The sequence below is a fragment of the Paucibacter sp. KCTC 42545 genome (assembly GCF_001477625.1).
Classification (GTDB): domain Bacteria; phylum Pseudomonadota; class Gammaproteobacteria; order Burkholderiales; family Burkholderiaceae_C; genus Paucibacter_A.
Genome location: NZ_CP013692.1, coordinates 1825930 through 1883276, shown reverse-complemented (window position 1 = coordinate 1883276; position 57347 = coordinate 1825930). Strand labels below are relative to the sequence as shown.

Annotated in this window: 49 protein-coding genes and 3 pseudogenes (2 of these 52 only partly in view); 28 read left to right on the top strand and 24 right to left on the bottom strand. The window is 62.1% G+C overall.

Annotated features, from left to right (window positions below; all coding sequences use genetic code 11):
• Positions 1-1617, top strand: the 3' portion of a protein-coding gene (locus AT984_RS08345) for an ATP-binding response regulator (RefSeq protein WP_058719700.1). The gene continues 189 nt to the left of window position 1, outside the view; the window shows 1617 of its 1806 coding nt (coding positions 190-1806); the start codon falls outside the window, past its left edge; the stop codon is at positions 1615-1617.
• Here AT984_RS08345 and AT984_RS08340 read toward each other — a convergent pair.
• Positions 1595-2230, bottom strand: coding sequence for a response regulator transcription factor (locus AT984_RS08340; RefSeq protein WP_058719699.1), 636 nt, complete (start codon positions 2228-2230; stop codon positions 1595-1597). The two genes, AT984_RS08345 and AT984_RS08340, sit on opposite strands and share 23 nt — an antisense overlap.
• A 283-nt stretch (positions 2231-2513) precedes the next feature.
• On the opposite strand from AT984_RS08340, the gene AT984_RS08335 reads away from it, so the two are divergent.
• The 4 genes from AT984_RS08335 to AT984_RS08320 all read left to right on the top strand — a co-directional run bounded on the left by AT984_RS08335 (position 2514) and on the right by AT984_RS08320 (position 9474).
• Complete coding sequence (locus AT984_RS08335; RefSeq protein ID WP_197418282.1) at positions 2514-5594, top strand: PEP-CTERM sorting domain-containing protein; 3081 nt, start codon at positions 2514-2516, stop codon at positions 5592-5594.
• Positions 5595-5675: 81 nt separating this feature from the next.
• Positions 5676-6500, top strand: a complete 825-nt coding sequence (locus AT984_RS08330) for a DsbA family protein (RefSeq protein ID WP_082679883.1) — start codon at positions 5676-5678, stop codon at positions 6498-6500.
• A 34-nt stretch (positions 6501-6534) separates the two neighbouring features.
• The gene (locus AT984_RS08325) at positions 6535-8442 is read left to right on the top strand and encodes an RICIN domain-containing protein (protein WP_058719696.1); all 1908 of its coding nucleotides are present in this window, start codon (positions 6535-6537) and stop codon (positions 8440-8442) included.
• Between the two features lie 591 nt (positions 8443-9033).
• Complete coding sequence (locus AT984_RS08320; protein WP_058719695.1) at positions 9034-9474, top strand: hypothetical protein; 441 nt, start codon at positions 9034-9036, stop codon at positions 9472-9474.
• A 213-nt stretch (positions 9475-9687) separates the two neighbouring features.
• Here the strand turns inward: AT984_RS08320 and AT984_RS23950 are convergent.
• The 3 genes and pseudogenes from AT984_RS23950 to AT984_RS08310 all read right to left on the bottom strand — a co-directional run.
• Positions 9688-9816 (bottom strand): annotated as a pseudogene (locus tag AT984_RS23950) (helix-turn-helix domain-containing protein); the annotation flags it as partial.
• A 128-nt stretch (positions 9817-9944) separates the two neighbouring features.
• A complete protein-coding gene (locus tag AT984_RS08315) occupies positions 9945-10991 on the bottom strand; it encodes an FAD:protein FMN transferase (RefSeq protein WP_231741593.1) in 1047 nt (348 codons plus the stop codon).
• 10 nt (positions 10992-11001) lie between these two features.
• Complete coding sequence (locus AT984_RS08310; RefSeq protein WP_058722178.1) at positions 11002-11421, bottom strand: c-type cytochrome; 420 nt, start codon at positions 11419-11421, stop codon at positions 11002-11004.
• A gap of 589 nt (positions 11422-12010) precedes the next feature.
• On the opposite strand from AT984_RS08310, the pseudogene AT984_RS08305 reads away from it, so the two are divergent.
• Positions 12011-12523 (top strand): annotated as a pseudogene (locus AT984_RS08305) (TAT-dependent nitrous-oxide reductase); the annotation flags it as partial.
• Here the strand turns inward: AT984_RS08305 and AT984_RS08300 are convergent.
• Positions 12520-13470, bottom strand: a complete 951-nt coding sequence (locus AT984_RS08300; protein ID WP_058719692.1) for an IS481 family transposase — start codon at positions 13468-13470, stop codon at positions 12520-12522. The pseudogene AT984_RS08305 and the gene AT984_RS08300 sit on opposite strands and share 4 nt — an antisense overlap.
• A 96-nt stretch (positions 13471-13566) precedes the next feature.
• Between AT984_RS08300 and nosZ the strand changes: the two are divergent.
• The 13 genes and pseudogenes from nosZ to AT984_RS08235 form a co-directional block, all read left to right on the top strand.
• Positions 13567-14991 (top strand): annotated as a pseudogene (nosZ, locus tag AT984_RS08295) (TAT-dependent nitrous-oxide reductase); the annotation flags it as partial.
• A gap of 268 nt (positions 14992-15259) precedes the next feature.
• Positions 15260-17893 (top strand): NosR/NirI family protein, encoded by a 2634-nt coding sequence (locus AT984_RS08290; protein WP_058719691.1) that lies wholly within the window; start codon positions 15260-15262, stop codon positions 17891-17893.
• Positions 17890-19176, top strand: a complete 1287-nt coding sequence (locus AT984_RS08285) for a nitrous oxide reductase family maturation protein NosD (protein ID WP_058719690.1) — start codon at positions 17890-17892, stop codon at positions 19174-19176. Before AT984_RS08290 ends, AT984_RS08285 begins: the two co-directional genes overlap by 4 nt.
• Positions 19151-20167: an ABC transporter ATP-binding protein gene (locus AT984_RS08280; protein WP_082679881.1), complete on the top strand. Its 1017-nt coding sequence runs from the start codon at positions 19151-19153 to the stop codon at positions 20165-20167. The genes AT984_RS08285 and AT984_RS08280 overlap by 26 nt, the downstream gene beginning before the upstream one ends.
• 2 nt (positions 20168-20169) lie before the next feature.
• Positions 20170-20982: an ABC transporter permease gene (locus tag AT984_RS08275; protein WP_058719689.1), complete on the top strand. Its 813-nt coding sequence runs from the start codon at positions 20170-20172 to the stop codon at positions 20980-20982.
• Positions 20979-21524, top strand: coding sequence for a nitrous oxide reductase accessory protein NosL (locus tag AT984_RS08270; RefSeq protein WP_058719688.1), 546 nt, complete (start codon positions 20979-20981; stop codon positions 21522-21524). The genes AT984_RS08275 and AT984_RS08270 overlap by 4 nt, the downstream gene beginning before the upstream one ends.
• 12 nt (positions 21525-21536) lie before the next feature.
• Complete coding sequence (locus AT984_RS08265; protein WP_082679880.1) at positions 21537-22175, top strand: nitrous oxide reductase accessory protein NosL; 639 nt, start codon at positions 21537-21539, stop codon at positions 22173-22175.
• Between the two features lie 166 nt (positions 22176-22341).
• On the top strand, positions 22342-22767 hold the full coding sequence (locus AT984_RS08260) for a c-type cytochrome (protein WP_058719687.1): 426 nt from the start codon (positions 22342-22344) through the stop codon (positions 22765-22767).
• A gap of 12 nt (positions 22768-22779) precedes the next feature.
• A complete protein-coding gene (locus AT984_RS08255) occupies positions 22780-24204 on the top strand; it encodes a cbb3-type cytochrome c oxidase subunit I (RefSeq protein WP_058719686.1) in 1425 nt (474 codons plus the stop codon).
• Entirely contained in the window at positions 24204-25022 is an 819-nt protein-coding gene (locus AT984_RS08250; RefSeq protein WP_058719685.1) for a CbbQ/NirQ/NorQ/GpvN family protein, read from the top strand. The genes AT984_RS08255 and AT984_RS08250 overlap by 1 nt, the downstream gene beginning before the upstream one ends.
• Positions 25015-26091 carry a 4Fe-4S binding protein gene (locus tag AT984_RS08245; protein WP_082679879.1) on the top strand — a complete coding sequence of 359 codons (1077 nt, stop codon included), beginning with the start codon at positions 25015-25017 and terminating at the stop codon, positions 26089-26091. Before AT984_RS08250 ends, AT984_RS08245 begins: the two co-directional genes overlap by 8 nt.
• 2 nt (positions 26092-26093) lie before the next feature.
• Entirely contained in the window at positions 26094-27974 is a 1881-nt protein-coding gene (locus tag AT984_RS08240) for a nitric oxide reductase activation protein NorD (protein WP_058719684.1), read from the top strand.
• Between the two features lie 149 nt (positions 27975-28123).
• Positions 28124-28822, top strand: a complete 699-nt coding sequence (locus AT984_RS08235) for a Crp/Fnr family transcriptional regulator (protein WP_058719683.1) — start codon at positions 28124-28126, stop codon at positions 28820-28822.
• Between the two features lie 40 nt (positions 28823-28862).
• Here the strand turns inward: AT984_RS08235 and AT984_RS23230 are convergent, their stop codons facing one another.
• Complete coding sequence (locus AT984_RS23230) at positions 28863-29099, bottom strand: hypothetical protein (protein WP_197418351.1); 237 nt, start codon at positions 29097-29099, stop codon at positions 28863-28865.
• Between the two features lie 12 nt (positions 29100-29111).
• Here AT984_RS23230 and AT984_RS08230 point away from each other — a divergent pair, with 12 nt between their 5' ends.
• Positions 29112-29705 (top strand): Crp/Fnr family transcriptional regulator, encoded by a 594-nt coding sequence (locus AT984_RS08230; protein WP_231741591.1) that lies wholly within the window; start codon positions 29112-29114, stop codon positions 29703-29705.
• Here the strand turns inward: AT984_RS08230 and cobA are convergent.
• Positions 29690-30595 carry a uroporphyrinogen-III C-methyltransferase gene (gene cobA / locus AT984_RS08225; RefSeq protein WP_082679878.1) on the bottom strand — a complete coding sequence of 302 codons (906 nt, stop codon included), beginning with the start codon at positions 30593-30595 and terminating at the stop codon, positions 29690-29692. The two genes, AT984_RS08230 and cobA, sit on opposite strands and share 16 nt — an antisense overlap.
• Positions 30596-30717: 122 nt before the next feature.
• Between cobA and AT984_RS08220 the strand changes: the two genes are divergently transcribed.
• The 7 genes from AT984_RS08220 to AT984_RS08190 all read left to right on the top strand — a co-directional run bounded on the left by AT984_RS08220 (position 30718) and on the right by AT984_RS08190 (position 37533).
• On the top strand, positions 30718-31116 hold the full coding sequence (locus tag AT984_RS08220; protein WP_082679877.1) for a c-type cytochrome: 399 nt from the start codon (positions 30718-30720) through the stop codon (positions 31114-31116).
• A 68-nt stretch (positions 31117-31184) separates the two neighbouring features.
• Entirely contained in the window at positions 31185-32378 is a 1194-nt protein-coding gene (locus tag AT984_RS08215) for a cytochrome D1 domain-containing protein (protein ID WP_156422209.1), read from the top strand.
• Between the two features lie 5 nt (positions 32379-32383).
• Positions 32384-33430 (top strand): siroheme decarboxylase subunit beta, encoded by a 1047-nt coding sequence (gene ahbB, locus AT984_RS08210; protein WP_058722173.1) that lies wholly within the window; start codon positions 32384-32386, stop codon positions 33428-33430.
• Positions 33423-34001, top strand: a complete 579-nt coding sequence (locus AT984_RS08205; protein ID WP_082679876.1) for an Lrp/AsnC family transcriptional regulator — start codon at positions 33423-33425, stop codon at positions 33999-34001. The genes ahbB (AT984_RS08210) and AT984_RS08205 overlap by 8 nt, the downstream gene beginning before the upstream one ends.
• A complete protein-coding gene (gene ahbB, locus AT984_RS08200) occupies positions 33994-34521 on the top strand; it encodes a siroheme decarboxylase subunit beta (protein WP_197418281.1) in 528 nt (175 codons plus the stop codon). The genes AT984_RS08205 and ahbB (AT984_RS08200) overlap by 8 nt, the downstream gene beginning before the upstream one ends.
• Positions 34522-34546: 25 nt before the next feature.
• Entirely contained in the window at positions 34547-35926 is a 1380-nt protein-coding gene (gene nirJ, locus AT984_RS08195) for a heme d1 biosynthesis radical SAM protein NirJ (protein WP_082679875.1), read from the top strand.
• Positions 35927-35928: 2 nt separating this feature from the next.
• Entirely contained in the window at positions 35929-37533 is a 1605-nt protein-coding gene (locus tag AT984_RS08190) for a nitrite reductase (protein WP_058722171.1), read from the top strand.
• A gap of 131 nt (positions 37534-37664) precedes the next feature.
• Here AT984_RS08190 and AT984_RS08185 read toward each other — a convergent pair whose 3' ends face one another.
• The 4 genes from AT984_RS08185 to AT984_RS08175 all read right to left on the bottom strand — a co-directional run bounded on the left by AT984_RS08185 (position 37665) and on the right by AT984_RS08175 (position 40922).
• Positions 37665-38282: a GNAT family N-acetyltransferase gene (locus AT984_RS08185; RefSeq protein ID WP_082679874.1), complete on the bottom strand. Its 618-nt coding sequence runs from the start codon at positions 38280-38282 to the stop codon at positions 37665-37667.
• Between the two features lie 55 nt (positions 38283-38337).
• A complete protein-coding gene (locus AT984_RS23945; RefSeq protein ID WP_442952184.1) occupies positions 38338-38649 on the bottom strand; it encodes a DUF4160 domain-containing protein in 312 nt (103 codons plus the stop codon).
• Positions 38650-38943: 294 nt separating this feature from the next.
• On the bottom strand, positions 38944-39258 hold the full coding sequence (locus tag AT984_RS08180; RefSeq protein ID WP_058719681.1) for a c-type cytochrome: 315 nt from the start codon (positions 39256-39258) through the stop codon (positions 38944-38946).
• Between the two features lie 86 nt (positions 39259-39344).
• Complete coding sequence (locus AT984_RS08175; RefSeq protein WP_370454922.1) at positions 39345-40922, bottom strand: cytochrome D1 domain-containing protein; 1578 nt, start codon at positions 40920-40922, stop codon at positions 39345-39347.
• A 692-nt stretch (positions 40923-41614) separates the two neighbouring features.
• Between AT984_RS08175 and AT984_RS08170 the strand changes: the two genes are divergently transcribed.
• Entirely contained in the window at positions 41615-42373 is a 759-nt protein-coding gene (locus AT984_RS08170; protein WP_058719679.1) for a Crp/Fnr family transcriptional regulator, read from the top strand.
• On the opposite strand, the gene AT984_RS08165 is transcribed toward AT984_RS08170, so the two are convergent.
• The 13 genes from AT984_RS08165 to AT984_RS22440 form a co-directional block, all read right to left on the bottom strand.
• Positions 42331-43452: a hypothetical protein gene (locus AT984_RS08165; protein WP_058719678.1), complete on the bottom strand. Its 1122-nt coding sequence runs from the start codon at positions 43450-43452 to the stop codon at positions 42331-42333. The two genes, AT984_RS08170 and AT984_RS08165, sit on opposite strands and share 43 nt — an antisense overlap.
• Positions 43449-43781: a metal-sulfur cluster assembly factor gene (locus AT984_RS08160; protein WP_058719677.1), complete on the bottom strand. Its 333-nt coding sequence runs from the start codon at positions 43779-43781 to the stop codon at positions 43449-43451. Before AT984_RS08160 ends, AT984_RS08165 begins: the two co-directional genes overlap by 4 nt.
• Positions 43778-44971, bottom strand: a complete 1194-nt coding sequence (locus tag AT984_RS08155) for an NnrS family protein (RefSeq protein WP_058719676.1) — start codon at positions 44969-44971, stop codon at positions 43778-43780. The genes AT984_RS08160 and AT984_RS08155 overlap by 4 nt, the downstream gene beginning before the upstream one ends.
• 14 nt (positions 44972-44985) lie before the next feature.
• Positions 44986-46410 carry a cytochrome c oxidase accessory protein CcoG gene (gene ccoG / locus AT984_RS08150; RefSeq protein WP_058719675.1) on the bottom strand — a complete coding sequence of 475 codons (1425 nt, stop codon included), beginning with the start codon at positions 46408-46410 and terminating at the stop codon, positions 44986-44988.
• On the bottom strand, positions 46397-46894 hold the full coding sequence (locus tag AT984_RS08145) for an RrF2 family transcriptional regulator (protein WP_058719674.1): 498 nt from the start codon (positions 46892-46894) through the stop codon (positions 46397-46399). Before AT984_RS08145 ends, ccoG begins: the two co-directional genes overlap by 14 nt.
• Before the next feature lie 103 nt (positions 46895-46997).
• Positions 46998-48218: an NnrS family protein gene (locus AT984_RS08140; RefSeq protein ID WP_058719673.1), complete on the bottom strand. Its 1221-nt coding sequence runs from the start codon at positions 48216-48218 to the stop codon at positions 46998-47000.
• Positions 48219-48242: 24 nt separating this feature from the next.
• Positions 48243-48560 (bottom strand): DUF2249 domain-containing protein, encoded by a 318-nt coding sequence (locus AT984_RS08135; protein ID WP_231741589.1) that lies wholly within the window; start codon positions 48558-48560, stop codon positions 48243-48245.
• 89 nt (positions 48561-48649) lie between these two features.
• Complete coding sequence (locus AT984_RS08130) at positions 48650-49057, bottom strand: bacteriohemerythrin (RefSeq protein ID WP_058719671.1); 408 nt, start codon at positions 49055-49057, stop codon at positions 48650-48652.
• A gap of 39 nt (positions 49058-49096) precedes the next feature.
• Positions 49097-50440, bottom strand: coding sequence for a methyl-accepting chemotaxis protein (locus tag AT984_RS08125; protein WP_058719670.1), 1344 nt, complete (start codon positions 50438-50440; stop codon positions 49097-49099).
• Between the two features lie 60 nt (positions 50441-50500).
• Positions 50501-53458 carry a Tn3 family transposase gene (locus AT984_RS08120; RefSeq protein WP_058719669.1) on the bottom strand — a complete coding sequence of 986 codons (2958 nt, stop codon included), beginning with the start codon at positions 53456-53458 and terminating at the stop codon, positions 50501-50503.
• Positions 53459-53520: 62 nt separating this feature from the next.
• Complete coding sequence (locus AT984_RS08115; protein ID WP_058719668.1) at positions 53521-55644, bottom strand: peptidase domain-containing ABC transporter; 2124 nt, start codon at positions 55642-55644, stop codon at positions 53521-53523.
• 110 nt (positions 55645-55754) lie between these two features.
• Entirely contained in the window at positions 55755-57263 is a 1509-nt protein-coding gene (locus tag AT984_RS22920) for a hypothetical protein (RefSeq protein WP_156421948.1), read from the bottom strand.
• Positions 57264-57283: 20 nt separating this feature from the next.
• Positions 57284-57347 carry the 3' end of a toxin-activating lysine-acyltransferase gene (locus AT984_RS22440; protein WP_082679870.1) on the bottom strand. Its footprint extends 677 nt past the window's final position, so the window shows 64 of its 741 coding nt (coding positions 678-741); its start codon lies off the right edge, out of view; the stop codon is at positions 57284-57286.

The window sequence follows — 57347 nt, the reverse complement described above, 5'->3', positions numbered from 1 at the left end:
CACCTCTGGCTGGGCCTGCGCTGGTTGCGCAGCCCGCTGACGATCAGCAATGCGCCGCTCTGGCTGCGTCGGGTGACGCGCACCTCAGGGATCAACGGTTTGCTGTGGCTGGTGGCGATTCATCTCTTTTGGCTTGGTGGCAGCGATGCACAGCGCATGTTGCTATGGGCTTGGATGATAGGCATCAGTTCGGCTGCGCTGCATTCGCTGCATGCCTACTTGCCGGCCTATTTCGCCATGGTGGGGCCGGTTTTGCTGGGGCTGTTGTTGGCCGTGCTGGTGCACGGCGCGATTGACACCTGGGCCGTCTTGGCCGTGCTGCTACTCGGCGCCACGCTCTACATTCACTTTGCCGTTTCCCTGCGGCGCTTGCTGTGGGACTCGTTGCGCCAAGCCCATCAGCTCGCTCATCTGAGCGAAAGCTTGAAGCAGGAGAAGGACCTGGCCGTCAAACTGAGCCAGTCGCGCAGCCGCTTCCTAGCCGCTGCCAGCCATGATCTGCGCCAGCCCGTGCATGCGCTCTCGCTGTTTGTCGGCGCGTTGAAGCAAAACTCTAATCCGGCGCAGTCAGCGCAGATATTGCAGCATGTGAGCAGTGCCGTTGATGCCATGGGGGCCATGTTCAACGCCTTGTTGGACATTTCCAAGCTGGACGCCGAGCAGCTGCAACCGCAGTGGCAGACGGTGGATTTGCGCGCGCTGCTGACCCGTATGTCGGCCGACCACAGCCTGCAAGCACAGGCCAAGGGACTGCGCTTTGTTTGCGATCTTCCACCTTCTGAAGGGGCACAGGCCTCACCGGCGTCAAAGGCGTCACAGGCGGCGCTGACGGTGCGCAGCGACCCAGCTTTGCTGGAACGGGTGCTGCGCAATCTGCTCTCCAATGCGCTGCGTTACACCGCGCAGGGCGGCGTGCTGCTGCGGGCCCGCCAGCGGCACGGCCGCATTGAACTTCTAGTGGCAGACAGCGGGGTGGGCATTGCCAGGGCGCGCCGCGCCGAGGTGTTTGATGAATTCGTGCAACTGCATGAGTCGGGTCAAGGCCTCGGCCTGGGGCTGGCGATTGTTCATCGCCTGTCTGGCCTGCTGGGCCTGAGGCTGCGCTTGCGCTCTCGGCCGGGCCGGGGAAGCTTGTTCACGCTCATGCTGGCGCCGCACGACGAGGGGGCGGCTGCAGCGCCAAGCCCGCTCGCACAGCCCCAGTTAGGTGGGGAGTTGGTCATCGTGCTCGATGAAAGCGCCGAGATTCGGCAGGCCATGAGCACCTTGCTGTCGGCCTGGGGCCTGGGCGTCATCAGCGCCTCCAATGTGGACGAGCTGATGCCGCAGCTGATGGACGTGAGCGCTGTGCCGCGCTTGCTGCTGTGCGACTACCGCTTGGGCGGCGGCTACACCGGCAGCGGCGCGATTGCACGGCTCCGCGAACTGTTCAACAGCGATATCCCGGCCGTGCTGCTCAGCGGCGACACCAGCGCCGCACGCACAGAGGAGGCGCTGGAGCAGGGTCTGACTCTGCTACAAAAGCCGCTCACGCAAGTGCAGTTGCGCGCGGCAGTTACCCAGGCTTTGCGGCCTATTCAACCGCCTATCGCGATCAGTACGACATCGTCTGACTGACCATGCCGGCCGCCCGGGCTGCCTCCACGGCCTGCAGGCGGTGCACCACACCCAGGGCTTTGAAGATGGCCGATACGTGGCCCTTGACAGTCTTCTCCTCCATGCCCAACTCGCGCGCAATTTCCTTGTTGGATTTGCTATTGCACAGCTCTTGCAAGACTTCGCGTTGGCGTGGCGTCAAGCCGTCCAGGCTGGGCTCGGCCGGGCCGGCGTCAGGCGCCATGGCCATCAGTGGCGGCACATAGATCTCACCGCCCAGCACCAGCGTTAGCGCCGCCAGCAGGGTGGCTGGACTGGCGGACTTGGGGCAATAGCCTCGTGCGCCGGCTTTGAGTACGCGGCGCACATCGGCAGGGTCCTCCGACGATGACAGCACCAAGCTGGGCAGCAGCGGATGGTGGCGTTTGAGTTGCTCCAGCAAGGCCATGCCCGCCATGCCGGCCATACGCAGATCCAGCAGCACGGCGTCCACATCGGGGTGCTGGGCCAGGCAGTCCATGGCGGCGATTCCGTCGTTGGCTTCCAGGATCAGCTCGGGCGCTCCCAGGCTTTGCAACGCGGCGACGACACCGGCACGCACCAGGGGGTGGTCATCGACGAGCAAGAGTTTCATGCGGCTCACTCTAGCAGCCGACGCAGGGGCTGAGTAGGTCCCGAGACCAAGTCTTGGGTCCAAGGTCCGATTGTGCGAGCAGTTGCGAGATTTGAAACTTGCGCTCGTTGAAGCCAAGCAGGCAGACCCTGCCCATTCAATGCAGCGCCCGAGCCACTCCACCACGCGCAAGAGCACAGGTATTGGCACAGGCACGCGTGCCACCAATCAAGCAGTTTCTATCCAGGGAGTCGACATGAACAAGCCAACATTGCACCTTCGTCATTCAACCAGGGCCACCGGCTTGCCGCGCCCATTGCCGCTGTGCTTGGCCATCGCCGCCCTGTGCAGCACGGGCCTCGCCGAAGCCAGAGACTTGGTCTGGGCAGGCGGCAACAAAGCAGCCGGTGATCCTGCGGGGTCTAGCCGCATGAGCTTCAACAGCAATTGGCAGGGGCAGAACGTCCAGCCAGCGGAAGGGGACATCCTCCACTTTGGCAATACGAACTGGTTGGTCGTCGTCAATGACCTGGGCTACCGCGTCTACAACCAGATTTCCTTTGAGACCGGTGCGAGTGCCTACACGCTGCAGGGCGTGGGCAACAACATCGGGCTCACCAACGGCATCGTCAACAGAAGCAGCAATAAGCAGGTGTTCGATTGGGGTAACGCAGCGGGCTTCGTCATCAGCGCGAACCAGACCTGGGACGGCGGCACCACCGGCATGACCATCTCAGGTGGCATGGACCAGCAACGTGATCTGACTCTGTCCAACAAGGTGGTCTACAAGAATCTCGACTCCACTTCGATCGGCGACGACCCCAATTCGAACGTCAGCCTGACGATCAATTCCGCCAGCACTTACAGCACCGGGGGCTCCCTCGCCCTCGGCGGCGGCTTCCCATCCAGCAGCGGCACCATCAATGTGCGCGGCTCGGACAGCAGTTTGGTCGTCGGCACAGATCTGAGCCTGGGCGACGTCGGCACCGGCACCTTGCTGATCGACTCCGGCGCCAGCGCCTCCAGCCAGACCGTGAATATGGGAAGAACCGGGACTGCAAAGCTGACGGTGGACGGCGTCAAATCGAGCTTCAGCACTGTCGGCGTGTTGTACAACAACAGCGATGTGATCGTTTCGGGCGGTGGCACCTTCACCGCCACCGGCAATATGGGTCCCGGCTTCGTGCCCAATGTGAACTCCAGCGTCACGGTGAAGGACACAGGCACGCTGTTCAAGGTAGGCATAGGCTTCTATCTGGGCACCAAAGGCAACGGGCTGATGCAGGTCAGCAAGGGCGCCACTGCCGACATCAACAATCTTTTCATAGGAGAAAACGGTACTGGCGGCTTTGGCGTGCTGGAAGCGACAGGACTTGGGTCCACCTTGAAGGCCCAGCGCGTCAGCGGCAATGCAGGCCTCTTGAACGTCTCCAACGGGGCCAAGGTTCAAGTGTCGGATTGGATGACGATGGGGCAGGCAGGAGACTCCAGCTTCGTGGCTGCGGTGGGGGGCAGCGGCGCGCTTTTGAGCGTTACCAACACCCTCACCGTGGGCTCCGTCGGCGCCGGTCGGCTGGATGTTCTGGGCGGCGGCGTTGTCGATGTCGGGCAACTGGTGATCGGTAATCTTGGCATCGTCAATCTGCAGGGCGGCCTCCTCAAGATGGGGACGGGCAAGATATCCGGCACCTTGAACTGGGAGTCCGGCACGCTCAATTTCAAGTCGAACTACGCCACGGGCGACTTTTTGGGCCACGACATGGTGCTCAGCGCCGGTCAGATCCTCAAAGGTGACGCTCAGATTCGTGTGGGCGCGGGCGATAGCCTCACCTTCGCAGGAGGGGTGCTGCAGGCGCTTGATTTCCAAATGGATGTGAATGCCTCCGCCACTGTGGGCCGCGCCAGCAGCCTGGCGGCTAACACCGTCAAGAACTACGGCCGCCTGAAGCTGGACGGTGGTTCAGTCAGCGGCGCCTTGCTCAATGCCGGCACCATGACCGGCTCGGGCACTATCCGCGCCAACGCGGCTCAGGCGGGCTTCACCAACAGCGGCCGGTTTGACCAGGGTGACTATGTTGAATTGGCCAATTCAGGCAGCAATATCAATACCGGCGTTTGGACCTTGGGCAAGGGCGGCGCCCTGCAGCTGAAGGCAAGCAACCTGAATAACCAGGGCTTGATGAGCATGGCCGGCGCCAGCATCGGCGCTTCTGATGCCACCAGCGTCCTGAGCAATGACGCGAGCGGCACGATCAGCGGCAATGGCGTCATCAGCGCCAAGTTTGCCAACCAGGGCAGCCTGATCGTCGATGGCGGCAAGCTCGCCATCGACAAGAGCTTTGCCAATGGCGGCCAGATCCTCTTGACTTCGCCCATTGCCAGCCTGAGTGGCGGGGCGATCGACAACACGGGCCGCATCGAAGGTCTCGGCCAGATCGGTAATGCGATCAACAACCAAGGCTTTGTCAGCGCCAAGGGCGGCACCTTGACGCTCGCCGCTGCGGTGAGCAATAGCGGTACGCTGACCGTGGGCCGCGACGCGACCCTGCTCCTGACCCAGGGCCTGCAGCCGAACACGGGCAAGATCCAACTCGCCGGCGGCAGCTTCGACAACAATGGCAAGGCCCTGCTCAATCAGGCCTCCGGCGTGATCAGCGGTTTTGGTGAAGTGCGCAGCGGCCTGCTCAGCAATAACGGCAAGGTTTTGCTGAGCGGCGGCAACTCGACGATCTACGCTGACGTGCTCAGTACCGCTGCCAGCCAGATCATTCTTTCTGGCAATAGCAACAGCACCTTCTACGGCAATGTGGATGTGCAAAGCGGCGCCGAATTGCGCGTGTCGACCGGCTCGGTCGCGACCTTTTTCGGCACCGTGCAACAGCGCACCGGCGCCAAGTTCAGCGGGGCGGGCGCCAAGCGATTCGAAGGCACGCTGACGGTGGGCGCATCGCCGGGCCTGGGCAGCGATGAGGGCGATGTGGAGTTCGGCGACAGCAGCACCTACCTGGCCGAGATTGGCGGCATCACCGCCTGCACCTTGCGCTGCGGCAGCGATGAGGCGTTCAAGAACAGCAGCTTCGACAAGTACATCGTGGCCGGCAATCTGAGCCTGAACGGCACGCTCAAGCTGACTTCTTGGAACGGCTTTGTGGCGCAAAAGGGCCAGAGCTTCGACCTGCTGGACTGGGGCACGGTGACTGGCACGTTTGCCGACATCGATGCCAGCGGTTTCAAGCTCGCTGCGGGGACGACCTTGGACTACAGCCAGCTCTACACGAGCGGCGAAATCAAGGTGGTGGCCGCTGCCGTGCCCGAGCCCGAGAGCTATGCCTTGATGTTGGCCGGGCTGGTCATGCTGGCTTGGCGCCGCCGCAAGCTGAGCTGAGCTGAGCTGATGCTCAGTTGACGTCCAGGGCCGGCAGCCGGCCCATCCATCCCAGACAACCCTTGCCAGCCAGGAGCTGCCATGCTTTCACTTTCAACAAGCCCTGCCGCGCGCAGGCTGAGCGCGCCCTTGCTGGCGGTACTCAGCCTGGCGCTGCCGGGCGGCGCAGCCATCGCGCAGACCGGCGCGCCAGCCAAGTCAGCCCCATCCACTCAGGCCATCGAGCAAGTCGTCATCAAGCTGCTCAAGAGCCGGCCCGAGCTGGTGCGCGAAGCGCTGGACGAGTTGCAGCGCCGCGAGTTGGCTGGCCATGCCCAGCAGGAAAGCAAGGCCCTCGCCGCTTCTGCCAAAGCCATTGCCGACGCATCTGACGCCACGGTCTTGGGCAACCCGGCCGGCGATGTGACGCTGGTGGAGTTCATCGATTACCACTGCGGCTATTGCAAGAAGCTGGCCCCCAGCATCGAGGCGCTGATCCAGCGCGACGGCCAGTTGCGCGTGCTGGTCAAGCACCTGCCCATTCTGGGGCCAGAGTCGATTGCGGCGGCGCAGCTGGCCTTGTCGGCAGGCCAGGGCAGCACGGCGCAGCAAGTGCACAAGGCCTTGCTGAGCGCTGATGCCATTGACGCCGCCAGCTTGCAGGCCATCAGCCGCCAGTTCGGCCTCAAACCGGTGGACGTGGTGGCAGTGAATCGCCAGCTCGGTGAAGTGCGCGTGCTGTCTGAGCGGCTGGGCATCCAGGGCACGCCGGCCATCGTCGTCGGCGATGTGATGTTCCGTGGGGCCGTCGGCACCGAGCAACTTGCCGCAGCGATAGACGCGGCGCGGCGAGCTCAGTCTGCCAAGTCAGCCAAGGCGGGAAGCAAGCCGGTGGCTGAAATCCGCCGCGTGGCGCGCCCCACTTGATCGACACCCTCTTGCACTCATCGGAGTCATCACCATGAATTGGTTTTCTCGCTTCTTGATCACGCTGCTGGCGACCGGCGCCTTCGCGTCGGCGCACGCCGCTGATACCTCCTACAACGTCGTTGCCAGCAATGGCCAATGCCTGGACAGCAGCGGCGTTCTCAGCCCATGCGGCAAGGCCGAGCAGCGCTTCGTCTTCGGTGCTGACGGCACGGTCTATCTGCCCGGCAGCGACGTCAAGCGCTATTTGCAGGGCAATCTGTTTGCGAGCAAGACGGTCAGCTTCAGCACCGCGCTGTCCACCGGTAACGCCAGCACCTACTGGAGCCGCCCCGGCGGCAATCAACTGCAACTCAGCCAATCCCGGGCGATGTCGGCCATGTGCTTGTCATGGCAGTTGGTGGGCACTGTGAAGCCAGGCGTGCTGAGCGCCGAACTCGCGCTGTGCTCGGCCACGGCAGCCAACCAGAAGTGGAGCTTGGCCAACCCCTTACCCGTCGATTTGGCCGACGCCAGCAAGACCCAGGTCAGGAGCAGCACGCGCAACTGCTTGCAGCAGGTGGATTTCACATCGCCGCTCTCGACCAGCAAGTTGAACGTGTCGGCATGTACGGGGACGGCAAAGAGCGAGTACTTTCGCTTCACCAACCAGGGCGCCATCGTGTTGAATGGCTATTGCCTGACGACATCGGGCGATGCGGGCTCCGCCGTCGGCCTGGGCAGTTGTGGCGAGACCGGTGTGCCGCCCGCAGCCAACCAAAAGTGGACGCGTGGCAGCAACTCGAGCATTAAGTCAGCCAGTGGCCTGTGCCTCACTCAAAAAGGGGCCGGTGTCGACCTTCAGACCTGCGATGCCGGCAATATGTCCCAGTACTGGAGCACCAGCAGCATCGTGGCAAGCACCTGGCCGCAGGGCGTGCCCGACAAGCCCACCACCTATGTGCCGGGCCAGAAGTTGAGTAATGGCCAGGTCAATACGATCGTCAACTGGATCCAGCGCGAAACCTCGATCAGCAGCACCCCGTTTTGCTACAAAACTGCGGCCTACGACCGTGGTGCCGGCATCTTGCCCGCTTGCGCCGACGGCCAGTACCAAGACGGCGCCTTGTGCTACAGCAACTGCCGCAGCGGCTACCACCCGGTTGGCTCGGTGTGCTGGAGCAACCAGGCCTTGTCCTACCAGCCCGGCAACCGTTGCACGGCACGTGACGCCTTGGGTACCTGCTGGGCCTGGAAGATGAACGATTGCAAGGACGGCTATACCAGCGACCGCATCGCCACCTGCTGGCTCAACAAGGCCTCCTATCAGAACGGTGCCGGCAGCCTGCTGAAGTCCTGCAACTCCAATCGCGTGCTGCAGGCCGGCCTGTGCTACGTCAAGCCGCGCGATGGTTACCAGTGCAACGTCACCAATTGCAACCAGCGCTGCGCCGCGGGCATTGCCGATTGTGGTGCGGCGGCCTGCGCCAGCAATGCCAACCAGTGCGTCAACACCATCAGCAATATGGTGGTCAGCTCGGCCATGATGATAGGCAGCTTTGCCACAGCGGGCGCCATCAACGAGGCCAAGAAAGGGGTGATGGCCGCCAAGGATATCTACCAAGCAGCCAAGACGGCCGATGAACTGGCGACGGCCCTGCTACTGCTTTCGAATGACATCAATAACTTCCTGAACCTGGCCGAGAACGATCTGGCGTCCATTTCCAGCGCCGACATCGCGGCCCAGATCGCCGCCAGGTACCCACCCAATGCAGAAGGCAGCAAAGCCGACTACAAGCACATTGCGCGGGAATGGGCGGCACGGCAACTGCTGTTCTACATCGCCGACCTGATCAAGGACCTCGACATGATCATCATCACGGCGATCGACCCGACGGGTATTGCCCGCGTCATTGACGCCTTTGCCAAGCCGCCTTGCATGGACCACACGCCGATGCCCTAATGTTGGCGTGGAGTCGGCGGCGACCGGTGCTAGGAGCCTGGAAGTTGAGCGCCCTTCGCGCCCAGCACCAAGCACCACGCCGCCGACACCCTCACCAAGGCGACGCGCGTCTTGCTGTTTGACAATCGGGTCACACGCATGACACGCGGTGCAGCAGTCGGCAACGACAAAAGCAAGTGGGATCTTTCAAGGCTGGCCGTAGCGGGTACCCATCCATTTGGCACCGTGGCGGAGAGGCGCCGCCCGGTCCTCTTGCGCCTCGCGGGAAGCCGTCAACGCGACGTCACCCGGTTAACTCCGCGTTGCCGTTCAGGTTTGCTGCAGCTCACCTCGCCAAGTTGTACTTCCGCTTTGGATCGATAGCGCGAGTTCGGCGCATTGATGCATCGCACCGTGAATGCAGCAACCGGCTGCGTATGACTGCAACCGCGGCACATCTGCCGGTCGCCAATGCGTCTGGGCTTCAGGCGAGCACCCCGACCAGGTCACTTGACGACGATTCGCCGGGCCTCCAGGCACAATCCAGATGATCTGGATGAACTTGGCGACGGGCCTGCCGGGAATCCCACCTTGAAGAATGGAGCAGCATCAATGGCACTGACGAAGAAGGGCGAGTTCTGGTACGGGACAACGTCGGGCGACACCCAAGCCGAGCTGCGCAGCTACAGCCTTGCGAATCGCCATGAGGCCGTCCGGTTTGCGGCGTCAAAATGCGACTGCGGCTGCCGGACCTTCGCGCTGCAGACCGATGAAGAAGCCGGCGTGGCCATCCGCACCTGCACCGACTGCGGGGAGGAGCACCTGATGGGCGACAGCGCGGACCACCTTGAAGGATCCGTGCCCGAGACGCACGAGTGCGTGTGCGAAAACGAGGTGTTCGAGCTGATGTCCGGCGTCTCCGTGGTCGAGGGCACACATAACGTGCGCTGGTACTACATCGCTTGCCGCTGCGTGGAATGCAATCTGGTCGGGGTCTTCGCAGACTGGAAGTGTGAAGCGGGTGATGCGGCGGCCTTCTTGGCCAAGGTATGAACGGCAGATACCCGCAGAGGCAGGAAAGACGGTCAAGTAGCTGGCAGTCAGCTAGCAACAATTGGAAAATGCAATATCGCGCTGAACTAAGGACTTAGCCAAGTGCCTTTTGTACTTGTCGCTCCGAAACCAACCGTGCGAAGTACAAAATCGGTTGATCATTCAAGCCGAAGACAAAATCCGGAGACGGAAGCTGGTACTTTTCGCTCAGTCCTAAGTGGTGCCACTTTGGCGAGCTCGGGCAAGGGATCGTTTGGGTGAATCGCGGTTCACGCCGAGTCGTTCTGCGATCTGTCTTACCGTAAAGCCCTCATCACGTAATCTTGTGGCAAGTTCAAGCCGCGCAGTGACTTTCGAACGTTGCTTAAGTGCGTAAACTTCTCAATGACAGCCAGTAATTTGCGGCCGAAATTGGATGTTTTCTGGGCGGCCGCAGTCCGAAATTTTGCAGCGATTTCAGAACGACTCTCTCAAGCGCGCTTCAGCGCACGCTGCATCCCGGGTGTTTGCCATTCTGACCTGTCTCGGTTGACGAGCAGCAACTCAAGCTCCGCGTGCTGCGCAACCGTCTGGCGTGCCATCGACGTGCCGCCAAGCATGATGATCGCGCCCAGTCCGTTGACAGTCTCGACATCCCGGGCGAGCAAGTGAACGCTGATCGGCCCTTGGCTAGACTGGCCACTGCGGGGATCCAAAATGTGGTGATGGCGCTCGCCCTTATGCAGGAAGAACCGTTCGTAGTCGCCACTGGCCGCCAGCACGCCTTGACCACTCAATGGCAGGACACCCAAGAGTCGATCTGAACGTCGTGGGTCACGTAGCCCAACGCGCCATGGTCGGCCCTGCCAGCTGCCGCTGTACAGCACGTCACCGCCGCCGTTGATCAAGGCGTTTTCGATGCCGTTCTCTTGAAGCCGGCGCAAGCCGGCCGCGAGAATGGGAAGCTTGGCGACGCCGCCCAAATCGAGGGCGGCGCCCTTGTGAAGCAGGGCGGCAGTGCCAGCTAACGGGTCGATCCGAAGTCCCTTGGCGCCAACCCGGCTCAATTCATTCGCCAGTTGCTGTGATTCCGGGACCTGGCCCAAATTGCCAACTTCAAACTGCCAGCTCTTGAGGCTGCCAACAGTCATGTCGAAGAGTCCGTTCGACTCCCGATGAAGGCGCTGCCCTTGCTGAAGCGCGGCCATCAACTCTGGCGGTACCGCCACAGCGTGCAGGCCCGCTGCGCGATTGACGGCGCTGAGTGCACTGGCTGGGTCGTAGCGACTCATCATGGCGCTGAGACGCGCCATTTCTTGGTAAGCACTCTCCACTGCAAAGACCAGGCGTGCGGCATCTGGACCTTCGACGGCAATGTCGACCTGAGTGCCGAGTAGGGCGCGTGAGTCACGCCGCTGCTGCAATGAAGGCAAAGCGCTCGATTGAGCAACGCCCAAGCCAGCCAGACCCAGCAGGGGAACAAGCGACATCAACTGGCGCCGTTTCAGACCAGCTGCTTTCAAGGGCTTTGTGCTCACGCTAGGCCCCTCACTTCGACAGCGACACCATATGGTCAACAGCTGCCTTCACCTCATCGTCACTCAAGGTGCTGCCACCACCTCGAGGGGGCATCATGCCTTTGGCGCCGGTGAAGCCTTCGATGGCGTGCTTGTACAAAGTCTCGTTGCCCTGGGCGATGCGAGGGCCCCAGTCGGCCTTGTCACCAGGCTTGGGGGCACCGGCCACGCCTGCGGCATGGCACATGGCGCAGGTCTTGCCAAACACCGACTTGCCCAGCGCGTTTTCGGGCGCGGTGCTGGCGGGGGTAGGTGCTGCTGCCACGGTCGTGCTGGCTGCTGGCGCCGCGGTGTTGGCCGCTGAGTCGCCTTCCTTCTGGCCGCAGGCGGCCAGGGAGAGCAGGGCGGCCGCAGAGACACCGACGGCGAATGACTTGCAAATGAGGCGCATGGTTTTCATGTCAATCAGCTTTCGAATAGGAGTTTTCGGCGCGATTCTAGGAAGCCGATGCCGGCCTTAATAGGGGCGAATTTGTTTATTTGCGACCTTCCTGGGCTTATTTGAATTCCTTAACTTGGTTCAAGGCGGGGCGCAGGGCGAGTGGAAAGAATCCGGCAACTTCTTCAAGAGCAATAGCCCACCTCTAAGCCATGCCTAACTACCCATTCAATCGCTGCCTGCGAGCCTGGGTCTTGGCGTGCCTGCTGGCTGCATTGGGCGTTGCCACTGCGGCGCCATTGATGTATGCAGGCCAGCTTGATTGGGTTTGCTCAGCAAGCGGACAGGCCAAGCTGGTGCAAGTCGGCGGTGATGCCGATGCGCAATCGGACGCAGCACTGCACGCCTCCGGCACCCTGCAGTGCCCTAACTGCTTATTGGGTGGGCCGCTGCCGACTTGTGCAGTGCCTTCGCCCCATTTACCTCCCAAAGCCAGTCGATTGCCCCTGCCGGGCAGCGACGCGAACCCACCTCAGTTCACTACCGTGCCGCCACCGGCGCGCGGCCCACCAACGTCCATCCAAGCCTGAAGAGGAACATCATGAGCGAGCAAGACAAGAAGAATGAAAGCAATGGCGGAGGCGTGTTGGCACGTCGCCGCTTCATGAACACCGCAGCTCTGGCGGGTCTGAGCATCGGGGCGATTGCCTGTACCGACAAGGCCGCCAGCACTGCCGCCGCGCCTGCGGCCTCCGGCGCCGCCCCTGCGCATAGCGGTGGCGCAGCCAACGCCACCCATCTGAAGCCAGGTGAGCTGGACACCTATTACGGCCTCTGGAGCGGTGGCCACACCGGCGATGTGCGTGTGTTGGGCCTGCCTTCCGGCCGCGAGATCCATCGCATCCCCTGTTTCAACCCCGATGCCCTGGTCGGCTGGGGCGTCACGAATGAGTCGAAGAAGGTGATGGGCACCAAGGCCGACGGTTCGCTGCGCTACACCGTGGCCGACACCCACCACGTGCACGCCTCCTACAAAGACGGCAACTACGACGGCCGCTATGCCTGGGTCAACGACAAGATCAACAGCCGTATCGCCCGCATCCGCCTCGACTACTTGTGAAGAGTCAAGACGTTGTTGCCTGAATCAGGAAGACGGGACATGGGCGGGCGGCATCCAATGCCGTGATGCGGTCGATGCCAGTTGTAGTGATGAATCCATCGCGCCAGCGCGCTGGTTCTGTCGCGGGAGTGCTGGTAGGTCTGGCTGTACGCCCACTCTCGCAGTGCCGATTGAATGAACCGCTCGGCCTTGCCGTTTGTTTGTGGACGGTAGGCCCGCGTGAAGCGATGTTTGATGTTCAACTCAGCGCAGGCCTGCTTGAAGTCCTTCGACCGGAACGGCGAGCCGTTGTCCGTGAGAAGCGCTCGCACCGTGACACCCAGCCCCGCGTAGTAGCTCACTGAAGCCTGCAGGAAGGCCACTGCGCTGCTCTTGCGCTCATCGGGGTGAATCTGCGTGAACCCGATGCGGGCGTGGTCATCCACGGCCACAAACAAGACTTCCCAGCCTGCGCCGCCGAACGTGTCTGCGCGGTTGCCGGTTACGCGATGACTGGGTCGCTCAATACGCCCGAGCTTCTTGGTATCGATGTGCAGCAGGTCGCCAGGCGCTTCATGTTCATAGCGCACGACAGGCTCAGGCGGACGTAGATCGCTGAGCTTGGACAGGCCGGCTCGTCTGAGGACGCGGCTGACGGTGGCCTTGGAAACGGTCAGGCTGGAGGCAATGCTTGCTTGCAGCATGAACTTGCGGCGCAACTCAACGATGGCAAGCGCCTTGCCCGGCTCAATCGCTCTGGGCGACTTCTGCGGCCTTGAGGACTTGTCGACCAGGGCGACTTCGCCTTGAGCAAGGTAGCGCCCAAGCCACTTGCGGGTCGTCATCTCGCTGACACCATGAGCCTTTGCGGCTTGCGCCACAGTTTGGCCTCTCAATGTGATGTCCTGAACCATTTCGATTCGACGCACGTAGGTCAATCGGGCATTCTTATGAATGTTCATCTGGGTTGTCCTCCTGAGCTGACTGGGGGTTTGGCGATTTCCAGTCTCTCAGAACCAGTCCGGGTGAACACCCGATACAACCTATTGGAACTTCACAACTACTTCGTTTGCGACAAGATCACCGAGTTGCCCAATGTGCAGGGCTTCCACGGCATCTTCCCGGACAAGGCCGACCCGGTCGATCCGAAGATCAACTACACCACCCGCGTCTTCTGCGGCGCCGAGTTCTCGATCCCGCTGCCGAACGCCGGCATTGAAGACGGCACCAAATACCACTCGCTGTTCACCTGCGTGGACGCCGAGAGCATGGACGTGCGTTGGCAAGTGCTGATCGACGGCAACTGCGATCTGACCGCCACCTCTTACGACGGCAAGCTGGCCGCCACCAACCAGTACAACACCGAGATGGGCGTGCACTACGAGGACATGATGTCCGCCGAGCGCGATGCCTGCCTGTTCTTCAACATTGCCCGCATCGAAGAGGCCGTCAAGGCCGGCAAATTCAAGACCTATGGTGACTCCAAGGTGCCGGTGGTGGACGGCACCCGCGAGGCCAACAAGGACGCCAAGACCGCGCTGACCGCCTATGTCTCGGTGCCGAAGAACCCACACGGCGTCAACGCCAGCCCGGACGGCAAGTACTTCATCTGCGCCGGCAAGCTCTCGCCCACCGGCACCGTGATCGAACTCGCCAAGGTGCTCGATTACTTCGACGGCAAGCTGGAAGCCGCCGACAAGGCCATCGTCGCCGAGGTCGAACTGGGCCTGGGCCCCTTGCACACCGCCTTCGACGGCCGCGGCAATGCCTACACCACGCTGTTCCTGGACAGCCAGGTGGTGAAGTGGAATGTTGAAGCCGCCATCAAGTTCCACGGTGGCGACAAGAGCGCCAAGTACGTGGTCGACCGCATCGATGTGCAGTACCAGCCCGGCCACTTGAACGCCTCGCAGTCGGAAACCAAGGCCGCGGACGGCAAGTACCTGGCCGTGGGTTGTAAATTCTCTAAGGACCGTTTCCTGCCGGTGGGTCCGCTGCACCCCGAGAACGAGCAGATGATCGACATCTCCGGCGACAAGATGGTGCTGTTGGCGGATCACCCAGTGCGCGGCGAACCGCACGACTTCATCATCTTCAAGCGTGATCTGCTCAAGCCCAAGCAGGTCTACAACCTCGACGAGTTCCCGCTCGCCACCAAGGACCCGAAAGATTCCGGCGTGGTGCGCAACGGCAAGAAAGTCACCGTGCGCCTGACCTCGCAGGCCCCGGCATTCAGCATGCGCGAGTTCAAGCTGAAGAAGGGCGACGAGGTCACGCTGATCTTGACCAACTTGGACAAGATCGAAGACCTGACGCACGGTTTTGCCATCCCCAAGTACAACGTCAACTTCATCGTCAACCCGCTGGAAACCGCTTCGGTCAGCTTCATCGCCGACAAGCCGGGCGTGTTCTGGTGCTACTGCACCCACTTCTGCCATGCGCTGCACCTGGAAATGCGCACACGCATGATTGTGGAAGCTTAAGGCAATGCTGAATATGTACCCGTGATGCGGCGCGCCTCGGTTCGGGATGGACAACAAGGCGCAAACCACAGCCATAGCCCAAGCTATGGCGAGGATTTGCAACGCAGTTGGACGCCTGAAGCGGGGATGCGCAGCGCACGAGGGACTTGTTCGGCGTCGCCTCCAAAGAGGGCCTAGCAACAGCCCCCGGTGGCGCGCGGACTCGAGCCCCGCCGCCACCTTGCGGACGAGCGCCATCCGGCGCTCGTCCGGCCGACAGGAAGAGTAGATGAAATCGCATAGCCATGGACTGGCGGCCAAGTTGGGGAACTTCCTCCGATTGGCCGCATTTTTTCTGGTGCTGGTCTTGGGCGCGGAAGCCGCGCAGTCCAGCAACGGAGCCTATGAAGCCGCCTTGCCGGCCGAACTGGCCACGGCCAAGGATATGTGCGCCCTGCTGCCTTGCAGGGACGTCTTCCCTGGTGCCAAGAGCTTCTCCGAGCGGCTCGGCTCGCCGCCCTATGTGAAGGCGCTGGGCGAGGCCGACAAGTTGCTCGGTTATGTGATGCTGTCCACCGACATCACCGACACCCCGGCCTATTCCGGCAAGCCGGTGGTCACCCTGATCGGCATGGACCTGACGGGCCACTTCGTCGGCATCAAGGTGCTGAAGCATTCGGAGCCGATTCTGCTGCTGGGCATCCCGGAATCGGCGCTGCTCAAATTCAATGATCAATATCTCGGCAAGTCGGTCGCCGACAAGATCGAGGTCGGCCAAACCCGTCCGGACGAGAACGTGCTCGGCGTCGACGCGATCTCCGGCGCCACTGTCACCGTGATCGCTCAGAATCAGGTCTTGATGGCTTCGGGCCAGGCGGTGGCCAAGCAGGTTGGCATCTTGGCGCCGACGGTGCGTGATCCGGCCCGTTACGCCCAGACCGAGCGGCGCTTCGACTGGGCGCAGCTGGTCAAGCTCGGCGCCGTGCAGCGCCTGCGGGTCAGCCCCGAGCAGGTCGGGCTGCCGCGCGGCCCCGAGCCTTTTATCGAACTCTGGTTTGGCGACTTGAACCACCCCGCCATCGGCGCCAGCCTGATGGGTGCCAGCAACTGGGCCAATCTGCGTTCGCGCATGAAGGAGAGTGAACATGCCTTCTTCATCATCCGCACGGCCGGCATCGAATCCTTCAAGGGCTCGGGCTTTGTGCGCGGCGGTATTTACGACCGAGTGCAGGTCAAACAAGGCGCCGACTCTTTCACCTTCCGTGATCTGGACTACTTGAACCTCTACGGCCTGGAGGCGGCTGGCGCGCCGGAGTTCAACGAATCGGCCATCTTCATCATTCGCTCCAAATCCTTCTCTGCCGCTTATCCCTGGCAATTGGCCTTCCTGGGCAACCGGGTGGACCGGGCCACAGGCACGCGCAGCTTCGCCAACTTCGACAGCAAATATTGGCTGGCCGCCGAGTTGCTGGAGGGCGGCCGCCCGGTGGTGGTAGAGGCCGACGCCCCCTGGGTGCGCGTCTGGAAGACACGCGCGCTCGAGATCGGCCTCTTCATCGCCCTGCTGGTCGGCGTGACCGTGGTCTACGCCTTGCGCGAAAAGCTGACGCGCCTGTCCACCCACAAGAACAAATGGCCGGTCAACGCCTTCAAGTACACGGCCTGGGGCTTGAGCATCGCCTTTGTCGGCTTCGGCGCGATGGCGCAGCCCTCCATCACCCAGGTGCTGACCTGGTTCCATTCGCTGCTGTTCCAGTGGACCTGGTCGCTATTCCTGTCCGACCCCTTCATCTTCGTGTTCTGGATCTTCATCATCGTCACCGTCTTCTTGTTCGGACGCGGCCTGTTCTGCGGCTGGATGTGCCCGTTTGGCTCGCTGTCCGAGGCCATCTACAAGGTCGGCGAGAAGATCGGGCTGAAGCGCTTCCAGGGTCATCTGCCGAACGCTTGGCACCACCGGCTGAAGTGGCTCAAGTACGCCATCTTTTTTGGCCTGCTGGCGATCTCGATGTTCTCCATGGGCCTGGCCGAAAAGCTGGCCGAGGTAGAACCCTTCAAGACCACCTTCCTGGTCGGCATCACGAACCGGGCATGGCCTTATGGTCTGTTCGTCGCCACGCTGCTGGGACTCTCGCTGTTCATCGAGCGGCCGTACTGCAAATACATCTGCCCGCTCGGCGCGGCCCTGGCCATGCCCAGCACCTTCCGCTGGTTCGGCCTGAAGCGCAAGCAAGACTGCAATAGCTGCAAGGCATGCGCAGTCGGTTGCGGCTCGCTGGCGATTGATGCGGCTGGCCGCATCGACCACCGCGAATGCCTGCACTGCCTGGACTGCATGATTCTGTACACCGACACCAAGGGTTGCCCACCCCTGGCTAAAGAGCGCAAGCGCCGCGAGCGCGACGGTCTGTTGATCACCCCGATTGGCCGCGATGGCTATTTCATTCCCATCCAGCCCATTCAGCCCATTGCCATGAGCGAGAAGGTGACCCAGGGGCCGGACCCGCGCATGCCCACCGACCCATTGGCGCCGGCCCACAAGGCCAATGCACAGGGCTTGAAGTGGATCTGGGCGGAGTTGTTCGACCACCTCTGGCCTTGGCACAAGGACAGTTGGAAGAGCCAGAAGGCACTGCAGATCGCCGGCTTCTCGCTGGCCCTGGCCGCCACGCTGGCCTGGGTGCTGGCCGGCAGCGGGCGCTTATCCCAAAGTGCGATCATTGCTTGGTGGTTTGGCTGGAGCGTCTACGAGGTCTTGATCCGTCTGGCGGGCAAGCGCTACGTCAAAGACGGCCCCTGGTGGCAGGGCCACTACCGCCGCGCCTCGGTGATGGACATGCTCAGCTATGTCGGCTTCAAGAATCTGCTGATCGGCGCGGCTTTGTTCCTGGCGCTGAAGGCAAGCGGCCTGATGCTGGCATGAGAGCTATCTCCCTTCTGTTCTTGGTACTGCTGGCTCTGCTCGCGCATATGGGCTGCGCGCAAGCCGCCACGCTGCGGATCAAGCCCGGCCAGTCGCTGCAAGAGGCGATTGCCGCCGCCGCACCCGGCGATGTGCTGGAGATCGAACGCGGCCTCTATGTGGGCAACTTTCTGATCGACAAGGCGCTGACGCTGCGCGGAATCGATCGACCGACGCTGAGCGGCGCCTTGACGGGCGACACCGTGCGCGTCACCGCCGCCGACGTGAGCATCGAAGGCCTGATCGTGCGCGACTCCGGCAGCAGCCTGAAGGATCAGAACGCCGGCATCTACATCCGCCCCGGAGCGCACCGGGCGCTGGTGCAGCACTGCGACCTGGCCTACAACCTGTTCGGCCTGTGGATCGAGAAGGCCAATGGGGTGCGGGTGGAACACAACCTCATCACCGGCAAGCGCGAGCTGAACAGCTCACAGCGCGGCAACGGCATCCAGCTCTACAACACCGACGGTGCCCGCATCATCGGCAACAACATCGGCTTCGTCCGCGATGCGCTCTATGTGGATGTGAGCCACAACGCCATCTTCAAGAGCAATAAGCTGCACCACAGCCGCTACGGCAGCCACTATATGAACTCCTACTACAACCTGTGGGAGGACAACGAGAGCTATTACAACCGTGGCGGCCTGGCCCTGATGGAGGTGCGCAACCAAGTGGTTCGCGGCAACCGGACCTGGGGCAATAGCGACCACGGCATCATGCTGCGCACGCTGCAGGATTCGGTGATCGAGAACAACATCATTGCCGGCAACGCGCGCGGCTTCTTCATCTACGACGTCGAGTACGCGACGCTGAAGGGCAATTTGGTGGTCGACAACCAGGTCGGCGTGCACCTGTCCGCCGGTTCGACCCGCAATGTGGTGGAAGGCAATGACTTCATCGTCAACCGCGAGCAGGTGCGTTACGTCGGCGCACGCGATGAGGTCTGGGGTGGTAAGGACAAAGGGTCCGGTGGCAACCATTGGAGCAATTACCTGGGCTGGGACCGCAATGGCGATGGCGTCGGCGATGTGCCCTATGAGGCGAACGACATGGTGGACCGCCTGAGCTGGCGCCATCCGAGCGTCAAGCTGCTGCTGGCCAGCCCTGCCGTGCAGGCGCTGCGTCTGGTCGGCCAACAATTTCCGGTGCTGCGTGTGCCCAGCGTGGTCGACCCGGCCCCGCGCATGCAGCCCGGCGACAAGCAATGGAGTGAGTGGCGTGACAAGCACTATCCCGGCCAATAAGGTCAGCCCCTCCGCGGGCAGCGCAGCGCCAGCCATCGAGGTGCGCGGCGTCAGCAAGCATTTCGGCGCTATCCATGCGGTGGATGGCGTTGACCTGCGGGTTGAAGCCGGCGAAATCTTCGGCCTGATCGGCCACAACGGCGCCGGCAAGAGCACCTTGTTCAAGATGATGTTGGGGCTCACGCCGCTGAGCGGCGGTGAGATCCTGATCGACGGGGGTTCGGTGTGCGGCAGCGGTTTTCGAGCCACCCGCCGTCGCCTGGGCTATCTGCCCGAGAACGTGGTGCTGTATGACAACCTCAGCGGCCTCGAGACGCTGCGCTTCTTCGCCAAGCTGAAGGGCGCCGATCTGCAGCAATGCGCGCCAACGCTCGAGCGGGTGGGCCTGGCGCATGCCGGCACGCGGCCCTTGCGTGAGTACTCCAAGGGCATGCGGCAAAGGCTCGGCTTTGCGCAAGCACTGCTGGGCGAACCGCGCGTGCTGTTTCTGGACGAGCCGACCAATGGCCTGGATCCGCAGGCGATTCGCGACTTCTACAGCGTGCTGCAAGACTTAAAAGCCAAGGGCGTGACGGTTCTGATCACCTCGCACATCCTGGCCGAATTGCAGGAGCGCGTTGACCGACTGGCCATCATGGCGGCCGGCCGCATCCAGGCGCTGGGCACCGTGCAAGAGCTGCGCGAACAACAGCGCGCACCGCTGCGCATCGAGCTGGGCTTGAGCGAGGCAGATGCGGTGCTGGTGCGCCAGGAACTTGGGCGCTTATGGGTTGATGGCAGTGAGGGCCTGGCCTGCCGCAGCACGCCGCAGGGGCTCAGCCTGACCTGCCCACGCGAGTCCAAGATGGCCGTGCTGGGCTTGGTCGGCACCTTGGGCTCACGCCTGCTCGACTTGAGCTTGCATGAGAGTTCGCTGGAGGATGTGTTCTTCGGGGTTGGCCAGTCGGCGAATGAAGTTGCGGTGGGTGTTGCTGTGGCGGGAGGCCGTTGAACATGGAACTGAGTCAAATCTTCACCCTCGCAGGCAAGGAATTCCGCGACCGCATGCGCAACCGCTGGGTGCTGGCGGTGGCGTTGGTGTTCACCGCCTTCTCGCTGGTGATCACCTACTTTGGCGGCGCCAGCAGTGGCCAAGTCGGCCCGCGCTCGATCGAGTTCATCATCGCCAGCCTGGTCAGCCTGGTGATCTATCTGATCCCCTTGATCGCCCTGCTGCTGGGCTTTGACGCCATCGTTGGGGAACGCGAACGCGGCTCGCTGGATCTGCTCTTGGCCCTGCCGATCACCAAGCTGGAGTTGCTGCTGGGCAAATACCTGGGCCTGGCGGCCGCCTTGACGCTATCCACGCTGGGCGGCTTCGCCCTGGTGGCGGCGCTGCTGTATCAACAGTTTGGCTGGCCCGGTCTGTTCCATTACCTGGGCTTTATGTTCAGCAGCACGCTCTTGGGCTTGGCCTTTCTGAGCCTGGCGGTGCTCTTGTCGGTGCTCAGCCGCGAGCGCACCCGCGCTTCGGGCCTGGCCATCGCCTTGTGGTTCTTCTTTGTGCTGGTGTTTGACCTGCTACTGCTCGGCGCCCTAGTGGCCAGCAGTGGCGAGTTCGGCGGCGAGGCCTTGGCCTATCTGCTGCTGCTCAACCCGGCCGATGTGTTCCGCATCCTCAACATCTTTTCGCTCGACGATATGCGCACCCTCTATGGCCTGACCAGCATCGTGCCGCCGGCCCTGGCCAAGCCATGGCTGATGGGCTTGGTGATGGGCGGCTGGATCGTCGTGCCCTTGCTACTGGCTCGCTGGAGGTTCAAATGAATAGGCGCAATTTCAAATCATCAACATCGGCATTGCGCACCGCCGTGCTGTGCGCGGTGTTCGCGCTCGGGCTCGGCGCCTGCGGCCGTTCGGACGAAGCCAAGGCCGTGGCGGCCGCTGAAATCGATGCCAGCAGTACCTGTGAACTGGACGGCATGTTGCTGGCCGACTACCCTGGCCCTAAGGCGCAGATCCACTACGCCGGGCAAGCTGCGCCGAGCTTCTTCTGTGACACCGTCGAGCTTCTCAACACCTTGCTGGCCCCCGAGCAGGTCAGGGCGATCAAGGCCGTCTATGTGCAGGACATGGGCAGCGCCGACTGGGATCAGCCACGTGGCTTCTGGATCGATGCCAAGAGCGCAATCTATGTGCTGGGCAGCACCCGCCAGGGCTCGATGGGACCCACCATCGCGTCCTTCGCCAAGGAGTCTGATGCCAAGGCCTTTGCCGCCAAGTGGGGCGGCAAGCCGCTGCGTTTTGCCGAGATCACGCGCGATATGGTGGACCTGAGCGGCGGCGCGCTGCACGACAGCAAGATGTAGGGCACGGCCACCATGCTGCCGGTTTCTGTTCCGCTGCACGGGCCCCTGGGGCGCTTGAGCCGGCTGGCCTGGGCGGCGTTCTTGGGCATCGCCTTGGCCGGCAGCTTGCAATTGCTGCCAGGCAGTGGGGCAAGCCCCAAGCTGGATCCGAGGGCAGAGGTTTGCGTCGTGGCGCCGCCAACGCCTTATGACCCGGCCTCAGGCCTTGCCTTGCTGGCGCCGCGCCCTGTGCCGGCTGACGCGCGCTGCCCCGTTTGCGGCATGTACCCGGCACGCTCGCGCGAGTCGGCGCGCTGGGCGGCTCAGGTGATCTTCGACAACGGCGACGCGCAGTTCTTCGACTCACCGCTGTCGCTGTTCATCTATTTGCGAAACGTGGCGCGCTACACACGCGGGCGTGGTGCCTCTCAGATCGCCGCAAGCTATGTGAGCGATGCGAGCAGCGGCGCTTGGCTGGCGGCGAACGCAGCCGTCTATGTCCAGGGCTCGACGGCCACCGGGCCGATGCGCGCCGGCAACTTGCCGGCCTTTGCCGATGCGGCTGCAGCACAGCGCTTCATGCGCGAGCGAGGCGGGCGCTTGTTGCGCGCGAGCGAGATCAGCCCTGAGTTGCTGAGGCGGCTGGACTCAGGCACACATCTCGACCATTGAGCCTGACACTGCCGGCAATCGGTGGTGGGCAATCGGTGGCGGGCAATCTCAGGCCGGTAACTGTGGTGCTGCAGCAAGCGGAGCGGTTTTCCTTATTCCTGTTCAAGGAACTGGCGCCCACATATCCCTAGTCTTGCGGCATCTCCACTCAATATCGAGGATCACCATGAGCCGAGGCTTCACCAGCCAGATGGCGCGCAATATCTTTTATGGCGGCACGGTCTTCTTCGTGCTGCTGTTTGCCGCGCTGATTTTCGACACCGAACAACGCATTCCCCAGCGTTCCAACGCGGCGGCGATCACGCCTGCCGTGGTGCGCGGCAAGCATATTTGGGAGGCCAATAACTGCATCGGCTGCCACACTTTGCTGGGGGAGGGCGCCTACTTCGCACCCGAGTTGGGCAATGTCTACACGCGGCGCGGCCCCGAGTTCATCAAGGCCTGGATCAAGGCCCAGCCCACCGGCGTGCCGGGGCGCCGCCAGATGCCCAATTTCCATCTGAACGATCAGCAGCTCGACGACATGGTCGAGTTCCTCAAATGGACCAATGGCGTCAACACTGAGAAGTGGCCACCGAATGTGGAAGGCTGAGGAGAAGACACTATGAAACCCATCACCCTCAAATACCAGTCGCAGGCGGTTGCCAAGCTTTACTTCATCGGCGCCTTGGCGCTGTTTGTTGGCCAGATCATCTTTGGCCTCGCGCTGGGACTGCAATACCTGATCGGGGACCTGATGTTCCCGGCCATTCCTTTCAATATTGCCCGCATGGTGCACACCAATCTGCTGATTGTGTGGCTCTTGATGGGATTCATGGGGAGTGCCTACTTTCTGGTTCCAGAGGAGGCAGAGACCGAACTCTTCAGCCCACTTTTGGCCAAGATCCTGTTCTGGATCTTCCTGGCCGCCGGTGCGCTCACCATCCTCGGCTATCTGCTGGTGCCTTACGCCTCACTGGCTGAAATGACGGGCAACAACTTGCTGGCCACTATGGGGCGCGAGTTTCTGGAGCAACCCTTGCCTACCAAGCTCGGCATTGTGGTGGTGGCGCTGGCCTTCTTGTTCAATATCAGCATGACGGTGCTGAAGGGCCGCAAGACAGCTATCACCCTGGTGCTGCTGATGGGCTTGTGGGGCCTGGCCCTGATGTTCTTGTTCAGCTTCGTCAATCCGGACAATCTGGTGCGCGACAAGATGTACTGGTGGTTCGTCGTTCACCTCTGGGTGGAAGGGACTTGGGAGTTGATCCTGGGCGCATTGCTGGCCTTCGTCTTGATCAAGACCACCGGCGTGGACCGTGAGGTCATCGACAAATGGCTGTACCTGATCATCACCATGGCCTTGGTCACCGGCATCCTGGGCACCGGCCACCACTTCTTCTTCATCGGCCTGCCGGGCTACTGGCTGTGGGTGGGCAGCATCTTCAGTGCGTTGGAGCCCATTCCCTTCTTCATGATGACCTTGTTCGCCTTCAATATGGTGCAGCGCCGCCGTCGTGAACATCCGAATCAAGCCGCCTTGCTGTGGGCCGTGGGCTGCGCCGTGATGGGCTTCCTGGGCGCTGGCCTGTGGGGCTTTATCCATACCCTGAGCCCGGTCAACTACTACACCCACGGCAGCCAGCTCACTGCGGCCCACGGCCACCTGGCTTTCTATGGCGCCTATGTGCTGGTGGTCATTGCGATGATCAGTTATGCCATGCCCTTGCTGCGTGGCCGTGAAGCCAACTCGCGCCGCGCCCAAAGCGTGGAGATGTGGAGCTTCTGGATCATGACCATCGGTATGGGCGTGATGGTGCTGGCCCTGACGGGCGCGGGCATTCTGCAAGTTTGGCTGCAGCGCATGCCCAGCGAAGGTGCCATGGGCTTCATGGCCACCCAAGACCAGCTGCGCTTCTTCTATTGGCTGCGCATGTCGGGCGGCGTTGGCTTCCTGATCGGCTTGCTGACCTATCTGAGCAGCTTCTTCGTCGGCGCTGGTACGGCTGAGGAAGAGATGCCGGCAGCTGCCTTAAGCCAGGCGGTCTGATGGAAATGCACAGCGCACGGCAGCTGGATGCCTTGGGCGAGCCGCCTTTCTATGCCGAGCAGGGCGAGGAATGCCGCTTGTTCGAACATGCCCACGCTAGCCGGCTGCCCTTGTTGATCAAGGGCCCCACCGGCTGCGGCAAGACCCGTTTGGTTGAGCATATGGCGGCGCGCCTGGGGCGCCCGCTGATCACGGTCAGCTGCCATGACGATCTCAGCGCCGCCGACCTCGTGGGGAGGCATCTGATCCAGGGCGGCGACACGCGCTGGCTCGACGGGCCGCTCACCCGCGCGGTGCGCGAGGGCGCCATCTGCTATCTGGATGAAGTGGTGGAGGCCCGCAAGGACACCACCGTGGTGCTGCACCCATTGGCGGACGACCGGCGTGTGCTGCCGATTGAGCGCACCGGCGAAATGCTGGCCGCCGCACCCGGCTTCATGCTGGTGATCAGCTACAACCCCGGCTACCAAAATCTGCTCAAAGGCCTGAAGCCCAGCACCCGTCAGCGCTTTGTGGCTCTGGGCCTGGACTATCCGGTGCCGGCGGTGGAGCAAAGCATCGTCGCCACTGAGAGCGGCTGCACGCCGGCAGTGGCGTCGCAGTTGGTGCGTTTGGCTCAAGCCTTGCGCCGCTTGACCGAGCAGGATCTGGAGGAAACCGCCAGCACCCGCTTGCTGGTGATGGCGGCGCGCCTGCATGTGGCCGGCCTGCCTTTGCTGGCCAGCTGCCGAGCGGCCATCGTTGATGCGCTGACCGATGATGCCGACACCGGCGCCGCCCTGCACGAGGTGCTGCGGGCGGTGATCGGCGATGGCTGAAACATTGACTGAGGCCAGCGCTGCGGCCTCCGAACACAGCCGGCGTCTGCAGCGGCGGCGCCGCGCCACCCAGCTGGCCTTCTTCGCCTTGTTCTTGCTGGCGCCCGGGCTTGATCTGCTGCGTTTCGATTTGAACGAGACACAGCTCTGGGTGCTGGGCATGCGCTGGAGCTTAGGGATAGACGCGCTGGCGCATGGCCAAGTTTCGGCCAATACCGCTGCACTCAACTTGATTGTTCGTGGCATCTTGCCCGCGCTGCTGGTGGTGCTGCTGTTTCTTGGCGTGGCCTGGCGCTGGGGGCGGCTTTACTGCGGCTGGCTCTGCCCGCACTTCTCACTGGTTGAGGGGCTCAACGCATTGCTGCACAAGGCATGTGGCAAGTTCAGCCTCTGGGACGAACAAGCCAGCCTGCGGGTGGGTGAGCAGACGCAGCGGCGCTGGTGGCCGGTGTTCGCCCTCAGCTGCGCGCTGTTCGGCTTTCTTTGGGCCATCACCTTGCTGACCTATCTGCTGCCGCCGCGGCAGATCTGGGCCGGGCTGCTGAGTGGCAGCCTGACGCCTAACCAGACCCGCTTCATCCTGATCGGCAGCCTCGTGTTCACGCTGGAGTTGCTGTTTGCCCGCCATCTGTTTTGCCGCTTCGGCTGCGCCGTGGGGCTGTTTCAAAGCCTGGCCTGGATGGCCAATCCGCGTGCCTTGGTGGTTTCGTTCAAGCGCGAACGCGCCAGCGATTGCCGCCAGTGCAGCACTGCCCGGGCGCCCGAAGGCAGCGCCTGCGACCGCGTCTGCCCCATGCGGCTGAGGCCGCGCCAGATCAAGCGGCACATGTTTTCCTGCGTGCAGTGCGGCCGCTGCCTGGACCAATGCGCCGAATCCAAAGACCATCAGCCCCAGCTATTGCAGCCGCAGCTGGAATGGACGGTGGGCGCGGACGCGCTGCGTGAAACCTTGAGACAACAGCAACTGCAACAAAAGCTGCGCACAGGCGGGGACGGCCTGCCGCCTCAAGTCGCAGCCGATCAGGGCATGAGCGCCCGTTCATCGAATCAAACTCAGCAAGAAGGCTAGTCATGGAAGAGTGGGTAGGCGAACGCTGGCATCGTTTCATCAACGGCGCTGCGGATCGCAGTTTTGCCTCAGCCGCCATTACCCTCACCGAGGTCAGTGGCGCGGTGGCTTTGCTCTACCGCGCTGCGGGCGGTGCGCCAGGCACGCGCATCGTGCCGGCTGCTGATATGCGCATTGGCGGCCCGCGCACCTGGCTGCAACGTCTGGCGGGCAGTGGCGTGCGCGCCGCATTGCCGCGCTTGGACGAAGAGACCCTGGCCTTGCCGCCACGCATTGCCTTGTTCGCCGACAGCGCACTCAACCGCGACCTCTATCTTTGGTTGGCTGCTCTGGCCGCTGCCTTCGTGCCCAGCGGCCGGTGGGCGCCAGACAATCTCCTCGCCACGCGCCTGGCCTTGCAGCGCTGCCCGGGCTTGCGGCCACGGTGGGAGCGTTTGCGGTCAGCCCATCTGGCGCAACGCCGCGCCGACGCGCTGAAGTTGCCCGCGCCGGATCAGGCCGCCGAACAGCGGCTGCAAGCCTTGTTGCTGGCGGATGAAGGCGCGGCTGAGGCGACCTTGCTGGACGAGTTCGAATGGCATGCCCAGGCACCCGGTCTCGCGCCGGTATGGCTGTGGCTGCAGGCCGTGCCACCCGAGCTGGCGGCAGGCGCGGGGGCCAAACAAGAAGTCCGTCAGCCTAGAGCTGGCAACGGCGCGCCGCCTCAAGCCGAGGATGCTGAGCTTGCGCTGGCCAAAAAGCGCCGGCGCACCCGGCAAGCCAAACCCGCGAACGAGCGCGCGCCGCTCTTGCTGCCGTCCAAAACCGAGTCGCTGCAAAGCTGGAGCGAGCACATCCCCTTGGATCGCGGTCAGGACGATGAGCCCGACGACGAGCAAGCACAAGCGGCCGCCGACGATATGGAGCAACTCACCCTGTCGCGCGACGGTGTCGCCGGCGCCGCGCGGGTCAAGTTCGATCTGGATTTGCCTAGCGCCAGCGCCGATGACCTGCCGCTAGGCGAAGGCGAATTGCTGCCTGAATGGGACTGGAAGCGCCAGCGCCTCTTGCCCGGCCATTGCCAGGTTCAAACCCTGGTGACGCGACCCGGAGCCAGCCCCTTGCGGCCCAGCCCCTCGCTGCGCCGAACCGCGCGCCAGGTCAGGCGGCGCCTGGAGCTCTTGCGCGCGGCACCGAAATGGCAACGCGGCTGCAGCGAAGGTGAAGCCTTGGATCTCGACGCCTGGGTTCGCCATTTGGCCTCCGTCCAGGCCGGTGGCGGGTCTGACCCCCAGATCTACGCCCGCCGACAGCGGGGCGAGCGCAGCCTGGCGACGCTGCTGCTGGCCGATCTGTCCCTGTCTACCGATGCCTATGCGAATAACGATGCGCGGGTCATCGAGGTGATCCGCGATGCCTTGTTCGTTTTCGGAGAGGCCTTGCAAGCCTGCGGTGACCCCTTCTCGATGCTGGGCTTCAGTTCGGTGCGGCGCAGCCAGATCCGCATTCAGCATTTGAAGAGCTTTGAGGAGAACTGGTCGGGCCCGGTGACCGCCAGGCTGGCCGCCATCAAGCCGGGCTACTACACCCGCATGGGCGCGGCCATTCGCCTGGCCACCAAGCGCCTGCAGCAAAGGCCGGAGCGGCAGCGCCTGCTTTTGCTGTTGACCGATGGCAAGCCCAATGACCTGGATGTGTACGAAGGCCGCTGGGGCGTGGAGGACACCCGCGAAGCCGTGCTGGAAGCCCGCCGTGCTGGCTTGCAGCCCTTTTGCCTGAGCATTGACGCCGAGGCTCCTGACTATCTGCCGCACATCTTCGGGCGCCAAGGTTGGGCCCGCGTGGTGCGCCCGAGCGAGCTGCCCATGCGGCTGGCGGGAATCTACGGGCAACTGACCCGCTGAGCGAGCAAAAGGCAAAGCGGCGTCGCCACTGCGCGGCTGTCACTTTGCTGGGCTCCTCGCCGCAGACTTAAGCAATATCAAGGCCGGGATTTTGGGCGCTCTCGACAATGCAGTCTCCGCACACGCCGCCATCACTAGGGAGACCCGCCATGGATATGCGCGCATTTGATTTACCCCGCTACCTCTCGGTGCTGCCCTTGTTCACGGATTTGAGTGCGGCCGAACTGGCCCGCCTGGCAACGGGCTGCAGCTTGCGCCGCCTGGCCCGGGGCGACACCATTTTTCGGGTCGGACAGCCCTGCGAAGAGTTTCATGTGACGGTGACCGGGCAGGTCAAGCTCTTCGCCATCTCGCCATCCGGGCAGGAGAAGGTGATCGAGCTGGTGGGCCCCGGCCACAGCTTTGCCGAGGCCTTGATGTTCACTGGCAAGCCCTACATCATCAATGCCCAGGCTTTGACGGATAGCTTGCTTTTGTCGGTGTCCAAGCAGGCCGTGCTGACTGAAATCGAGCAAGACAGCCGCTTTGCCTTGCGCATGCTGGCGGGAATTTCGCGCCGCTTGCATGGCCTCGTTCATGACGTCCAGGCCTATGCCCTGCATAGCGGTGTGCAACGCGTGATCGGCTATTTGCTGCGGGATCAAGTGGCGGAAGACTGCGTGAATGGCGAAGTCATCACCGTGTCACTGCCGGTGAGCAAGGCGACCATCGCCTCCCGGCTCAGCCTTACCCCGGAGTATTTTTCGCGCGTGCTGCATGAGCTTGAGGCCGCCGGGCTGATCGAGGTGGACCGACGCGACATCCGCATCCGCGATGCCTCAGCCCTAGCGAACTACACCGGGGTTTGATGGCGGTAGCTTCGAAACCATTGCCCATCGTTCGCTAGAACTAGGGTGGATAGTTCTGAAGAACTACTGCCCACAATGACTTGACGCACGTCAAGTTGACCGATTTGCAGCCGAACAGAATCGCGCTCGCAGCGCCTTCTTCCTTTCGCCCCGCAACGAGGTCAAACCCATGAGCAGCCCTTCGAATCACGTACCGCTTGAGATAACGCGTTACATCGCCGTGCAGCCACTTTTCCGCGGGATCAATGATGATGACCTTGCCCGCATCGTCGATCATGGCTGCAGCTTGGTGCGTGTTCCCCGCTGCCGCAATCTGTTCAGCGCCGGGGACATCTGTGACAGCCTGCACATCGTCATCACCGGCCGCATCAAAGTCTTCGCCCTGGCCGCCAATGGCAGCGAAAAGGTGCTGGAGCTGATCGGCCCGGGCCAAAGCCTGGGGGAGTCCGCCATCTTCAATGACCAGCGCCACGGCTTCAGCGCGCTGTCACTCAGTGATTCGCTCTTGCTGCGCATTCCGAAGGCCGCCTTGGTCGCGCAGATTGGCCGGGACCCCAATTTCTCGCTGCGCTTATTGGCCCAGGCCTCACAGCGCATCCAGAATTTGCTGCATGACGTGGAAAGCTATTGCCTGCACAGTGGTCTGCAAAGAGTGGTGGGCTTCTTACTGAAGGGGCAATCAGACGAGAGCTGCGCACCGGCCCGGCCCCATACCGTGTCGCTGCCGGTCAGCAAGGCCACGATCGCCTCGCGCCTGAGCCTGACGCCAGAGTACTTCTCCCGAGTGCTACGGGAGTTAGAGGACGAAGGCTTGATTCAAATCTCGCGGCGCGACATCCATATCTTGCAGCCCCGCGAGTTGGCCAGCTACACCTTGCAGTGACGCTCCAGCGAGCCGGTTGTAACCATTGCGGCGGCTTGCTTCAGCCCCGAGGGCTGCTGGGCATCGGCTTGGCGCATCGCCGGGCTGAGCCGCTCATGCATGGCGGTCACCTCGCCAATCATCAGCAGAGTAGGGGACTTCAGGGCGTGGCTGCGGGCCAACTCCGGCAACTCAGCCAAGCTGCCGCGGATGCAGCGCTGCTTCGGCAGGCTGGCGTTCTCAACCAGCGCGGCCGGGGTATCGGCAGGCAAGCCATGCAGAATCAGTTGGCGGCTGATCAGGGGCAGGCTGTTCAGCCCCATATAAATCACCACGGTTTGGTGAGGCCGGGCCAGCATGGGCCAGTCCAGCGGCAGGGCCTCTGAGTCGGCATCATCTGTGTCCTTGGCGGCGCGAAGATGACCGGTGGCATAGATCAGGGTGCCGGCATGTGAGCGGTGCGTCAGCGGAATGCCCGCCGCAGCGCCGGCCGCTTGTGCGGCGCTGATGCCGGGCACGGTTTCAAACTGAATGCCTGCCGCAGCCAGGGCCTCAGCCTCTTCGCCACCGCGCCCGAAGATATAGGGGTCCCCCCCTTTGAGGCGCAGCACGCGGCGCCCGCCGCGTACCAGCTTGATCATCAGTTCAATGATGCCTTCCTGGCTCAGGGCGTGAAGGCCGCACTTCTTGCCGACGAAGATCGTCTCCGCCGCGGGATTGACCAGGGCCATCACCTCCGCCGACACCAAATTGTCGTAGAGCACCAGCTCCGCCTCAGCCAGCGCGCGCGCGGCTTTGAGCGTCAATAGTTCGGGGTCGCCGGGGCCGGCGCCGACCAGGGTCACTTGTGCCCAAGTCGGGCTGTTGCGGCTGGAGCGAGAGAGGTGGCGGGGCTCGATACGTGGATTCATTTTTGGGGCTCCGGCGCTGACACCTTGTTTGTGGTGCATGGCCTGATTGTGGTGAGCGTGGCTTCTCTTCGTCCTTGATGCAGTTCAAGGACAGTTGATGCCTCGCAGGGGAGCATGGCGCCATGTTGAATCGCAACGTTCTGCTGCTGCTAACTGTGTTGCTCTACGGGCTGTCTGGGTCCGTCGTGGAGGCTCAGCCCGCGCCGTCGAGCCCCGTGCTTGCCGACATCCAACCCAGCCCGGCCCGCCAGCAAGAGCTACGGCGCATGCTTGCGCACGACTGCGGCTCCTGCCACGGCCTGCGCTTGACCGGCGGCCTGGGGCCAGCCATTCACGCTGAGGCCGTGCAGCAAATGCCGCAAGCGGCGATTGCCGCCACGATTTACCACGGCCGGCCGGGCACACCCATGCCTGCCTGGAAAAGCATGATCACTGCCGCAGAAGCGGACTGGCTGGCGGCCTATATGCAGCGGCCCCCAGCGCCAAAACAGGAACTTGCTACGCAAGAGCACAGGCCATGAACTTCGTCTCCATTTCCTCATTCATGTCTGTCCATCGCGTCCGTCGTTTCAAACGCGCAGGCGCACGCATGCTTGCCTTGCTCAGCCTGTGCGTCCCGCTGGTCGCCTGTGTCGCCACGCCACCGGCGTCACCGCTGCCACCCTTGTCGGTGGGCACCGGGGATCTCGGCCTGGTGGTTGAACGCGCCAGTGGCAGCTTGCAGGTGGTCAACACCAGCCGCCGTGAGGTGCTGGGGGCGATCAAGGGGCTGGGCGACTTGTCGCATGCTTCCCTGGTCTACTCCCGCGACGGCGCCTACGCCTTTGTTTTTGGACGCGATGGCGCGCTCAGCAAAGTGCATCTGCCCAGCCGCAGCCTGGTGGACCGGATTCAGCAAAGCGGCAATTCGATTGGCGGCGCCATCTCGCAAGACGGCAGCCTGGTGGCCGCGCAGAACTATCAGCCGGGCGGCATCCGGGTGTTTGACAGCCAGACGCTGCGCCTGGTGGCAGATATACCGGCGGAGTACGAGCCTGGCAAGCTGTCCCGCGTAGTGGGCTTGGTTGAGCTGCCGGGCCAGCGTTTCATGTACGCCTTGTTCGATGCCAATGAGATCTGGATCGCCGATCTCTCCGGCGTGGCCGCAGGCCAAGCGCCGCAGTTGCAGAAGTTCAAGAACGTTGGTCGGCAGCCCTATGACGCCCTCATCACACCGGATGGCCGCTACTACATCGCCGGCCTCTTCGGGGAAGACGGGTTGGTCAAGATCGACCTTTGGGCCGCGCAGCCCAAGGCCGAGCGAATCTTGGCCGGCTATGGCCGTGGCCAGGAGCCATTGCCGGTCTTCAAGATGCCGCACTTGCGCGGCTGGGCCATTGCCGGCCGGCAGGCCTATCTGCCCGCCATCGGCCGGCATGAGGTGCTGGTGGTGGACATTGACAGCTGGCAGGAGTTGGGCCGTATCCCGGTGGCCGGCCAGCCGGTCTTCGTGATGGCCCGGCCGGACGGGCGCCAAGTCTGGGTGAACTTCGCGGTGCCTGACTACAACCAGGTCCAGGTGATTGATACGCAGAGCCGGCAGGTCATTCAAACCCTCAGCCCCGGCAAGGCGGTGCTGCATATGGAGTTCACTCCTCGCGGTGAGTCGGTCTGGATTTCGACCCGTGACGATAACGCCGTCAACGTGCTGGACACCCGCAGCTTCGCGCGCCAAGCCACGCTCAAGGCCGACGCGCCGAGCGGCATCTTTTTCACCAGTCGCGCCCAGCGCAGTGGGTTTTGAGCGCCATGTCACAACTCCCCACCTGCGCCCAAGACGAGGCGTTGCTGAACCGCTGGCAGCAGCGCTTTCCCATCTGCGCCGAACCCTTTGCGGAACTGGCCAAAGTGCTGGGTCTCAGTGATGGCGACGCGGTGATGGCGCGCCTGCAGCGCTTGCGTGAGCAGGGCAGCCTTTCGCGCATCGGCGGCATCTGGGGCGCGCGGGCGGCAGGGGCGGGCCTGTTGTGCGCCATGGCGGTGCCGCCAGGGCAATTGGAGGCGCTGGTGCAGCGGGTCAACGCCATGCCCGGCGTGAACCACAACTACGAGCGCGAACACCATTTCAATTTGTGGTTTGTCATCACCGGCCCGGACATGGACTGCCTGGCACAGGAACTGGCGGAGCTGGAGCAACAGTGCGGCTTTGAAACCCTGCGCCTGCCGATGGAGCGGGCCTATCGCATCAATCTGGGCTTTGACCTCAAGGATCCACATGGCGTGAATTGCGCGGCCCGTGCTGCCGATCCGCAGGCCGCTCACACGGCAGGCCATGGCCGCCGCGTAGCCGCTGAGGAGCGCAGCCTGGCGGCTTGTGTTGAGCAGGGCCTGCCCTTGCTGGCCCGCCCCTATGCCGCCTGGGCCGAAGCGGTGGGCTGGCCCGAACAGCGGGTCTTGCGCACCCTGCAAACCTGGTTGGAGCACGGCGTGCTGCGGCGCTTTGGCGTGATTGTGCGGCACCACGAATTGGGCTTCGCAGCCAATGCCATGTGTGTGTTTGATGTGCCCGACGATCTGGTGGATGCGCATGCCGCGCTGCTCGCACGCCAGCCCGGCGTCACCCTGTGCTACCGCCGCGCTCGCGGGGACCATTGGCCCTACAACCTCTATTGCATGGTGCATGGCCGCGCCAGGGAAGAGGTGCACCAGTGGCTGAGTCAGGCGCGCGAAGTTGCCGGTTTACAGGCCTTCTCGCAAGCCGTGCTGTTCAGTCAGCGGCGCTTCAAACAATGCGGCCCCAGCTACTTTCGCCAGCCGGGAGCAGCGACTCAAACCGAGGCAGGTCACTATGCATGAACGCCATAGCGCCAGACCCAGCGACACCACTTCAGCACCGCAGCTACCGCGCCAAGACGAGGCGCGGCTCGATGCCCTTGACGCGGCGCTGATCAACCGCCTGCAAACGTCCATACCGCTGCAGCCGCGGCCTTTTGAGCAGATCGGCAAGGAACTGGGCTGCAGCGAATCCTTGGTTCTGCTGCGACTGCGGCGGCTCTTGTCCGAGGGCGTCTTGAGCCGAATCGGCCCTTTGTTTCAAATCGAACGCGCCGGCGGGCTTTTTGTGCTGGCGGCGATGCAAGTGCCCGAGGCGCAATTCGAGGCGGTGACGGCACAGCTCAACGCCATTCCAGAAGTGGCGCACAACTATCGCCGGGACCATGCGCTGAATATGTGGTTTGTGCTGGCCACCGAAACGCCGGAAGAAATCTCTGGCGTTTGCGCGCACATCGAATCCCTGACGGGCTTGCAGGTGCTGGCCTTCCACAAAGAGCGCGAGTACTTTGTGGGCCTGCGCCTTGAGGCCCGCGCCCACGCCTGGTCGGATCACGACGGGTTTGAACAGCAACAAGGGCAGGGCCATGACTGATACCGCCTCAAAGCAAGACACCTCAGGCCAAGCCGCAGCCGCGCTCAGCCCGCTGCAGCGTGCCCTGATGCTGGCCACACAAAGTGGTCTGCCCCTGGTTGAACGCCCCTTCGAAGCGCTGGGCGCCATGCTGGGCATCAGTGAGGCGCAGGTGTGCGAAGAGTTGGCTCAGATGCAGGCATCCGGGCTGATCCGCCGCATTGCCGCCGTACCCAATCACTACCGCCTGGGCTATACGGCCAATGGCATGACGGTGTGGGACATCGACGATGCACAGATCGACACCCTGGGCCCACTGGTCGCCGCCTTCGAGGGCGTCAGCCACTGCTACCGCCGGCCGCGCCGCTTGCCGCACTGGCCTTACAACCTGTTTGCCATGCTGCATGGCCGCAGCCGCGCTGAGGTCGAGGCACAAGCCCGGGCGCTGCGCGAATTGCTGGGCCGTGCCTGCCGGGCCAATGACATCCTCTACAGCAGCGCCATTCTCAAAAAGACCGGCCTGCGCTTGAAGCCCGAATAAGTTCAAAGAAAAGAAAGGCCAAAGCATGTTGCGTATCAGCCAATACCTGCGCGAAGTCGCGCGGGCCGAGCAAGACGGCCACTATCCCAGCCCGCAAGGGCGCGCCAAGGCGCAGGCCGACCGCACCGCTTCCGCGGGCCCAGCCAAGGCGCGTGGCCCGGTGATGATCTGGAACCTGACCCGGCGCTGCAATCTGACCTGCAAGCATTGCTACGCCTTGTCTGCCGACCATGACTATCCCGGTGAGCTGAGTTTTGCTGAGGTCTGCACCGTCATGGATGACCTCAAACTTGCCGGCGTGCCGGTGCTGATCCTCTCGGGCGGCGAGCCCTTGCTTCGGCCAGACCTGTTCGAGATTGCTTCGCGCGCCCAGGCCATGGGCTTCTACACCGCGCTTTCCACCAACGGCACCTTGATCGATGCCGCCATGGCCGCACGCATCGCGCAGCAGAACTTCGACTATGTGGGCATCAGCATCGACGGCCTGCGCGAGACGCATGACCGCTTCCGCCGGCTAGACGGTGCCTACGATGCTTCACTGGGCGCGCTGCGCCTGCTGCGTGAGCGGGGCGTTAGAACGGGCTTGCGCTACACCTTCACCGACTTGAATCAGCAAGACTTTCCGGCCCTGCTGGAGTTGATGCGCGCGGAGCAGGTCGATAAGTTCTACTTCTCCCATCTCAACTACGCCGGGCGCGGCAATATCCACCGCGGCCGGGATGCCCACTTCAAAGCCACGCGCGCCGCGCTGGACCTGCTATTCGAAACCGCCTGGCGCGACGCGCTGGAAGATGTCAGCACCGCCGCGCCGCAGCCGCGTGAGTACGTCACCGGCAATAACGATGCCGACGCCGTCTATCTGCTGGCCTGGGTCAGCGCACGCTGGCCGCAATGGGCGGATGACGTGCGCCGGCGCCTGGTGGCCTGGGGCGGCAATGCCTCCGGCGTGGGTGTGGCCAATATCGACAACCTGGGCGAGGTGCATCCCGACACCATGTGGTGGCATTACAGCCTGGGCAATGTGCGCCAGCGCCCCTTCTCTGCCATCTGGCAAGACCGCAGCGACCCGCTGATGGACGGCCTGAAGACCAAGCCGCGCCCGGTCAAAGGCCGCTGCGCCGAATGCCAGCACTTCGCCATCTGCGGTGGCAACACCCGGGTGCGAGCCCAACAAACCAGCGGCGACCTCTGGGCCGAGGACCCGGGCTGCTATCTGGACGATGCCGAGATCGGTCTGTCTGCCGAAGCCAGCGCGCGCCTGCAAGCGCTCAGCGGCCAATTGGGGCCGCGTGATGGCAGTGTGAAGCCTTTCAGCTCCAAGCGCAGCAGCGGCAGCAGAAACAGCAGTGCTGCGCCCATCCACATTCAGCCTGTTGAAGCCATCAACAGCAGCGAGGGGGCATGAACATGAATGAACAGTTGAAGACCCTCGTCAAACTCGCCTTGGTGCTGGGCCTGTTCGGCCTGGCCTGGGACTTTGCCCGTGCGCAGACTGTGGAGGCCGGTGCCTTGTACCAGCAGCAATGCGCCAGCTGCCACGGCGAGCAACGCCTCGGCGTGATGGGCCCGGCCCTGCTGCCGGAAAGCCTGGAACGCCTGCGCCGCCCAGAGGCCATCAAGCTCATTCGTGAGGGGCGCCCGGCCACCCAGATGCCGGCCTTTGGCGCCCAGCTCAGCGAGGCCGAGATTCAGGCCTTGGCCGCCTATATCTACCAGCCTCAGCTGCCGGCGCCGCAATGGGCGGCGGACGACATCCGGCGCTCGCGCAGCTTTGATGCGGACAGCCGTCAATGGCCGGCCAGCCCGCAATGGAAAGCTGACCCGATGAATCTCTTCGTGGTGGTGGAGGGCGGTGACCACCACATCAGCCTGCTGGATGGCGACCGTTTCGAGACCATCCATCGCTTCCCCAGCCGCTACGCCCTGCACGGTGGCCCTAAGTTCACGCCCGATGGCCGTTATGTCTACTTCGGTTCTCGCGATGGCTGGATCAGCAAGTACGACCTCTGGAACCTCAAACAAGTGGCCGAGGTGCGGGCCGGCCTGAATATGCGCAATGTGGCCGTCAGCAGCGATGGCCGCTGGGTCATGGCGGCCAATTACCTGCCGCAAGAAGTGGTGCTGTTCGATGCCGACCTGAACTTGGTCAAGCAGTTTGAGGCCAAGAGCATGAACGGCAAGCAGGGTTCACGAGTTTCCGCCGTCTACGACGCCGCGCCGCGCAAGAGCTTTGTGGTGGCGCTCAAAGACATTGCCGAGTTATGGGAGATCTCTTACGACCCCAAGGCCGAGGTGATCCACGACGGCCTGGTGCATGACTACCGCATGGGCGAGGCCATCGCCCGCCCCGGCTACCTGAATGCGCGCCGCACGCCGCTGGATGAGCCGCTGGACGACTTCTTCTTCGACGACAGCTACAACCATGTCTTGGGTTCCGCCCGGCCGGGCTCTGACGCAGCAGGCGGCGCCAGCAAATCCACCCTGGGCCAGGTGGTCAACCTGAACGCCCGGCGCAAGGTCAGCAGCCTGCCCATAGCCGGCATGCCCCACCTCGGCTCAGGCATCAGCTTTGACTGGCAGGGCCGCCGCGTGATGGCCAGCCCTAACCTCAAAGACGGACGCATCAGCGTGATCGACCTCAAGAGCTGGGATCTGGTGCGCGAGATCACCACGCCCGGCCCGGGCTTCTTCATGCGCAGCCATGCCAAGAGCCGCTTTGCCTGGGCCGATTCCATGATGGGCGGCAAGGAGGCGAAAGACACCTTGACCATCATCGACAAGCAAAGCCTTGAGGTCGTGGCCCAGGTGCGCGAGCCCGGCAAAACCTTGGCCCATATCGAGTTCACCAAAGACGGCCGCTTTGCCCTGGCCAGCCTGTGGGAACTAGACGGCGCCTTGATCGTCTACGACGCCGCCACCTTCAAGGAAGTGAAGCGCATCCCCATGAGCAAGCCCGTCGGCAAATACAACGTCTGGAACAAGATCAGTCGGGAGGAGGGGACGTCGCATTGACCCGGCGGGGCCAGCGATAAATGGAAGCGACGCCAGACGGCGAGAGGTTGCCAGGGCCTTTGGATTTGCAATCAGCGCCTGCAATGGCGTTTGCCTGAGCGCTTCAAACCTTGGCCGCACTTGCGGCCAATTCAGCCAGCCTGGCTGGATTCCGGGCAATCGCGGGGAACAAGGGCATGGTATTCCGCCATTGTTCCGCCGGCCAGGGGTTTGAACATCACCCGCAGCGTGTTTGTTTGAGAACCAAACTGCACACCCTCACGCAAGCGCGTCTGCACATAGCCCTGCGACTGCCAGAAGCGCTCGGCTCGCGTGTTGCCCTGAACAACGCCGAGCCGAAGCCACTTCGCGCCCTTGGCGTACGCCCAGGCTTCGAGGCTTTCGTGCAAGCGGCGGGCATCGCCTGTGCCGTGCCGCGCAGTGGCCACGATGAAGGTGCTGACGTTCCAGACCCCGGGCGCAAGAAGGTCCGACACCAAATTGGCAAAGGCCATCAAGGCGCCATTTGAGTCCATAGAGCCAATGAACCATGTCTTCGTATAGGGCCACCCCGCAGGCAGCTCGCCATGGAGTTCTTCCTTCGCCTCATTCGCCGAAGCCGGCGTCCCTTGTGTCAGCTGGAAGTACTCAGGATTCGCATCGAAGAACTGCTGGAGCAGTGGTGCATCTGCGCTCCCAAGCTCGATGACTCGAACTTCTGGGATAGGCGATGGTGGGAGTGAGAACGAACTGGAGCGCCTTGCACTCATGTTTACTGCTTGATGGAAAGGCTATGTCTCTGTATGCCAAGTTGGGCGTTAAGCATCATTCGTTGATAGGTCCGACGGGACAGTTCGCTGGTCTCGTCTCATTCCAATGGCGAATGAGCAGGGCCTTTGAACGCTCGTACCAAAAAGCAACGGCTCGCCGTTGCTTAGCAGTAAGGGCTCCGACCAAATGCGTTCCGTCCAGAATCGAGAAGGATGCATCTACGCCGCGGCCAACGATGTGAAAGTGCGGGGGAGGATGTTCGCGAGGGAGGATGACCACAGTAAGTCCGTCAATTCGGTCAACTAGCTGCTTCCTTCCGAGAAATTGAACGGAGCCGTTTTCGTCGACCTCACAGTCAGTCGACATGAGACCAGCCAAGAGTTCCGCTGACCGCTCTAGATTCGGGCTTTTGCGCAACAGTTGATCAAGAAGTTGGGTCGGGGACATGCTCGTTCTGACGCTTGGCGTGTTGTTCGCACATTGTTAGCGATTCCTCCTCGAAATTTAGGCAGTCGAACTTTTGCGGGATTACCGCTTTGAATTCGGAGGCCGAAGTTTGCATAGGCAGGAACAGCCGGATAGGTCCGACATCCCGGCCCAACTCGAAAAAAATAAGGGCGCCCGAAGGCGCCTCATCTGTTGCTTAGCTTGAGCCAGCCATTACTGTTTAAGGATCCACTCCACGCCGCCCTTGAGGTCGGCATCGTTGATCTTCTCGGGTGGGTTGGGCGGCATTGGAATGGGGCCGTAAACGCCTTTGCCGCCGGTGCGAACCTTCTGGACCAAGGCAGCAGTGGCGTCCTGGCCTTTGTACTTGGCGGCCACGTCTTTGAACGAGGGCCCCACCAGCTTTTTGTCTTTGGTGTGGCAAGCCATGCAGCCGGCCTTGTTCAGGGCTTCTTCATTGGCCTGAGCGACTGGTGAGGCGCCCAGCAGGGCGGTCGCGGCCAGCAGAATGAATGGAAGTGCGCGCATCTGTCATGTCTCCTTTGAATCGAATCGCTAGCCGAAGGGCCTTGCCCCTCGGATAAAAAGGGGAGGCGGGCACGCCTCCCCGGCGATCAGTACACGTCGTGCTGGGTGTTGTACACGTTGAACTTGCCGGTCGGTGTGATCAGGCGCGGGTCCTTGATCACGGCCTTGAGCTTGAGCGTCTTGTCGTCCACCACCACGATGGCGCTTTCCTTGTCCTTGGCGGACCACACGGAGAACCAGACCTCATCGCCGGCCTTGTTGTACTCCGGCTGAACTACGCGTTTGGCGCCGTCATCCTTCAAGCCCGCCCACTCGGCGATGGGCAAGACCTTGAAGCCCTTGTCCAAAGCATTGATGTCAAACACGGCCACTGACTGGGAGATGGCCGCATCGGGGTTCAGCGGTGTGTCCGAGTACAGATGGGTGGACTTCGGATGTGTCTTGATGAACAGCGCACCGCCGCCCTGGCCCTTGATCTGCGCCACTTCCTTGAAGGCGTATTGCTTGTGCTTCACCGGATCGGTCGCGACCAGGGAGATCGCCTCATCACCCAAGTGGCCGGTGCTCCAGACCGGGCCGAACTTGGGGTGGATGAAGTTGGCGCCACGGCCCGGATGCGGGATCTTGCTGACCTCGACCAGCTTGACCAACTTGTCTTCCTTGGCATCCACCACGGCGATCTTGTTGCTCTGGTTGGCGGCCACCATGAAGTAGCGCTTGGTGCTGTCCCAGCCACCGTCATGCAAGAAGCGGGCGGTGCCGACCTCGATGGTCTTGAGCGCATTGAGGTCCGAATAGTCCACCATCAAGGTTTTGCCGGTTTCCTTGACGTTGACGATGAACTCGGGCCGGTAGTGGCTGGCCACGATGGAGGCCACGCGAGGCTCGGGGTGGTACTCCTGCTTGTCCACGGTGTTGCCGCGGGTGGAGACGATCTTCAGCGGCTCCAGGGTGTCGCCCTTCATGATCACGTACTGGGGCGGCCAGTAGGCGCCGGCAATCACCAGCTTGTCCTCATAGCCCTTGTACTTGCTGGCCTCCACCGAACGGGCTTCCAGGCCCATGCGGATTTCGGCCACGTTGTCGGGCTTTTCCATCCACAGATCGATCATATTGATCTTGGCGTCACGGCCGATCACGAACAGATAGCGGCCTGAGGCAGAAGTGCGCGAGATGTGCACCGCGTAGCCGGTCTTGACGATGTTGATGATCTGCTTGGTGTCGCCGTCGATCAGGGCCACTTCGCCGGTGTCGCGCAGCGTGGTCGAGAAGATGTTCTCGATGTTGTAGTTGTTCATCTTCTTGGTCGGCCGCTTCTCTGGCGGCACAACGACCTTCCAACTGGCCTTCATATCGGCCATGCCGAACTCGGGCGGTGTCGGCGCGTCGTGCTGGATGTAGCGGGCCATCAGGTCCACCTGCTGCTCGCTCATCTCGCCGGAGGTCTGCCAGTTGGGCATGCCGGCAGGCGAGCCGTAGGCGATGAAGACCTTCAGATAGTCGGTGCCCTTGCCCAGGGTGATGTCGGGCGTCAGCGGTTTGCCGGTGGCGCCCTTGCGCAGCACGCCGTGGCAGCCGGCGCAGCGCTCGAAGTAGATCTTGCGGGCCGTGTCGAACTCGGCCTGCGTCATCGGCGGCGCCTTGGGGTTGCTGCTTTGCACCATGGGCACATCGGTCAGGGCCGAGGGGGCGGCGTGGTACTTCACATCGCCCGCGCTGATGTCTTTCTTGCCTTCTTGAGCCACTGCACTCAAGGGCAGTGCCACCAACAAAGCCAGTTGACCCAGCAGACTGAGCCGGAGCAGGGGACCGCGAGCAGCACGTTGGGTGGGTGTTCTGTCTTGCTTCATGTCGTACCTCTTTTCTTCGGGATGAAACTCTGAACGCTGGTTGAACGTGTTGAGAACTGCGGCAATCGTCCCGCTGCACCCTGGCCTCGTCCTTGAACTGGTTTAAGGACAGACACGAAGCCACGCATCGGCGCCACGCTTGACCGAACTCAAGCCAAAGCCTTGCGGCAACACAAATCACGCCGCCTGCTATCGCGATAAGGCACGTTCTTCTGGCGACACTTTTGTGCGGATTCAGCAGCACGCCGGCGATGGCATAACGCGCAATTAAGACGGGTGTCCCAGGCAATCGCGGCAAGAAGGGCGCGAGGGCTGATGGCGCGCTCGCCGAAAGGCACTGGCGGCCGCGTTGCCCGGGTCAATCGGGCCGAGCCGAGGCCATGTCTCGCCCTTGTCCGACAAAAAAGCTCGGTTTCTTATGCCAGGTCAATGCCGAGGCTCGGCCTTCGATGGTCGACTCATCACCCAGGAGTTGACGCCCGTTTCCACTCAGAAAGCAGCGCCTCATGAATGCTTTTATTCACTCAGAAACCACCCCGTACAGCGGCCCGCAGCTCAGCCCGGCACAGCTTCAAGCCAGGCAAGTGCGCCAGGCCTTGGAGCAGGCGTGGCCTGCGCTGCTCGATGTGCCGCAAACCCTGAACGAGCTGGCCGGCCTGGGCCGCAGCCACCGGGTGCGCGCCCGCGGTCGGGTGCTGCACGAGGGTTTTGCCAACAAGGGCAGCCTGTGGCTGCTGGTGCGCGGCAAGGTCAGCATGGGTAAGCGCTCGGAAAAGGGTAAATGGTGGCAAAGCCACTCGCTGAGCGCCGGCCAATGGCTGGACTTATCGAGTGCCTGGAGCGGTTCGCTTTATCCTGAGACCGCCATCGCCACCACGGCGGTGCTGGCGCATGAGTTCCCGGCCACCGAGGTGCTGCGGCTGAGTCGAGAGGAGCCGGCGCTGCTGGGCGCCTTGTTGGCCAGCCTGTCCAGGTTCAGCTGCGAAGCCATTGCGGCCCGCCAAGCGCTGACCATCAAGGACTTCCCGGTGCGCTTGGCCGAGTGGTTGCTGGTGCAGTTGCAGCAGTCAGACAGCGCCGACCATCTGGTCATCAGCGAACTCAAACGCGACCTCGCCGCACAGCTTGGCGCCACGCCTGAAACCCTGTCACGCACGCTGCGGCAGTTTCAGGAGAGCGGCTTGATCGAGATGCAGCACAGTGAAGTCTGGATCCCTGATGTTCAACGACTGCGCGGTTTTTGCAAAGCCAGCGTCAGCCGCTGAGCTTCCGCCTTGCATAGCAGGGCCACGATCAGCACAAAGCTCACAAGGGCCAGGCCATGCCCCGCGCCGGCCCAGACGAGCCAGTCGGACCGCTGCGTGAGCACCGCAAAAGTCCGCAGCAGCAAGCTCAAAGCCATCAGGCCAAGTGGCAGCAAGGCCCAAGCACTGTAGAGCGGGCGCAGGCCCAGCAGCACGGGCAACATGATGGGCACATGGGCGAAGACCATGGCGAAGACAAAGCCCAGCCACATCAGGTGCCAGGCCACGCCGCCCACGCCGCCTTGGCCGCTGAGCCCCGCCGCGCTGGCCGCCAGGAGCCAGCCATAGCCCACCATCAAGCAGCGCGCCGTATGGCCGGCCCAGCCACTTTGGCGCCATTGCAGGCGGGCCAGATCGAAAGCCAGCAGCCATAGGGCCAGCAGGCCGAAGAGGAGCCAGCCCAGTTGCGCACCCCAATGCGCACGGGGTCCCATCAAAAGCACGGCCGCTAGGCTAAGCAGCGCCCAGGCAAAAAGAAAGAGCTGGCTCGCCCAGGCGGGCAGCGGGCGCAAGCGCATCAACTCACGCCGTTCGCCAACAATGGTCAGCAGCAAGAACAAACTCCAGGCCCAGCGTGCTTGCTCCAGGTTGCCCAAGACATAGGCCAGTGCCCCCCACACCAGAGCGGCGCCGCCGCTGGCTTCGACGGCCAGGGGCAAAGACAGGGCGCGTGTGCGTGCCGCCCACAGATACAGGCCACACAGGCCGATGCTGGACAAGAGCCATGCCCAGGCCGCGCAAGCCGCAAAGCCCGCCATTGCCAGCAGCCCCGCCAGACCCGACAGCAGGGGCAGCCAGGTGCCACGGTGCAAGGCAAGGGCGCGCTCCAGGCTGATCAAGCTGGCGAAAAATCCTGCCATCAGCAAGGCGCCGTGCTCTTGCAAAACCTGTGCGGCCAATGGCGCGGGCAAGATCTGCCAGCCGAAGCGGGCCAGGCCGCCGGCCAGCGCGCCCAGCAAGTTCAAGGCCGCCAGGGCTAGGCACAGGCGAGTCACGATGCGTGCCCAGTGGCTAGGCCCGGGCTTGCGGCGCGTGCTCATGCCTGCGGCTCGGGCCAGCCAAGGCGTTGGCGCAAGGCCGGCGTCATGCGCTCGGGCGACCATATCAGGCCCCAGTCCATATCGACTTCGATACGCCAATCCGGCGAGCATTCCGCTTCGATGGCGCAGCCGGCTTCATCCATGAGTTGGTCCGCCATCGGGCAGGTGGCACTGGTGGGAATGAGCAGCAGTTCCGCCAAGCCGGGGCTCAGAGTCAGCGACTCCAGCAGTCCAAGCGCCACGATGCTTTCACCAATCTCCGGGTCCAAGACCTTGTCCAGGGCGGCCAAGATGCGAAGACGCAAGGCGTCCATGTCTGACTCATTCATCGATTGCTTCTCTTTGTTTGAATTGGGCTCAAGAGCCAGGGCAGATAGCGGCAGTTCCAGCTCAGCGCCAAGAGGGCAAAGCCGGCGCCAGCCAAGGCCAGCAGCAGGCCGCGATGGGTGCTGAAATCGGCCGCTAGGCGGATCAGCGTCGTTGCTTGCAGAAGCGCTTGCATGACCCAAAGCGGGCGATCCACCGCCACGCTGCGGCCTTGCTGCACAGCGCTGACCCGGCTGACCATGGCCAGCAAGGTGCTGCCCATGAAGCCTAGGCTCACGGCGTGTTGCGGGGCCAGGCCGAGCCAGCCGGGGTGGCCGCTGGCGGCGGCGGCCAAAGCCGCGGCGTCCAAGAGAAAGCTCAGGCCCAGCCAGAGATAGCCCAAATGCAGTTGTGCGACCAGGGGCGTACGCCGTGCCGCAGCCAGCTCCGGCGCCCAGGCATCCCGCCAGAGCCAGATCCCCAGGCCCAGCAATGCCGCGGCGCTGGTCCAGGCCACAAGCGCAGACGGCGGGTAGGCCAGCAAAGTGGCGAAATCCAGTGCGGCGCGTAAGGCCAGGCCGCTCAGCAGGGCAATTAAGAGCAGAGCTTGGCGCCGCCCGTCTTGATGCAAGAAGGGCGTGAGCCGCTGCAAGGCCAGGGCAAAGACGCCGGCCACGCCGAGGTTCAGCCCGGCATGAACGGCTAGGCGCAGCAGCAAGACTTGCTCGCCGAGCAGCGCGAGGGCCGCCAGGGCTTGACACAGGGCCAGCACGAGCAGCCCCAGGGCAAGCCCCCGCGCATGGCCCGAGTGCCTGGCGCCAAGGCGGCGGCAATCAGCCCAGAGGCGCCGGCTGACGTCGCCCAGCACCAGGGCGGGCATCGCCGCGCCCAAGGCGGCAGTGCCCCGCCAGCCCATTGCCGCGCCGACCAGCAGCAAGGCCCAGCCCAGGACGGCAAGCCATGCGCTACGCCAGAAGACCGCCCCCGCCGGCGGCATCGGGAGGCCCAACCAGCGCGGCACCGTGGTCAGCGCGAATCCGGCGATGAAGAGGGGCATAAAGCCCAAGCTCATGCTCCAGCCATGCAGCAGGCCCGCGGGCAGCAGCAAGGCTGCTTGGGGCGCCGCGCTCAGCAATTGCCAGGCCCAAAGACCAGCAGCACCCAGCCAAACCGCGGCTGCGGCGCTGAAGAAGGGGCGGTGCGCTGAGGCCAAGATCTGCGCCAGCGCTAGCGGGGGACAAAGAACACGGCTTTGGCCGTGAAAGTCTTGGCGCCGCCGCCTAACTCCTGTGCCTCAATCTGAACGGGGTGTGCACCGGAAGCCAATCCAGCGGTGGGCGGCAGACGCAACTGCACCGGCAGGGTGCCAATGCTGGAAGGCGCCACGCTGATGCTTTCCGCGCCCTGGGCCAGCAGTTGCAGCCCCGGCAGGCCATCGGCCCGCAAGTGCAGTTGTAGCGGCCTTTCGGTGCGGTTGATCAATTGCAGGCGGTAGACGTTTTCGATTTCGCCCTCGTCAACTTGGCGCGCCATGACTTGGCGGTCTTTGATCACATTGATCAAGAGCGCTTCACGCTGATACACGCTGAAGACGAAGGCCAGACTGAGCGCCATCAAGGCCGCGCCGTAAAGCAGCACCCGCGGCCGCAGCACGCGCGCCAGCATTTGCTTGCGGCTCCATTGACCGGTGATGCCGTTCTCGGTGGCATAGCGGATCAAGCCTCGCGGCGCGCCGACCTTGTCCATCACCTGGTCGCAAACATCAATGCAGGCGGCGCAGCCTATGCACTCGTTTTGCAAGCCATTGCGGATGTCAATGCCGGTGGGGCAAACCTGCACGCACAAGGTGCAATCGATGCAGTCAGCGGCGCCGCTTGCCTGGGGTATTAGCTCTTGCTTGCGTGAGCGGGCGCCGCGTGGCTCGCCGCGCTGAGCGTCGTAGCTGATGATCAAGGAGTCGGCGTCGATCAGGGCGCTTTGGAAGCGGGCATAGGGGCAGATGTATTTACACATCTGCTCGCGCAGAAATCCGGCGTTGCCATAGGTTGCCCCGGCATAGAACAGCACCCAGAACAACGGCCACGCCTGTAGGCTCAGGCTCATCACTTGGCCGGCCAGTTCGCGCACCGGAATGAAATAGGCCACAAAGCTGAATCCGGTCAGCAGCGACAGGGCGAGCCAGCCACCATGCTTGGCGCACTTGCGCCCGATCTTGGGCCAGGACCAGGGTTCGCGGTCCAGGCGCATGCGGGCTTGCCGGTCGCCTTCGGTGTGGCGCTCGATCCAGAGGAACATCTCGGTGTAGACCGTTTGCGGGCAGCTGTAGCCACACCACAGGCGACCGGCCACGGCCGTGAAGAAGAACAGGGCCAGGGCGCTGAGCACCAACAAGGCCGCCAGGTAGATGAAGTCCTGCGGGTAGAGCAGCAGGCCCAGCACATAAAAGCGGCCGGTCTCCAGATCGAAGAGCAGGGCTTGGCGGCCGTTCCACTGCAGCCAGGGCATGCCGTAGAAGAAGAGCTGGGTCAGCGCCACCATCAGCCAACGCCAATTGGCAAAGCGGCCGGTGACCGAGCGGGGGTAGACCTTGGTTTCAGCCGCGTAGAGTGGAATCACCCGCCGCGGCAAAGCCGGGCTTTCAGGCTGGATCATGGCTGCCCTTCTTGCGGCGGCTGGCTGGGGCGGGAAGGGGCATGCCGAGTTTGATCTCTCGGATGCCTGCAGCGGAACCCGGCGGCGTCGGGCTCAAGAGGTCGGCCAAGCTGTGTCGGTCAAGCTGCTCCAGAAAGGCGGCCAGGGCCTCGTTGAAGATGCCTGTCAGCCGGCAGCGACCGGTGAGGTTGCACGCATTGCCCGTGCCAAGACATTCGACCAGATAGAAATCCGTCTCGATGGCCCGCACCAGCTCACCCAACATGATCTCGCTCGGCGCCAGGGCCAGGCGCATGCCGCCACCCTTGCCGCGCACCGTGCTGATCCAGCCGCCCAGGCCGAGCTGGTGGGTGATCTTGGTCAGGTGCGCCTCGGAGATGTCATAGGCTTGCGCGATTTCTGCGGTGGTGCAAAGTCGCTCTGGGTGTTGGCCCAGATAGATGAGCATGCGCAGGGCGTAATCGGTCATGGTGGTCAGGCGCATCGGGTGTTCTCCTGGTGGGTCTGATTGGTGGAAAAGTGGGAGCGTCGCCGCCTTGGCTCCAAAGCCTGCGGGCGTGACTTGCATCTTGGGCTTGCGTCTGCGCTCAGCCGGGCAGACCGTCGATGCGTGGTCGCAGCAGCATGGGCCCATAACGCCACAAATACAGTGCGAATGCCGTGGCCCAGAGTGCGGCGGAAAGCCAGACCGCTTGCAGCAGGGCGGCCGGCATCAACAGCGGCAAGAAGACACGCAGCAGGGCCGCGGCCAACATGGCCAGGTAAGCGGCGGTCTCAATGGGGCCAGCCTTCAAGGGCCGGCCGGTGTGGCCCAGTGCGGTGCGGGTGATCATGCCCAGGGTGATCAGGCCAATCAGGCCGACTGTGAGGGCATGGGTGGCCAGCGAAGCCGGCAGCCATTGCAGCGCCGCCGCCGCGCGCAGGGCCAAATGCAGCAGCAGCCATGCGTAGGCCGCGTGCAGCACCCAGACCAGAGGGTTGCGCAGGGTCTTCCAGGGCTGCCACAGCGCAAAGCGCCAGCCATGGGCGACGAGGGCCGCAAGCAGAGGCAGCAGCATGGCCGGCCCACTCAGGCCCACGGCATCGCCTGCAGCCAGCAACAAGACGCTGCCCAGGGCGGCACGCTCCACCCGATCATCGCGCCGGGCATTCATGCCGGGCACGCCGTTGTTGGAGAACATGGGCACTACGCGCCCGGCCATCACCGCGATGATGAAGAGCAGCAGATCCAGCGCCAAGGGCAGACCCAAACCGCGGGCCGGCGCCGCCGGCAGGGGCAGCTGCGCCAAGAGGCCCAACTCACTCAGATGCAGGGCAGCGGTGGCCAGGCCGATGACCAGCAGCAGGCCGACAAAGAAGTAGTTGCGCCGGTTGCCACCGGCGTGCAAAGCCCGCCACAGACCCCAGGCTGCCAGCCACGGCACGGCCACATTGACCAGCAGCGAAGCCCAAAGCCAAGGCGAGAGCACCAGCACACGGGCCAGCACCCAAAGGGCGGCCAAGGCCATCAGCGGCCGGCCAGTCGGTGTAGGCTGGCCCGACCAGTTGCGACCGGCCGTAAACAGAAAGCCGATGATGATGGCCAGCGCGTAGCCGAACACCATCTCATGAGCATGCCAGGCCGAGCCGCGCAGGCCGCCATGACCCAGCAGGCCGCTGAACTGCAAGGCCCACAAAGGCACGGACAGCAGGGCTAGCGTGGCCGCCAGCAAATAGAAAGGGCGAAAGCCCAAGTCCCAAAGGGCCAGGCCTTCGCCTGGCCGGCGCCGCAGGGGCGGCTCTTGCAATTGCAGGAATACCTTGCTCATGGCGACCTCTGTGCTCGGCCGGGATCAGTTCGCGGCGCCGCCGCAGCATCCGCAGCAGCTCTTGCCGGCGGGGCGCCGGCCAATCCGCAGGCGCCATTGCTGCGGCCCGCCTTCCAGCACCTCCCAATCAAACTGGCCCGGCCAGAGGGCTTGGAATTGCTGCTTCAGCGGCAGCGGCTCATGGTCGCTATGCAGGTCAAACCAGGCGCCAATGGGCAGGCTTTCAAAGTGCTGAAAGATCAGGCCGTGGCGCTGAGATGGCGGGATCTGGCGTACATCGATGATGGCAGCGGCGGCAGTGGGGGTGGAGACGGAATTCATGTCGATTTCTATAAGTTGCATTTTGAATGCAACTATTGTCTCGGGAATTCCTGCCAAAAGCAATATCTAAAATGAAGCTTATGAAGGGGTGCGCAGGATCGGCTTAAGCTTCAGCGCTGGGACTTCTGCTTGAGATAGGCCAACAGCTCTTTGTCCGAACGCCGAATGTGCAGGGACAACCAATCACGCAGCACCGCAGACAACTGGGCAGCAACTGCCAGGCTGCCGGCGTCGTAGCGCTGTTTGAGTGCATGCAACTGGGCGATGAATTTGGCGTGGCCTTGCTGGTGGCGTTCCAGGTTCGGGAAGCCTGCAGCCCGCATCAGCTGCTCTTCACGGGACAGATGATCGGCGGTATAGGCCAGCAACTGATCCAGGATTTGGCCGACTACTTCTTTGCCTTGCCCCTCACTGGTGGCGCTGTGCAAATCGTTGACCAACTGCACCAGGTGCAGGTGATCCTGATCGATGGGGCCATCGTCGATCACCATATCGCTGGCCCATTTGAAATAGCTCATCGCTGGCTCCTGCTGTGGGGGAGGGCAGTGCGGCTGCGCTTAAGAGCGGGCGCTGGGATCTAAGCGGAACACGCTGACCAGACGCACCAGGGCATGGGCCTGAGCGGCCAGCGATTCGGCAGCCGAAGCGGCTTCTTCCACCAGTGCGGCATTGCCTTGCGTTACCTGATCCATCTGCCCCATGGCCTGGTTGATCTGGGCAATGCCGCTGGTTTGCTCTTCACTGGCTTGCGTCACTTCGCGCATCAGATCGGCCACCCGGCGCACGCTGACCACAATCTCGTCCATGGTGCTGCCAGCCTGTTCGACTAGGCGACAGCCTTCATTGACATTGCCCACCGAGTCGGCGATCAAGCCCTTGATCTCACGGGCTGCGGTGGCCGAGCGCCCGGCCAGGCTGCGCACCTCGCTGGCCACCACGGCAAAGCCGCGCCCCTGCTCGCCGGCACGTGCCGCCTCGACCGCCGCGTTGAGCGCCAAGATATTGGTTTGAAAAGCAATGCCATCGATCACGCCGATGATGTCGCCGATGCGGCGTGAGGAGCCGGCAATCGCTTCCATGGTGTCCACCACCCGGCCGACCACAGCGCCGCCCTTGGCGGCCACGGCGGCGGCCGATGAGGCCAGTTCGTTGGCATGACGGCCAGACTCAAAATTCTCTTTGACCGTGCCAGCGAGCTCCTGCAGCGAAGCCGCTGTCTGCTCCAATGCAGCCGCCTGCTCCTCGGTGCGTTGCGAAAGGTCGAGATTGCCGGCGGCGATTTCGCCGGTGGCCGTTGAGATGGCCTCGCTACCTTGGTGGACCTGGCCGACCATGCGCGTCAGGCTCTCGTTCATCAGTGACAGCGCTTGCAAAAGCTGCCCGGTCTCGTTATTCCCCCCGAGCTCGATATGACGGCTTAGATCGCCTGCCGCTACTGATTGAGCGAGTGAGACTGCATGGCGCATCGGCAAGGCAATGGCGCGGTACACCACCATGGCCACCACGACCGCGAAAACTGCACCAACAAGACCAAGCATGGCCAGAACTTTGACGGTAAAGCTGATGCTTGCCGCCATCTCATTGCCTTTGTCGGTGACGATCTGGCGCTGCAGGTCGGCCAAGGCATTGATGGGCTGCTGCAAGTCATCGATGGCGGGCAGGGTTTCTTGATTCATCACGCTGACCGCCTCGTCGCGCCGCCCCTCGGCCACCAAGCTGGCCACGCGAGTGAAAGCCTTCACAAATCGGCCCCGTCTCTCGACGATGGTGGCCAGGAGCGCTTTGCCGTCGGGACGTTGCACCAGCTCATTCAATTGCGACAGGGCTTGGTCAATCTTCTTCTTGTTGGCAGCAATGTCCGCATTGATCCGATCCCGCTGTCCCGCATCGGTAGCGATCAAGAGGGTCGGCCGTGATTCCTGAAAAATCCGCAGAAAACGCTCTAAGTCGTTGTCGCACTTTTAGAATTTGATCTTGTAGTCGATCGGTTCCACCGCTCTCGACAGGTCCAGCGTGTAGTCGCCGTAGCGATTGATGTGGGCTGTTCGATACGGAGACAAGGCCTTCAGTACTGGTTCCCCCACCTGATACCCCTGGCCCTGCAGTTCCTTGAGTTTGCGCGACATCCACTGCACGTTGTGCAGGATCACCATGTTGGCTACCAATTGGCTGTACTTGATGACCTTGCGCTGTTCGTGCCGCAGGTTCTCGGCAATGATTCCCTCTCCGCCAAAGAACAGCCACTTTACGAAGTTGTTGAACTCCTCGCTCTTGTTTGTCGCAGCGTGGATCGAGCGGCGTAGTTCTACATCGTTGATGTAGTTGAGTAAGAACAAGGTGCGGATGACCCGGCCGAGTTCTCTAAAGGCAAAGTACAGCTTGTTCTTGCGGCTAAAGGTGCCCAGGCGCCGCAGGATCATTGACGGCGTGATCTTGCCGAGCTTGATCGATACCGCGACACGCAGCATATCCCGGTAGTGCAAGGCCAGCAGGTCCCAGTCGATGGTGCCGCGGAACAGAGTCTGAATATGCCGGTATTGCAAGCCCGGCTCGGCCTTGAAGAAGACGAGCTCTTTGATGTTGCGAATTCGTGGCATCAGCTTGATGCCCAGCAGGTGCGCGAGACCGAATACCGGCGCGCTCTGGGCTTGTGTGTCACCGTGCAAGGTGTCGGGCTGGATGTCTGACTCATTCTTCACCAGACCGTCCAGGATGTAGACCGCCTCGTAGACCCCGCATGGGATGAAGTTGCCAAACAGCGCGATGTACATGTCCGACACATGGTAGTAGCCGATGCCGCCATAGCCGCCATAACGCAGGTGGTACTCGGACATCAGGTTTTGCTCGTACACGTTCCACTTGGTCCCGTCTGCCGACGCACTTTTGCCAGTCCCCCAATACTGCGGCAGTGCGAAGCGGTTGTACGAATTGACGACCTTGAAGATTGCCTTGTCCAGCCTTTCTTCGGTAACGTGATGCAGGTTGAGCCAAGCCACTTGCTTTCTAGATAAGCCCTTGACCGACAACGCCGTCTGCGTCGGCCCGAGATTACAGCCGTAGCAGAACAAGGTGGTCAGGAAGCGCTTACGCGGGTCATCGACCTTGCTCTCGAAGCCGGACAGCGGCCCGAAGAGCTTATGCAGATCAAGCCAGCGCTCGGTTTCCGTCAGTACATCCAAGATGCTGGTCGTGGCCATTGAATTCGTGATGGCCTGGTCCACCTCAGGCAGACCATCTGGCGGTGGCGCGCGGTCGGTGCGCCGAATAAGCAGGCCAGTTTCCGTGATGCCCACATGCTCGTTCTCTGGGATTCGGTCATCCACCTTTTGAGAAAGCTCCGTCAATTGCTGCTTGAGCAAAGTGACCAAATCGTCCCCATTGGCCGGTAGGCCCACCATGGCACTATAGCCGCCCACCTCAGCCTCGAACTGCTCCCAAGTCACCAAGTGGTCGCGGTAGTCATCGAACTGGTCACTGTTCTGCACGTAAAGATCGCCGGACTTCAGCTCTTCCATCACATGGGTGAAGACGCACAGTTCCAGGTATTTGCGATGGACCAGGCCTGAGGCGCCGCTACCTTCGATCAATGCACGCCACTTCCGCTCGGTCAGCCAACTCAGTTCCACGGGACCAAAGCCGGCATCGGCGCGGACATACTCCTTGTGGCTGGCGCGGAACTGGGTAATCCAGGTGATGACGCGAAGCAGGCTTTCATCGGGGGATGAGGATTTCAGCAGCATGGCGTCCAGGCACTGGAACAGCAAGGCTCGCTTGCTGCGGTAGGGCTGGAGCATGAACGGGTAGTAATTGTTCCCGGCGAACGCCATGTGCTCATCGCAGCGCTCAATCCAAGTGGCGGGGTCATCACCGAGCACGCCGCGCATCTTTTCGATACGCTCTGGATCGCTGCCGTCGTCTTCAAAGGCGGTCAGCATCTCCCGAAACTGCGCGATCAGCGCCTCCCCCTGCTCGACGTGCGCCAACTGGTATTCCTTCAACCGGTCGCGTGCCACGTTGTGCATGTTTCGGACGGTACGGATGAAGATTTCTGCGACGTCGTCTACTGCCTTCTGCAACTGGGCGTGAATCAGCAACACAGCGAGCGCATAGCGCTTGACGGACTTGAGCGCCATCATCTCGCGCACGTTCAAGGCGCGGGCTTCAAGCACGAACTGGGTGCGCTTAGAGACCGGTACGTCCTCGGGCTTGACCAAATCATCGGCCAGCTTTCGGACGGCCTCAATATGCGTTAAGAAGCTGACGACCTCACGTACATTGGGCTGTTTGGGCTCCCGCTTCAATTGCTCCCACTGGCTGCGGCCAGCACGGGTCGTGAACAGCTGATCGATTAGCCCGCGCTGTTTATCAGTGAGGGCCAACGATATCCGGCGTTGAATCTCGTCGTTGACCCGGGTTCTGGCTCGCGTAGCGGCACGCGACAGAGTGACGAAGCCTGGCAACTCGTACCTGTGATGGAGCAGTTCTTCCAACAGCACATTGATGATGTCGGGCAATTCTTGCTTGGTCTGCGCGGCTTTAGAGGCCTGCTCATCCAGCCAGGCTTGACCGTCGGCACCCAGCACACGCAGGCCGACGTACTCGCGCAGCAGACGCTGGTGAATCGACTTGCTCCCAGACTCGTCATAGGCCTTGAGCGCAGCAGATGTGAAAACCGGCACCCCTAGGTGCTTGCAAATATGGCGAATGATGGTGCCCGGTACATCAGCCAGCATAGGAAAATACCCAAGTCGCTGAAGCGTCTTGAGCTGGATGGCGATCAAGGCTTGGGTCGTCACCCGGCGATACGATTCGTTCAAGAATCGCTGCTCTTTGACGGTGGGTGTGAACAGCGCGAGAAGGTCCTTCTCCGCCATGTCGGCGTGCAACTGCGGGTACGCCGTTTCATTGATGCTGCTCATCAGGTCATATCCTTGATGAGGTCGGTGTTACGCCGAATTCCGACTGCATCGTGGCCGCTGAACTAAGCCTGCCAAGTTTCAGTAGAGGCGGCGGGCACAGCCCTCGCAAGTTCCATCACCTGCCCTTCACGCACGATCACCACCCGCTGCGCGCCAGCAATCGTTTCTGGTCGATGGGCGATGATCAATCGAGTCAGAGGCAAACTGCTCAATGCCGCAGTCACTGCGCGCTCGTTCTGCAAATCCAAATGACTCGTCGCTTCGTCCAAAGCCAAGATGCGCGGCATCTTGTACAAGGCCCGCGCCAGCAAAAGCCGCTGTTTCTGCCCACCCGACAGACCCGAGCCCAAGTCGCCCACCAAAGTTTGGTAGCCCATGGGCATGCGGCAAATGTCGGCGTGCAACTGCGCCAATTCCGCGCAGGCCTGAATTCGGGCCTGATCGGGCTGCACATCGAAGAAGGCGATGTTGTCGCTGAGTGAGCCCGTGAGCAAAGCATCCTCCTGCATCACCGTGCCGATCTGGCGGCGATAGTTCTGCAGGCCCAATTGGCGCACCGGCATGCCACCGAACAAGACCTCACCCTCGCTGGGTTTGAGCAGGCCTAACGCAATCTTGAGCAAGGTCGTCTTGCCCGCCCCCGATGGGCCGGTGACGGCTACGCTCTCACCCGCTTCCACGCGGAAGTTGGCATTGCGCAGAATCCAGGGCTCACCCTCGCCGTAACGGAAACTGACGTCTTTGAGTTCGATGCTGGGCACCAAGTGCCGCAAATCGTTGGCAGGCGCGTCGTCCTTTTCGGGCGGCTCCAAGGCAATGTCGGCCAGGCGCTCCGCATGCAGGCCCAGCATCTTGAGTTCCACGGCGTAATTGATCAGGGCCGACACGCGGCCCGTGAACTGGCCCTTATAGCTGAGGTAGGCGAACAGCATGCCCACGGTCATGGTCACAGCCCCAGCCTGCTGCCCCGTCATGATGAGCTTGGCACCTAGCCACAGCACCAGCAGGTTCTCCAGACCAAAGATGAAAGTGTTGGCCGTCGAAAACCCAATGCTCATCTTGGCCGTGCGCACATCGCGGTTCTGCACATCCACGATCAGGTTCTGCCAGCGGGCACGGCGCGCTTCCTCCCGACCGAACAGTTTGAGCGGGGTGATGGCGCGCAGGGTTTCCAGGAAATGGGTGTTTTCTTTGGCGGCTACCACCAGACGTTCGGCTGCCGCATCGCGGAAGGGTCGGTAGGCCGCCCAGCGCAGAAGGCCGTAGGCTGCGACGGCGGTGACAGTGACCGCGCAAAGCGTGGGCGCATAGATCAGCATCATCACCAGCGCGGCCACGGCCATCAGGCCGTCCAGCACCGCCTCAATGGTGGCTGTGGTCAAAGTCTTTTGAATGGCACTGACGGCGCCGAAGCGCGAGGTGATGTCGCCCAAGTGCCGCTTCTCAAAAAAGTCCACCGGCAAGCGCACCAAATGGGCGAACACATTGCCCATCCATTGCAAGGACAAGGTCTGGCCCAAGACCATCACCATCCAAGACCGGGCCAGCCCGACAGCAGTCTGCACCACCAGCAGCAAGCCGAAGCCGATCACCAGCACGGACAACAGATCGCGGTCTCCCGAAGTGAGCACGTCGTCCACCACCATCTGATTGAACAAGGGTGCAACGATGGCAAACATCTCCAGCACCACGGCCACGGCAAAGATTTGCAGGAGCGAGCGCTTAAGGCCCATGACCTTGCCAGTCAAGGCTCGCAATGACACCTTAGGCGCCGAGGCTTGGGACTTGAACTCCGCATTGGGGCTCAACTCCAAAGCCACGCCGGTGAAATGGCGTGATATCTCGCTCATCGACAAGCGTCGTTCGCCTACTGCCGGATCAAGGATCACTGCGGCTTTGCCGCCGCGCAGAACTTTCTTGAGAACTACGAAGTGATTCAGGTCCCAATGGAGGACGCAGGGGGTTTGTAGCTCACCGAGTTCTTCCAGGTCCAATCGCAAGGGGCGGGAGGAAAAACCCAAGGAGGCGGCGTGGGAGATCAGCTGTTGCAGGGTTGCGCCCTTGAGGCTGACGTGGAAGAGGCGGCGCAAATCGGCCAGATCTTTATGCAGGCCGTGGGCGCTGCAGATCATGGCGAGGCTAGCGAGGGCGCATTCGGCGGCTTCGGCTTGGAGTTGAAGCTTCATACCATCATTTCTAATAATTCAAAGAGAATAAAACGACACCAAAAGGTGTATCGAAAACTAGATAGTAAGGGGACTCAGCTAAAAGAAAAAACTCTCACTGAGTAGGAAATTCATATCCTCAAACACTTGGATACAATGTTGTCTATATATTTTGCTATTCTTTCTGAATCAGCATGGGTTCCTGTGGGTAAAATTTCATCCATATCTCTGAAGAACGAATCGCGTGCCCCAGGCTTGTAGAGTAAGGGCCGACTTCGACATCTTTGAATGCAAAGATGTCTAGAGTCAGCCCGTTTGGTCGCGGGAACAATGTCATGCAATAGGTGGTTAAGTTTGCGGAGATGTTTCGGCGGATTCGGTAGCCATATCTCAGGAATATCCCACCGTTTTTTTGGGAAATTTGTAACGTCGATGAAATCAATATGCTCGGTTTGATAGTAGCCTATGATGGATTGAACCACCTCCTGCAACATTGTCGTACTCATTTCCTGCATCACTGAATTTGCTGCGGCATCTGGTACGCCACATAACCGCAAAACTTCCATTGCAGTAAACTGGAAAAAACTAGCCCTAACACTAGAAATCCTGTTCTCCATCTCTACTCTGTCGCTAAGAAGCGGATCCAAGTGCCTGCCAAAGTAGTAGCTCAATGACCGAATAGCAGCGGAAATATTTTCAAATCTCTCGACATATGGATCAGGGTAAAGAGAAGTGGCCGTGATTGACCAAGAGGGTACAGCCGTCATTGCGCCGAAATCAACAAGCCGACCATCGAATGCTATGTTAGAGGATGTATTATTTCCGTGCGGAAGACGATTGACAAAACTATAAGCCAGTTGATGGGCCCATCGGAAAAAGAAAGCTTTGAAATCGGTGATTAGACCTTCCTTGCCTCGTTGTGCTATAGCTTCGCTGAATACAGCCTCCACTCTTCGCTGATCAAGCACCCCTTCTTTAATATTTTCAGAAATAAATCCTATTGCCCGCTCAAAATGAGCTGGCCGAACAAAGGTCGGCCTAACCAACAAAGTACGACGTTCCATTTCAGGCCAAATACCTTCAGGCCAGGTCTCTTTTATCCCCGTGTCGATGATAGCTAGGGTGGGTATTGCGCCGTATGGAAACTCTTGATCTACTATTTCCCCAAAAATAGTTTCACGAACACATTCTTCTAGATAGGCGCCTCCTGAAGCATGGGAAAGTGGTGTTAATTTGCTAACCAACGGCGTACGGCCTATCCCCTTGACCAAGTAACCATTCAGCAGCGCGTTCCGCCCACTCCCGCCATTGTGGCCAATTCCCGCTCCTCCATAACGATCAGCTACCCCATACTGTCCATTCGCGGGCGAAATATTGCATCGCGAACTGCCGTAAAATTGAGAATCAATTATTGCAGCGCAGGATTTGAGAATGTGATTTTCATAGGCCTGAAGATCATTTCCTACGGCCACAAATGCAGGATCACTTTCTAATATGCGGCGGTTGATCCATATTAATTTTGGGTCAATTAATTCATCCATCTTAATCTGGACATGCCCCATTTCCTTGCCAAACATCTTCTCATCACAAAGAAATAAACTTTCGCTTTTTTCTTTGGGTAGTGTTTCGAAATTCGACATGCCCAATCCTGTAGCTTGGCTTAAGACGCTTGACGCTGAATCCAATCGCCCAACTGTTTTCGTTCCGACCTCTCAACTCGAAAT

Bases quoted from the DNA above. Each gene is read 5' to 3' on its own strand.
- AT984_RS08265 (WP_082679880.1), top strand. From the start codon at position 21,537: ATGCTGCCGGTTTCTGTTCCGCTGCACGGGCCCCTGGGGCGCTTGAGC.
- AT984_RS08310 (WP_058722178.1), bottom strand. From the start codon at position 11,421: ATGCGCCTCATTTGCAAGTCATTCGCCGTCGGTGTCTCTGCGGCCGCC.
- AT984_RS08130 (WP_058719671.1), bottom strand. From the start codon at position 49,057: ATGAGCTATTTCAAATGGGCCAGCGATATGGTGATCGACGATGGCCCC.
- AT984_RS08340 (WP_058719699.1), bottom strand. From the start codon at position 2,230: ATGAAACTCTTGCTCGTCGATGACCACCCCCTGGTGCGTGCCGGTGTC.
- AT984_RS08215 (WP_156422209.1), top strand. From the start codon at position 31,185: ATGCTTGCCTTGCTCAGCCTGTGCGTCCCGCTGGTCGCCTGTGTCGCC.
- ahbB (WP_197418281.1), top strand. From the start codon at position 33,994: ATGACTGATACCGCCTCAAAGCAAGACACCTCAGGCCAAGCCGCAGCC.
- AT984_RS23230 (WP_197418351.1), bottom strand. From the start codon at position 29,099: ATGATCGACGATGCGGGCAAGGTCATCATCATTGATCCCGCGGAAAAG.
- AT984_RS08270 (WP_058719688.1), top strand. From the start codon at position 20,979: ATGAATAGGCGCAATTTCAAATCATCAACATCGGCATTGCGCACCGCC.
- AT984_RS08190 (WP_058722171.1), top strand. From the start codon at position 35,929: ATGAATGAACAGTTGAAGACCCTCGTCAAACTCGCCTTGGTGCTGGGC.
- AT984_RS08260 (WP_058719687.1), top strand. From the start codon at position 22,342: ATGAGCCGAGGCTTCACCAGCCAGATGGCGCGCAATATCTTTTATGGC.
- AT984_RS08145 (WP_058719674.1), bottom strand. From the start codon at position 46,894: ATGCGCCTGACCACCATGACCGATTACGCCCTGCGCATGCTCATCTAT.
- AT984_RS08205 (WP_082679876.1), top strand. From the start codon at position 33,423: ATGCATGAACGCCATAGCGCCAGACCCAGCGACACCACTTCAGCACCG.
- AT984_RS08160 (WP_058719677.1), bottom strand. From the start codon at position 43,781: ATGAATGAGTCAGACATGGACGCCTTGCGTCTTCGCATCTTGGCCGCC.
- AT984_RS22920 (WP_156421948.1), bottom strand. From the start codon at position 57,263: ATGTCGAATTTCGAAACACTACCCAAAGAAAAAAGCGAAAGTTTATTT.
- AT984_RS08185 (WP_082679874.1), bottom strand. From the start codon at position 38,282: ATGAGTGCAAGGCGCTCCAGTTCGTTCTCACTCCCACCATCGCCTATC.
- AT984_RS08140 (WP_058719673.1), bottom strand. From the start codon at position 48,218: ATGAGCAAGGTATTCCTGCAATTGCAAGAGCCGCCCCTGCGGCGCCGG.
- ahbB (WP_058722173.1), top strand. From the start codon at position 32,384: ATGTCACAACTCCCCACCTGCGCCCAAGACGAGGCGTTGCTGAACCGC.
- AT984_RS08255 (WP_058719686.1), top strand. From the start codon at position 22,780: ATGAAACCCATCACCCTCAAATACCAGTCGCAGGCGGTTGCCAAGCTT.
- AT984_RS08135 (WP_231741589.1), bottom strand. From the start codon at position 48,560: ATGCAACTTATAGAAATCGACATGAATTCCGTCTCCACCCCCACTGCC.
- AT984_RS08175 (WP_370454922.1), bottom strand. From the start codon at position 40,922: ATGGTGCAAAGCAGCAACCCCAAGGCGCCGCCGATGACGCAGGCCGAG.
- AT984_RS08320 (WP_058719695.1), top strand. From the start codon at position 9,034: ATGGCACTGACGAAGAAGGGCGAGTTCTGGTACGGGACAACGTCGGGC.
- cobA (WP_082679878.1), bottom strand. From the start codon at position 30,595: ATGAATCCACGTATCGAGCCCCGCCACCTCTCTCGCTCCAGCCGCAAC.
- AT984_RS08325 (WP_058719696.1), top strand. From the start codon at position 6,535: ATGAATTGGTTTTCTCGCTTCTTGATCACGCTGCTGGCGACCGGCGCC.
- AT984_RS08300 (WP_058719692.1), bottom strand. From the start codon at position 13,470: ATGAACATTCATAAGAATGCCCGATTGACCTACGTGCGTCGAATCGAA.
- AT984_RS08285 (WP_058719690.1), top strand. From the start codon at position 17,890: ATGAGAGCTATCTCCCTTCTGTTCTTGGTACTGCTGGCTCTGCTCGCG.
- AT984_RS08245 (WP_082679879.1), top strand. From the start codon at position 25,015: ATGGCTGAAACATTGACTGAGGCCAGCGCTGCGGCCTCCGAACACAGC.
- AT984_RS08250 (WP_058719685.1), top strand. From the start codon at position 24,204: ATGGAAATGCACAGCGCACGGCAGCTGGATGCCTTGGGCGAGCCGCCT.
- AT984_RS08330 (WP_082679883.1), top strand. From the start codon at position 5,676: ATGCTTTCACTTTCAACAAGCCCTGCCGCGCGCAGGCTGAGCGCGCCC.
- AT984_RS08115 (WP_058719668.1), bottom strand. From the start codon at position 55,644: ATGAAGCTTCAACTCCAAGCCGAAGCCGCCGAATGCGCCCTCGCTAGC.
- AT984_RS23945 (WP_442952184.1), bottom strand. From the start codon at position 38,649: ATGTCGACTGACTGTGAGGTCGACGAAAACGGCTCCGTTCAATTTCTC.
- AT984_RS08235 (WP_058719683.1), top strand. From the start codon at position 28,124: ATGGATATGCGCGCATTTGATTTACCCCGCTACCTCTCGGTGCTGCCC.
- AT984_RS08165 (WP_058719678.1), bottom strand. From the start codon at position 43,452: ATGAGCACGCGCCGCAAGCCCGGGCCTAGCCACTGGGCACGCATCGTG.
- AT984_RS08180 (WP_058719681.1), bottom strand. From the start codon at position 39,258: ATGCGCGCACTTCCATTCATTCTGCTGGCCGCGACCGCCCTGCTGGGC.
- AT984_RS08120 (WP_058719669.1), bottom strand. From the start codon at position 53,458: ATGAGCAGCATCAATGAAACGGCGTACCCGCAGTTGCACGCCGACATG.
- AT984_RS08240 (WP_058719684.1), top strand. From the start codon at position 26,094: ATGGAAGAGTGGGTAGGCGAACGCTGGCATCGTTTCATCAACGGCGCT.
- AT984_RS08220 (WP_082679877.1), top strand. From the start codon at position 30,718: ATGTTGAATCGCAACGTTCTGCTGCTGCTAACTGTGTTGCTCTACGGG.
- AT984_RS08275 (WP_058719689.1), top strand. From the start codon at position 20,170: ATGGAACTGAGTCAAATCTTCACCCTCGCAGGCAAGGAATTCCGCGAC.
- AT984_RS08290 (WP_058719691.1), top strand. From the start codon at position 15,260: ATGAAATCGCATAGCCATGGACTGGCGGCCAAGTTGGGGAACTTCCTC.
- nirJ (WP_082679875.1), top strand. From the start codon at position 34,547: ATGTTGCGTATCAGCCAATACCTGCGCGAAGTCGCGCGGGCCGAGCAA.
- ccoG (WP_058719675.1), bottom strand. From the start codon at position 46,410: ATGATCCAGCCTGAAAGCCCGGCTTTGCCGCGGCGGGTGATTCCACTC.
- AT984_RS08170 (WP_058719679.1), top strand. From the start codon at position 41,615: ATGAATGCTTTTATTCACTCAGAAACCACCCCGTACAGCGGCCCGCAG.